We start from the raw sequence: 57,671 nt of genomic DNA, 5'->3' as shown, positions 1-57,671 counted from the left end.
GGCATTAAAGAATAGCTTATACCGCCCAGAATGGCCAATCGATATTATTTGACCCTCTGCACCAGTAAATGGGTAAGGCATAGCGCAGATAGCGGATGCCTTACCCATTTAGAACCATTTCTTCCTAATAAAGTAAATGACAACGATTGAACTCATGGCTGCCGCGATTAAAACGATATACCAGAAAGCGTGCTCCATACCATTTAGAGGCAGCCAGTTGTTCTGGAAGTTCATGCCGTAGGCAGAAAAGATAACGGTTGGTATATCAAGGGCCATGGTCATCAGCGCCAAAGTCTTCATAATGGTGTTTTGGTTGTTGGAAATGATGGAGGCAGAAGTTTCTGTCATAACATTAAGGACATTTTCATAAATACCCGCCATCTCAATCGCTTGCTGGGTCTCAATCAGGGTGTCTTCCAGCAAATCTTCGTCTTCAACATACTTTTTGAGACTGGATGTGCTGCCGGAGAGCTTTTTGACAATACGTTCATTGAGCTTAAGAGAAGCTCGCAGATAGACAATAGACTTTTCCAGCTCCATCATGTCAATCAGCTGCTCATTGCGTGTCGCTTTTTCCAGCTGTGCTTCAATTTTATCGCTTTGGCGATCGATCGAACGCAGGGCTGTCAGATAGAGTCCTGCGTTTCGGTAAAGAAGCTGAAAGACAAAGCGCGTCTTCATAAAAGTGTAAAAATTGCGGATCCGATGATTCAAGAAATTGTCAAAGAGTGTCAAAGGCTCTAAACAAGTCGTGATAACCGCTGTTTGAGTGACAATAATTCCCAAAGGAATCGTAATATAGTAACTGCGGCTGTTGCGCTCTTCGGATGTAGGAACGTCAACGATGATCAGTGTATAATTATCTTCTATGGAAATCCGGGATGTTTCTTCGACATCGAGCGGTGCCCGCAAGTCGGTGATATCAATGTTGAAATTTTCGGCAACCTGCAATGACTCTTCCTGGGAGGGGTTGACCAAATTAATCCAAGCACCCGGCTCGAATGTTTCAATTTCTTTGAATTCTGTTGCTGTTGAAAGAAACATTTGCTTCATGACAAGCCCTCCTCTTCATTTGATTAATGCATACTGTTTTATTATACTACATTTGAAACATTTTGGGGCAACTGATTCTTAAATATTTGATATAATAAGAAGATAATACTAGAGAGAAGGCTCAATTATTATGCAGGATAAATTAATTATTCACGGAGCGCGTGCTCATAATTTGAAAAATATTGACGTGGAGATTCCGCGCGATAAGCTGATTGTCATGACAGGTCTGTCGGGATCAGGAAAGTCAAGCCTTGCATTTGATACCATTTATGCGGAAGGTCAGCGCCGTTATGTTGAGAGTCTGTCAGCTTATGCCAGACAGTTTTTGGGAAATATGGATAAACCCGATGTGGATTCTATTGACGGTCTCAGCCCTGCCATTTCCATAGACCAGAAAACAACCAGCAAAAACCCGCGCTCAACTGTGGGGACAGTCACAGAAATCAACGACTACCTGCGGCTGTTATATGCACGGGTCGGTGTGCCTTACTGCAAAAACGGGCACGGTGCGATTACAGCTTCATCTGTGGAGCAGATTGTGGATCAGGTTTTGACTCTGCCTGAGCGGACGCGCATGCAGATTTTAGCTCCTATTGTCCGCCGAAAAAAGGGACAGCACAAGTCTATTTTTGAGCGTATTCAAAAAGATGGCTATGTCCGCGTGCGGGTTGACGGTGATATTGTTGATGTGGCAGAAGTACCTGAACTCTCCAAAAGCAAGATGCACAATATTGAAGTGGTTGTTGACCGCTTAGTACAAAAAGAGGGCATTCGCGGCCGGCTGTTTGATTCGATCGAAGCAGCTCTGCGCTTGGGTGACGGCTATGTTATTATTGATACGATGGATGGCAATGAATTAATCTTTTCGGAACATTATTCCTGTCCTGTCTGCGGCTTTACGGTACCTGAGCTGGAACCGCGCCTCTTTTCTTTCAATGCTCCCTTTGGTTCCTGCCCGACCTGTGATGGTCTGGGTATCAAATTGGAAGTGGACTTGGATTTGGTTATTCCGGATGAGTCCAAAACGCTGAGAGAAGGAGCGCTTGCCCCTTGGAATCCTATCTCGTCCAATTATTATCCAGAGATGCTTGAGCAGGCCATGACAGCTTTTGGCATTGATATGGATGTTCCTTTCAAAGAGCTGTCGGATGAAGCTAAAAATCTGATTTTATATGGCTCTGACGGCCGAGAATTCCATTTTCACTATGAAAATGAATTCGGCGGTGTCAGAGATATTGATATTCCTTTTGAAGGCATTGTCAGCAATATCAGCCGCCGCTATCACGAAACCAACAGCGACTTTACCCGCAATGTCATGCGCGGCTATATGAATGAGCTGCCCTGCGCAACCTGTCACGGCTACCGCCTCAATGATCAGGCGCTCTGCGTGCGTGTGGGCGGTGAAGACGGACTGAATATCGGTCAGGTGTCTGATTTATCCATTGCCGATCATCTGAATTTACTGACGCACTTAGAGCTGTCAGATAACGAGAAAACCATTGCCACGCCGATTGTCAAGGAGATTAAAGATCGCCTGACTTTTCTCAACAATGTCGGGCTCAATTACCTGACGCTTTCGCGGTCGGCCGGAACACTTTCCGGCGGTGAAAGCCAGCGAATCCGTTTGGCAACCCAAATTGGTTCTAATTTGAGCGGTGTTCTTTATATCTTGGATGAGCCTTCGATTGGTCTCCACCAAAGAGACAATGACCGCCTGATTTCAAGCCTTAAGAAAATGCGCGATCTGGGCAATACCTTAATTGTGGTGGAACATGATGAAGATACCATGATGTCAGCTGACTGGCTGGTTGACGTAGGACCGGGGGCCGGCGCTGCAGGCGGAGAAATTGTAGCTTCCGGTACCCCTAAACAGGTTGCAAAAAATAAAAAGTCTATTACCGGACAATACCTGTCCGGCAAAAAGAAGATTCCTGTGCCGCTTGAGCGCCGCAGAGGAAACGGACGTTTTATTGAAGTGAAGGGAGCTGCAGAAAATAATCTGCAAAATATCAATGTTAAGTTTCCTTTAGGAAAATTCATTGCTGTAACAGGTGTTTCAGGATCCGGAAAGTCAACCCTTGTCAACAGTATTTTAAAGAAGGCTATTGCGCAAAAGCTTAACCGCAATTCTGAAAAGCCTGGGAAATACAAGTCCATTTCTGGCATTGAGCATATTGATCGTTTGATTGATATTGACCAAAGTCCTATCGGACGCACACCGCGGTCAAATCCGGCAACTTATACCGGTGTGTTTGATGATATCAGGGATTTGTTTGCTCAAACCAATGAGGCTAAAATACGGGGCTATAAAAAGGGGCGCTTCTCTTTCAACGTCAAAGGCGGACGCTGTGAAGCCTGCTCGGGTGATGGCATCATCAAGATTGAAATGCACTTTTTGCCGGATGTCTATGTGCCTTGTGAGGTCTGCCATGGAACGCGTTATAACAGTGAGACTTTGGAAGTTCATTATAAAGAAAAAAATATTGCACAGGTGCTGGATATGACGGTCAACGATGCCGCAGAATTCTTTGCTCCCATTCCTAAGATTGCCCGTAAGATTCAGACGATCAAGGATGTCGGCCTCGGCTATGTGACTCTCGGGCAGCCGGCAACAACCCTGTCAGGCGGTGAAGCGCAGCGGATGAAACTGGCCAGCGAACTCCACAAACGCTCCACCGGCAAGAGCTTTTACATTTTGGATGAGCCGACTACCGGTCTTCATACCGATGACATTGCCAGACTTCTGAAGGTTTTAGAGCGTTTTGTTGATGATGGCAATACGGTTCTTGTCATTGAGCATAATTTGGATGTTATTAAGACTGCAGATCATATTATTGACCTTGGTCCTGAAGGCGGAGTCGGCGGCGGTCAGGTTATTGCGACCGGCACACCGGAAGAAGTGGCCGGCATTCCTGCCAGCTTTACAGGTCAATATTTGAAAGGAAAATTAAATGAATAAGAGGCTGCTGAGATTTGAGGAAAAACTCTCTCAATCGCCGGCAGATGCTGTCTTGGTGACCGGGCAGAATAATATTTACTATTTGACCGGTTTTTGGGGAACTGAAGCGACTGTTTTTATCAGTCCTAAACGCAGAATTTTACTAACCGATTCCCGTTATACGCTGATGGCCAAACAATCCGTTTCAGGCTTTGATATTGTTGAGACGCGCTCAGCTCTGAGCAGCATTGCTGACATCATCAAGGCAGACGGCCTAAGAACAATCGGCTTTGACAGTCAGGTGACTTACAGTTTTTATCAGCAGCTGGAAGAAATTTTTGCCGGTTATCATCTGCATCCTATGACTGATTTTGTTGAAGAACTGCGTATGATTAAAGATGCTGATGAAATTAAAGCTGTTCGGTGCGCCTGTGCCATTTCTGATAAAGCATTCTTAGATGTGCTTGATTTTATCAAACCGGGTCAAACAACTGAGCTGGATGTAGCTAATTTCTTAGATTTTCGCATGAGAAAATATGGTGCAAGCAGTGTATCTTTTGAAACGATTGCGGCATCCGGCCATCGCTCTGCCATGCCCCACGGAGTAGCTTCCGATAAAGTTATTCAAAAGGGAGAGACGCTGACCCTTGATTTTGGCTGCTACTACCATCACTATGTGTCTGACATGACTCGGACCATTCATATCGGACAGGTCAGCGATCAGGAGCGGGAAATCTATGATATCGTGTTGACAAGCAATCAGGCTCTTATTGCTGCTGCTAAGGCCGGAGTGACTTACCGTGCTTATGATCGCATTGCGCGTGAAGTGATTGATTCTGCCGGATACGGAGCGTATTTTACGCATGGTATCGGTCATGGAATCGGTCTGGATATTCACGAGATTCCTTATTTCGGGAAATCTGATGAGGCTATTCAGGCGGGCATGATTCTGACCGATGAGCCCGGCATCTATCTTGAAAACAAATACGGCGCGAGAATTGAAGATGATCTTCTGATTACAGAAAATGGCTGCGAAGTTCTGACTCAGGCTCCGAAAGAATTAATTGTTTTATAGGAGAAAAGAGATATGACTGATAAAAAACGCCTATCCTGGCAAGATTATTTTATGGCAAATGCAGAGCTGATTTCTAAGCGTTCAACCTGCAACCGCGCTTATGTCGGAGCTGTGCTGGTAAAAAACAAGCGCATCATTGCCACAGGCTACAATGGCGGTGTGTCTGACACTGATAACTGTGATGAAGTCGGCCACCAAATGGAAGACGGCCACTGTATCCGAACGGTTCACGCTGAGATGAATGCGCTCATTCAGTGTGCTAAAGAGGGCATTTCGACCAACAATACTGAAATTTATGTCACGCATTTTCCTTGTATCAACTGCACTAAAGCGCTCCTGCAGGCAGGAATAAGCAAGATTACCTATAAGACTGCCTATCGTCCTCACCCTTTTGCGATTGAGCTTTTAGAGGCCAAAAATGTTCCTTATTTTCAGCACGATGTACCGGAAATTCATCTGGGTCAGCAGGAAGAGAGCAGCTCAGAAAACATTTGAGAATGCCGGGACATTATGGTAAAATGAGATGATAATATTTTATAAAGAGGTATAGAAAACATGATTGAAGCAAGTAAGCTCAAGGCTGGCATGACTTTTGAGACCAATGATGGTAAATTGATTAAAGTGCTTGAAGCCAGCCACCATAAACCAGGTAAAGGCAACACCGTTATGCGCATGAAACTGCGTGATGTCCGTACGGGTTCAACCTTTGATACAACTTACCGTCCGGAAGAAAAATTTGAACAGGCCATCATCGAAACACGTCCTGCTCAATACCTTTATCAAATGGATGATACGGCTTATTTCATGGATACAGAAAACTATGAGCAGTATGAAATTCCGGTTGCTAATGTAGCAGAAGAATTGAAATTCATTTTAGAAAATTCAGAAGTTAAAATTCAATTCTACGGTACAGAAGTTATCGGAGTTACTATCCCGACAACTGTTGAACTGACAGTTACTGATACCCAGCCGTCTATCAAGGGAGCAACTGTAACAGGTTCAGGGAAACCTGCAACGCTTGAGACAGGTCTTGTTGTTAATGTGCCGGACTTTATTGAAGTCGGTCAAAAACTGATTATTAATACAGCAGAAGGTACTTACGTTTCTCGTGCTTAAACAAAGCCGGATTTGTAGACTTTATTAGAAAGGATCGCATGATGGCAAATGAAATGATAGGAGAAATTGTCATTTCTCCGCGTGTGCTTGAAGTGATTACAGGCATCGCTACAACCAAGGTGGAAGGTGTCCACTCGCTTCATAATAAAAAAGTCGCTGACAGTCTCAGCAAGGTTGCTCATGGACGGGGTGTTTATCTTCAGACAGAAGAGGACGGAACCGTTAACGCTGATATTTATGTCTATCTGCAGTACGGCGTCAATGTACCGGCAGTTTCTATCGAGATTCAGCAGGCAGTCAAGGCAGCTGTTTATGATATGGCAGAAGTCAGTCTTTCAGCAGTTAATGTCCATGTTGTTGGTATTGTTCCTGAAAAAACACCAAAACCTGATATGAAAACCCTGTTTGATGAGGATTTCCTTGATGGCTAGTGTGTTTAGTGATTCGAGACGTGATCTGCGTGAACGTGCCTTTCAGGCACTCTTTTCTTTGGAATTCGGCGGCGACAGCCTTAAAGCGGCTGAATTTGCCTATACCTATGATAAGGCTGAGGAAGAAGAAACGGATGTTCCTGTGTTCTTACTGGCCTTGGTTCAGGGAGTATCTGACTGCAAAGAAGAGCTGGATAAAAGTATTTCCCAGCATCTTAAATCAGGCTGGACGCTTTCCCGCCTGACCCTGGTTGATAAAAACCTGCTGCGGCTAGGTTTATATGAAATTAAATATTATGAGGAAACACCTGAGCGTGTTGCTCTCAATGAAATTATTGAAATTTCAAAGAAATATTCCGACGAAAAATCCAGCAAGTTTATCAACGGTGTTTTAAGCCAGTTTATTGCTGAGAAAAAATAAAGTCCGGGCTGAAATTTTTGCTACTCATTAAAGCGCAAAAAGCAGCCGGGCTTTTTATATGCAAAGAATGGTTTGAAAAATGAAAGCGCATACGATATAATGAAAGTATCTGTTTGAATCAAAGGAGAAGAAAATGAAAGAATGGACGCGGGAGGAGCGCTACCGTGTACTGCAGGATGCTGATGACATTCGCGGACTTTATGAAACCATCGCAAAATCGGATTACAGGCAAACCTATCATGTACAGCCGATTACGGGTCTGTCAAGCGATCCCAACGGTTTTGTTTATCATAAGGGCATCTGGCATCTTTTTTACCAGTGGTGTCCCTGGGGTGCTGTACATGGCTTAAAATACTGGTATCATGCGGTATCAAAGGATTTGGTTCATTGGGAAAACCGCGGTGTCGGCATTTATCCGGATTCTTTTTACGATAATAAAGGGGTGCATTCAGGCTCAGGTTTTTCAACAGGGGAGGATCTCTATCTTTTTTATACAGGCAACCATCGTGATGACAATTGGGTGCGGACACCTTATACCTGTGTTGCTAAGCTAGAAGATTCCGGTGAGCTGATTAAAGCTTCCGAGCCGCTGTTTGGACCTCATGAGCATTATACAGAGCATCAGCGTGACCCAAAGGTCGTTTATGATGAAGAAACGCAAAAATATTACATTCTTCTGGGTGCCCAATCCAAGGACCTTAAGGGCAAGGTTTTAATTTACAGGTCAGATTCTCTTCTGGAAGGATGGACTTTTGCCGGTGAACTGCAGGTTCCGGGATTTGAAAACTTGGGCGGCATGTGGGAATGTCCGTCAATTGAACACATTTCCGGCAAGGACGTTTTGGTTTTTTCGCCTCAGTATACTACCTTGCCGAACCGTAACCAAAATACCAACCATAATATCTATTTGATTGGGAAAATGGATTATAAAAATTTAACATTTACCGCAGAAGGAGACTACCGCCATCTGGATTACGGTTTTGATTTCTATGCAGCGCAGTTTGCAGCTGGTGTAAAAGAGCCTGACAAAGCTGTTTTAACGGCTTGGATGGGACTGCCGGATAACCACTATCCGACCGAAGCAGAAGACTGGGAAGGCAGTCTGACTCTGCCGCGTGAGCTGTGTTTGGTTAATAACCGTTTGATTCAGCGTCCTGTAGCAGCTGTCACTTCACTGCGTAAACAGCCATTGATTTTAAATAAGGAGCTGCCGAGGGTTTGTGAATTGGACATTCAAAATCCTCAAGGACAGGATTTTGAGATGAAACTTTTTACCAGGGAGGACGGCAGCGGCGGTTTTCGCATTTCTTATGACAGCAAAACAAAGCTTTGTACAATTGACCGCAGTCAGATGGATCAGCATTTCAATGCAGAGCTTGGAGAATGCTTGACGATGCCCATGGAAGATGATCTGACGAAGCTTGCTGTCTATATTGATAAAAGCTCTGTTGAACTGTTTATCAATGACGGACAGGCAACCTTTACCTCTCACCTTTATCCGACAAAGCAAGAAAGATATTATGCTGCGGATTCTCATCTTGAGCTTAAAGGCTGGCTGCTAAAACAGGCAGTGTCAGATGATTTTATTGTTTAGAAAAGGGAGTGGGAAAGAACTCAACAAATGACAAAAGAGTTCGTCTTCCCACCCCCGCACAGTTGGCTAGGTTTTCCGCTTTGGCCTTGTGGCAAAAGGAAAGCCAGCCAACCACTGCGTCAAGAGCTTATTCCAAAACAGGAATATTGGGCGAGTTTTTAAATACTTCTGCCAGATATTAAGGTGATGGGGAGTTTATGCTCTTTATCACTTAGCGTTTGTCCGGCGATTTTTTTTAACAGCAGCTCAACAGTCAGCTGGGCAATATCACGAATAGGCTGTTTAATGGTCGTCAACTGGGGCAGGTAATTTTCAATAAAGGCAGTACCGTCATAGCCGATTAATTTTAAATCCTCAGGAATCTTAATCTGTGATTCATTGGCCACTTTCATAACCAGCATAGCTGTCAGATCATCAGAGGTAAAAATACCATCGGGCTGGTAACGATCAAGAATATTTTTAATTTCCATTTCCTTGCGGACAGGAGAATAATCGCTGGAAACGTTGATGAAATAAGATTTGGGTAAGACAGAACTGAAGCCTGTGCGGCGCAGTGCCGTCGGTGAGCAGCTGTCATCATTACCGGTAATCATGACAATTCGCTTGCAGCCGGCTTCCTTCAAGCTTTGGGCAGCCAGAACGCCGCCTTGAAAATTATCGGATGAAACAACGGGAATCTTAGGGGATAGGTTGCGGTCAAAGGAAATAATAGGGGCGGTAACACGGTCATAATCAGGAATTCCTAAATTATGGCTGCCAGAGATAATGCCGTCTACCTGATTGGCTTCCAGCATTTCCAGGTATTCACGTTCCTTGTCAGAATCGTGTTCGCTGTTGCAGATAATGGTTTTGTAGCCCTTGTCAAACAGCTCACGTTCCAAATGTTCAATCAATTCGGCATAAAAGATATGGCTGATATTGGGGAAAATCAGACCGACCAGCTTAGAGGATTTTCCCTGCAGGCTTCTGGCGAGATTGTTGGGTTTATAGCCAAGTTCACGCATGGCCTCGTTGACTTTTTGAATGGTTTTTTTTGAAAGATAGCCCTTTTTATTAATCACGCGGGAAACAGTAGTAGGACTGACACCCGCTAATTCTGCAACATCTGTTAATTTTGTAACCATAAGCTAATAGTCTAATTCAAAGTACTTACCGGCTGGATGCCCTTGTTTGATAGCAATGCCTGTCTGGTCTTCACGCGGAAAAACACGGCCTGTAAATACTTTTTCTCCCTTATTGATGAAAATTTCAAAAATTGATTTGTCGATGAAAATAGCTGCAGTTGTAATTTCGTTGTCAATCGCACAAGAACGGGTGGTACCGTATTTAAGAGCATACTGTTCTCCTGCTTGAGAACGGTCAATCAGAATTTCTCCCTTTTGGGTATCGACAACTACTGATAAACCTTTGCTGTCTTGATCAGCAAATAAGATAATTTCACTGCGGCTGTCCTTATCAAAAGTCAGCTCCAGCTCATAGGTATTGTTGGTTGAGCTCATATTGGCAAAGGTTTTTTCTTCCTGACGAAGGGAAGTAACAGCATCGACAGGATACTGGTAGAGTTTGCCGTCTTTGACTGTCAGTTCTTTGACCAGGCTCATAGCTCCTTGATAATCATATTTATCGGTCGGATATTCTACATCGGGAAGCCCAATCCAGCTGATAGACAAGGCTCTGCCGTTAGGATCGTTAAAAGCCTGAGTTGCATAGACTTCGAAGCCATAATCTAAATTATGAATCTCAGAAGGATTGACCAGAGCTGCTTTTTCTGTGTCAAACGTTTGACCTATTTTATACATATTGGGATAAATATTGTCGTAATGAATGACCTTTTTATCAAGCCCCTGGGGACAGTAAAGAAGAACCGGCTGGTCATCTACAAAAACCAGATTGGGGCATTCAATCATGTAAGAAGTGGCATCATTGTCAAAGTCCAAATCTCCTACGAAATGCCATTCTTTATAGCTGTTGTTTTGAGCCTTATAAAGTTTGATAAACCCTTTTTTATCAAGGCTTTGAGCACCGATGATGGCGTAGTAGTCACCTTTGTAGAAGAAAATCTGCGGATCGCGGAAATGTTCGGTAACATCGTCCGGCTTAGCAATCAGTGTTTGAGGGACTTTTTCTAAATTACCGCTGCTGTCCAGCAAACCGCCGTTTTGATAGGTGTGGCGTACCCAGTTTTCATCGCGGACATTGCCTGTATAAAAGATGAACAGTTTGTCACCGAACTGCATGGCAGAACCCGAATACATGCCGTGGCTGTCCAGAGAAGTGTCAGGATATAAAATCGTTCCTGTTTCTTTGAAGTGGATTAGGTCGGTTGACTCTGTCTGTACCCAGGACTTAAGACCGTGAGCAGCACCAAAAGGGAAATACTGGTAAAACAGCTGCCATTTTCCCTTGAAATAGGAGAAGCCGTTGGGGTCATTGAGAAGGCCGTAGGCCGGTTCAACATGAAATACTGTATGCCAAGGAGAACGTGCAGCATTTTCTTTGATTTTTTGAACCTCTTCTTTTGTCCATTTATCATAGGGTTTGTACTTTTGTTCGGTTGTTAATGACATAGTGCCTCCATCGTATAATTCTATATTATATACTAGACGTTTTCTTCTTAAAAATCAATATTTTAACGCAAAAAGTGACTTTTTTATGTAAAACGATTGACATATTGTGAAAAAATGATAAAATATAAAGCGTGGAAAGTAAAAAAACGCTTTCAAAAACATAACAAATTATCAAAGGAGTTTTTTGCAAATGGATAATACACAAATTGCAAAAGAAGTCATTGAAGCTCTGGGAGGGCGTGACAATGTACGCAGCGTTGCTCACTGTGCTACCAGACTTCGTGTAATGGTTGTTGATGAGGATAAAATTGACAAAAAAAAGGCTGAGAGCATTGAAAAAGTTCAAGGTGCTTTCTTTAACTCAGGTCAATACCAAATCATCTTCGGAACAGGCACTGTTAACAAGATTTACGATGAAGTGGTAGCACTTGGCTTGCCTACTTCTTCAACAGGAGAACAAAAAGCTGAGGCCGCTAAGGAAGGAAACGCCTTCCAGCGTGCTATTCGGACCTTTGGTGATGTCTTCGTACCGCTTTTGCCGGCTATTGTTGCCACAGGTCTTTTCATGGGTGTCCGCGGTGCCATCAATAACGACACCATCTTAGGATTGTTCGGCACCACCTCAAAAGCATTTTCAGCATCGAATTTCTACACTTATACGGTAGTCTTGACTGATACGGCCTTTGCCTTCTTCCCTGCTCTGATTTCATGGTCTGCCTTTCGTGTGTTTGGCGGGAACCCGGTTATTGGTTTGGTACTCGGTTTAATGATGGTCAACTCAGCTTTGCCAAATGCCTGGGATGTTGCCTCTAATGCTGCAAAACCAATCATGTACTTCGGCTTTATTCCGGTAGTTGGCTATCAAAACTCAGTATTGCCGGCTTTCTTCGTTGGTCTGCTGGGTGCTAAATTTGAAAAATGGCTGCACAAAAAGGTTCCGGATGTCCTTGACTTATTGGTAGTGCCGTTTGTGACATTTACAGTCATGTCTGCTCTTGCCCTTTTTGTCATCGGCCCTATCTTCCACTCAGTTGAAGATTACGTTCTTGCTGCTACGAAGTTCCTTTTGAATTTACCGCTTGGTTTGTCAGGTTTGGTACTTGGAGGACTTCACCAATTGGTCGTTGTGACTGGTGTTCACCACATCTTCAACTTACTTGAATCACAATTAATTGCAGCAGACGGCAAAGATCCGTTCAACGCGATTATCACTGCAGCTATGACTGCACAGGCAGGTGCAACACTTGCCGTCGGTGTAAAAACCAAATCAGCTAAATTAAAAGCTCTTGCTTTCCCGGCAGCTTTATCTGCAGGTCTGGGTATTACTGAACCGGCAATCTTTGGTGTTAACTTACGTTTCGGAAAACCATTTATCTTGGGACTTGTCGCAGGTGCCTTCGGCGGCTGGCTGGCTTCATTATTTAACCTTGCAGGAACAGGTTTTGGTATAACAATCATTCCGGGAACACTCCTTTACCTCAATGGACAGGTTCTTAAGTATATTATCATGGTATTGGTAACGACAGCAGTTGGTTTTGCCTTGACTTACTTCTTTGGTTATGAAGATGAAGAAACACAAGAAGAATCAGCCAATGACACTCCAAAGGAAGCAGAAGAAACTCCAGCAGCTCCTGTTGAAGTGACTGATGATGTTCTTGGCGCTCCTCTTGCAGGTGAAGTTGTAGATCTTAAATCCGTAAATGATCCGGTCTTCTCCAGTGAAGCAATGGGTAAAGGCGTTGCGGTTAAACCTAGCGGAAACACTGTTTATGCACCGGCTGACGGTACAATTCAAATCGCATTTGACACTGGCCATGCCTATGGTATTAAGACTGATAAAGGAGCAGAAATTCTGATTCATATCGGTATTGATACAGTTTCTATGAACGGCGACGGCTTTGAACAAAAAGTAAAAGCTGATCAAAAAGTTAAAAAAGGCGATGTTCTGGGAACATTTGACAGTGCTAAGATTGCACAGGCCGGTCTTGATGATACCACAATGGTTATCATTACTAACACGGCAGATTATGCTTCAGTTTCACCTGTTGCTTCAGGAACGGTAGAAGCAGGCAGCGACTTGCTAGAAGTTAAAAAATAAGAGATTTTGCTGAGGTTGGTAGATGTATACTGGCCTCAGCTTTTTAGTTTTATTATGCAGCATTAAAAGCAGGATTCTTTCTTAACAGACGCTTTATTTATGGTATAATGAAAAGTAGTTTCCCATAGAGCTTTGCTCTTGCAAGTGAGGGCAGCTACCGGCTATTGACTATTGAAATAAAAAGAGATTCGAGGTTTACTATGTCTAAATTATATGGCAGCGTGGAAGCTGGCGGAACAAAATTTGTCTGTGCAGTTGGCGATGAAAATTTTCAGATTGTTGAAAAGGTTCAGTTTCCAACAACCACTCCTTATGAAACGATTGAAAAGACGGTTGACTTTTTCAAAAGATTCGAAGCGGATTTGGCCAGTGCAGCAATTGGTTCTTTTGGACCTATTGACATTGATCCAAATTCAGAAACTTACGGTTATATTACGTCAACCCCTAAGCCTAATTGGGCTAATGTTGATTTAGTCGGCTTGATGTCCAAAGATTTTAAGATTCCCTTTTACTTTACAACGGATGTTAATTCTTCTGCCTATGGGGAAACCATTGCCCGCCCTAAAGTGAAAAGCTTGGTCTACTACACAATCGGTACCGGTATCGGAGCGGGAGCTATCCAAAACGGTGAATTCATCGGCGGTGTCGGACACACAGAAGCAGGACATACTTACATGGCTCTTCATCCGAATGATGCAGCCAACGATTTTTACGGTGTCTGTCCTTTTCATAAGGGCTGTCTGGAAGGTCTGGCTGCAGGTCCCAGCCTTGAAGCCAGAACCGGTATTCGCGGCGAGCTGATTGAGCAAAATTCAGATGTTTGGGATATTCAAGCTTACTATATTGCTCAGGCTGCTATTCAGGCGACCATGCTTTACCGGCCGCAGGTTATCGTTTTTGGCGGTGGTGTCATGGCTCAGGAACATATGCTGCGCCGGGTCCGTGAAAAATTCACATCCTTGCTTAATGACTACCTTCCTGTGCCTGATGTCAAAGCCTACATCGTCACACCGGCAGTCGCTGAAAATGGTTCTGCGACATTGGGCAACTTTGCTCTGGCGAAAAGAATTACAGAGCGCTAAAATATTTACAAAAGGCAAAGCAGCTATACAGACAGTTTTGCTAATTCAATAACTTTTATGACGCAGTGAGAACTTAGGTATTTAAATCAGCAAGTTCATTCTGCGTCTTTTTCTTTTGGTTAAATGGTGATATAATGAGAAAAAATGACAGGAGAAAATACAATGGCAGAACCTTTATTTTTACAATCGCAGATGCATGAGAAAATCTGGGGCGGCAGCCGTTTGAAAACGGAATTTGGTTATGATATTCCTAGTAGGACAACCGGTGAATATTGGGCGATTTCGGCCCATCCCAACGGGGTTTCTCTTGTCAAAAACGGCCTGTATAAGGGAGTTGCACTGGATAAACTTTATGCAGAGCACAGAGAGCTGTTTGGCCACAGTAAGAGCCCTGTGTTTCCGCTTTTGACTAAGATTTTGGATGCTGATGATTGGCTGAGTGTTCAGGTTCATCCGGATGACAAATATGCTTTGGAGCATGAAGGAGAGCTGGGAAAAACTGAGTGCTGGTATGTTATCTCTGCTGATGAAGGTGCTGAAATCATTTATGGCCACAATGCTCAGTCCAAAGCAGAACTGCGGGATTTGATAGCGTCAAAAAACTGGGATCAGCTTTTAAGGCGCATTCCGGTTAAAGCTGGGGACTTCTTTTATGTTCCGAGCGGTACCATGCATGCGATTGGCAAGGGAATTATGATCTTGGAAACCCAGCAGTCCAGTGATACTACTTATCGTGTTTATGATTTTGACCGAAAGGACGACAAAGGACAAAAACGGGAGCTTCATATTGAGGCATCTATTGATGTTTTAACAATCGGTGCCCCAGCTAACTCAACTCCCGTCAGTCTGGCTCTGGAAAACATAGAATCCACTCTCTTGGTTTCGAGTTCCTTTTTTGCTGTGTATAAATGGGTGATAAAAAGTTCTGTTAAGATGAGACAGACAGCTCCCTACCTTTTGCTCAGTGTATTGGACGGAGAAGGCAGTATCACAGTTGACGGTGAAAACTATCCTCTTAAAAAGGGAGATCATTTCATACTGCCAAGCGATGTCAAAGCCTGGGAATTAGCAGGAAATCTGACCATTATTGCCAGCCATCCCAATGAACACTAAAGATAAGACTGTTGGATCGAAAGTGAGTATTTGGCTGTGCAGTCAGGTTCAGAAATTTAAAAATACGAAAGAAGTGCATTTTCATGTTTTGAAAATGCACTTCCTTCTGTAATTGCAAAATTTTAATGACACTGAGATTTTTTGCTATATTAAACAGCTGGTTTTGGGGACAGCAGCGTCCTGCCTTTCAGCTTCTTGTGAGGTTTTGAGAAGGCACAGGAATTCTTGAACATGAGCTGTATTTATGATAAAATAGAGCGATAACACTATCGAAAGGAATCAAGATGGCAAATATTCTACGCACTATCATTGAGAATGATAAAGGCGAAGTAAGAAAATTAGCAAAAATAGCAAAAAAAGTTGAAAGTTATGCTGATGAAATGGAGGCTCTTGCAGATGAAGAGCTCCAAGCTAAAACAGAAGAATTTAAACAGCGCTATCAAAACGGTGAATCCTTAGATGACCTGCTTCCTGAGGCTTTTGCTGTTGTTCGCGAGGCTTCAAAACGTGTTTTAGGCCTCTATCCTTACCGCGTTCAAATTATGGGCGGGGTGGTTCTTCACCATGGGGATGTTCCTGAAATGAAGACAGGGGAAGGAAAAACCCTGACCGCAACCATGCCGGTTTACCTCAACGCCATTGCCGGTGAAGGTGTCCATGTTGTCACGGTCAATGAATATTTGGCAACGCGTGACGCTACTGAAATGGGAGAGCTTTATTCATGGCTGGGTCTGTCTGTCGGCATTAATCTGGCAGCTAAATCATCGTCTGAAAAACGTGAAGCTTACAGCTGTGACATTACATACTCAACCAATGCTGAGATCGGTTTTGATTATCTGCGTGATAATATGGTTGTCCGCAAGGAAAATATGGTACAGCGGCCGCTCAATTTTGCTCTGGTGGATGAGGTTGACTCCGTTTTGATTGACGAAGCGAGAACACCGCTTATTGTTTCAGGGCCTGTCAGTACAGAGACTAACCAGCTCTATTACCGTGCAGACAGTTTTGTAAAGACACTGACAGAAGATGACTATGCGATTGATGCACCGACGAAAACAATTGGCCTTAAGGATTCCGGCATTGATAAAGCAGAAGCTTATTTCCATTTAGACAATCTCTATGATATTGAAAATGTTGCTCTGACTCACTACATTGACAATGCCCTGCGTGCTAACTACATCATGCTGCTTGATATTGACTATGTGGTCAGTGAGGACCAGGAAATTCTGATTGTTGACCAATTTACAGGGCGTACAATGGAAGGGCGCCGCTTTTCTGACGGACTTCATCAGGCGATTGAGGCTAAAGAAGGTGTGTCTATTCAGGATGAATCAAAGACCAGTGCTTCCATCACTTACCAAAACATGTTTCGGATGTACAAAAAGCTGGCAGGTATGACAGGTACTGCCAAGACAGAAGAAGAAGAATTTCGCGAAATCTACAACATGCGTGTCATTCCGATTCCGACGAACCGTCCGGTAGCTCGTATCGATCATCACGACTTGCTCTATCCGACACTTGAGTCTAAATTTAAGGCAGTTATTGATGATGTGAAAGCCCGCCATGAGAAGGGACAGCCGGTCTTGGTCGGTACTGTTGCGGTTGAAACCTCAGACCTCATCTCAAAAATGCTGGTTCAGGCAGGTATACCTCACGAAGTTCTTAATGCTAAAAATCACTTTAAAGAAGCTCAGATTATCATGAATGCCGGTCAGCGCGGCGCAGTTACCATTGCAACCAATATGGCCGGGCGCGGGACAGATATTAAGCTTGGTGAAGGTGTGCGCGAGCTCGGAGGTCTTTGTGTTATCGGTACAGAACGCCACGAAAGCCGCCGGATTGACAATCAGCTGCGCGGACGTTCAGGGCGTCAGGGAGATCCGGGTGAGTCACAATTTTACCTTTCACTTGAAGATGAATTGATGCGCCGTTTCGGTTCTGAACGTGTTAAAGCTATTCTCGATCGCTTTATCAAGGAAGACAACGATGTTGTCATTAAATCACGTATGCTGACTAATCAGGTTGAATCTGCTCAAAAGCGGGTTGAAGGAAACAACTATGACACGCGTAAACAAGTCCTTCAATACGATGATGTCATGCGCGAGCAGCGTGAGATTATCTATGCTGAACGCTATGATGTCATTACCGCTGAGCGGGATCTTGCTCCGGAAATTAAGGCCATGATTAAACGGACAATTGAGCGTACGGTAGAATCTCACAGCCGCTTGGATCGTAAGGAAAGCCTTGATGCTATTCTTAACTTTGCCAAAACAAATCTGCTGCCGGAAGATTCAATCAGCTTACACGATATAGAAGATCTGAAGTACGATGATATTAAGGATCTGCTCTATGATGCAGCTCTTAAAAATTACGACCGTCAGATTGCAAAATTACGTGATGAAGAGTCTGTTCGGGAATTCCAAAAGGTGCTCATCCTTATGGTTGTTGACAATAAATGGACAGACCATATTGATGCTTTGGATCAGCTTAGGAGCTCGGTTGGCCTGCGCGGCTATGCACAAAATAACCCTATCGTTGAATACCAGTCAGAAGGCTTTAGAATGTTTCAGGATATGATTGGTGCCATTGAATTTGACGTGACGCGTACAATGATGAAAGCGCAAATTCATGAGCAAGAGCGTGAAAAAGAAGCTAAAAGCAGGACAACAGCCCAACAAAATATTTCCGCTCAGTCCGGAACAGCTAAACCAGCGGCTCAGCAAGATCCTATTTTCAAGGGAGTTGGCCGCAACGATAAATGTCCGTGCGGTTCAGGCAAGAAGTTTAAAAATTGTCACGGCCGCAAACAATTGTAAACATTAGTGAGGATAAGAAGATGTCTTTTAAAGCTACCAGTGATAAAATTAATGTTGAAGAAGTCCGCAGCCTGTCGAAACTGACGGGTGCGTCTTTGGCTCAAAAAGAAGCTCGCGACCGTGAGCTGGAAGCAATCATTAAGGGGGAAGATGACCGCCTGCTTTTAGTTATCGGTCCTTGTTCATCAGATAACGAAGAAGCTGTTCTTGAATATGCTAAGCGTTTGGCCAAACTGCAGGAAGAAGTCAAAGACCGTGTCTTTATGGTCATGCGTGTCTATACGGCAAAACCTAGGACTAATGGCGACGGCTACAAAGGAATGGTCCATCAGCCTGATACAGGAGAAGCACCAAGCTTGATTAACGGGATTCATGCAGTCCGCAATCTGCACTACCGTGTCATCACCGAAACGGGAATGACAACAGCAGATGAGATGCTTTATCCGGAAAATCTGCCATTGATCGAAGATTTGGTATCTTACATAGCTGTCGGTGCCCGTTCAGTTGAGGATCAGCAGCACCGTTTTGTTGCTTCGGGGATTAGTGTTCCGACAGGAATGAAAAATCCAACTTCCGGCAATCTGACTATCATGTTTAATGGTATTTATGCGGCTCAAAACAAGCAGTCTTTCCTTTTCAATGGCGAAGAAGTTGAAACCAGCGGCAATCCTTTAGCTCATGCTATTTTGCGCGGCGGTGTCAATGAGTACGGCAAAAATATTCCAAACTACTACTACGACAACCTTTTAGACACCATTGACCAATATGAAAAAATGGGTCTTGAAAATCCCTTCATCGTTATTGATACCAACCATGACAATTCAGGAAAACAGTATTTGGAACAAGTCAGAATTGTTCGCCAGACCCTGATCAACCGTGATTGGAATGAAAAGATCAATAAATATGTTCGCGGCTTTATGATCGAGTCTTACTTGGAAGACGGCCGTCAAAACGAGCCGGAAGTTTTCGGAAAATCCATTACTGACCCATGTTTGGGCTGGGACAATACCGAACAGTTGGTTCACGAAATTTACGATACCTTAGGAAAATAAAATGGGCATTCATCAAAAAAGTACAACCATAGATATTTCTAAAATTAAAGCAGATACACAGCTGAAAGATCAGGATTTAGCCAGAAAGCAGGCGCGTGATGCTGAACTGGCTAAGATTATCAAGGGAGAAGATGACCGTATTCTTTTGGTTATCGGTCCATGTTCGTCAGACAATGAAGAAGCAGTGCTGGAGTATGCTCATCGCTTGGCTAAGCTGCAGGAAGCGGTTAAAGACCGTATCTTTATTGTCATGCGTGTTTACACAGCGAAACCCCGGACTAACGGTGACGGCTACAAGGGACTTATCCATCAGCCGAACAGTTCTAAGCTGCCCGATCTTATCAACGGGATTCATGCAGTCCGCAATCTGCACTACCGTGTCATTACTGAGACAGGGCTGACGACAGCAGATGAGATGCTCTACCCTTCCAACCTTATCTTGGTTGATGATTTGGTTTCCTACCATGCTATCGGTGCCCGTTCGGTTGAAGATCAGGAACACCGTTTTGTAGCTTCGGGAATTGACGCTCCTGTCGGTATGAAAAATCCAACCTCAGGCAATCTTCAGGTGATGCTGAATGCCATCCATGCAGCTCAGCATTCACAAAACTTTATTTACAATAGTGCTGAAGTGGAAACTGACGGTAATCCCTTGGCTCATGTCATCTTGCGCGGAGGCAGCAATGAACATGGTGAATATGAGCCGAATTATTACTACGATATTCTTTTAAAGCTTATCCAAAAATATGAGGACATGGGGCTGGCTAATCCTTTCATCGTTATTGATACCAATCACGATAATTCAGGAAAAAATTATTTGGAACAGGTCAGAATCGTTCGGCACAGTTTGGTCAACCGTGATTGGAATGATAAAATCAATAAATACGTTCGCGGCTTTATGATCGAATCTTATTTGGAAGACGGCCGCCAGGACGAACCGGAGGTCTTCGGGAAATCTATCACCGATCCGTGTCTGGGCTGGGACAATACTGAACAGCTGGTTCATGAAATTTATGATACGCTAAAAGGTAAATAAGGAGCAGAGCGTCAGGCAAAGCTTGTGCTAAGGCATATCCAAAGGATTGGAAAGCTGCTAAAGCTTATCCTGGCGCATGTTAAACTGGATAAAGACAAGAGATTGAGACCGTGTCTTGGTCTCTTTTAGAAAGATACTATGATAATAGGACACGGAATTGATTTGCAAGATATAGGTGCTGTCAAGCAGGCCTATAACAAAAACAGCCGCTTTGCTGACAAGGTGCTGACGGCTAAAGAATTAGAAGTATTTTTGAAGCTTGCCGGGAAACGCCGAATGGAATACTTAGCCGGGCGCTGGGCTGCTAAAGAAGCTTTTTCAAAAGCTTATGGCAGCGGCATTGGGACCTTGCGCTTTCAGGATTTGGAAATTCTGGCTAATGAAAAGGGAGCGCCGGTCTTTACCAAGGCGCCTTTTTCGGGAAATATTTTGATCAGCATCTCTCATTCCGGGAACTTCGTTGAGGCCAGTGTCATTTTGGAGGGAGAATCATGATTGCCAGCTATCATCGTCCGACGACTGCTCATATTAACTTAGACAATATTGCCTTTAATATTAAACAGGTACAAAGCCACATAAACAAAGATATTAAAACCTTTGCGGTTGTCAAGGCCAATGCTTACGGCCATGGTGCTGTGCAGGTGGCTAAAGCTGTTCAAAATCAGGTGGATGGCTTTTGTGTATCCAATTTAGATGAAGCTTTGGAGCTGCGTCAGGCCGGTTTGAAAGACTTTATTCTGATTTTAGGCGTTATTTTGCCTGATGAAGCGGCTTTAGCCAAACAAGAAGGCATTACTGTTACGGTGGCTGATCTGGAGTGGCTGCATGAAGCAAGAGCGAAAAAAATTGATTTAAAGAGCCTGTCGGTGCACATTAAGGTGGACTCCGGCATGGGCAGAATCGGTGTCAGAAGCCTTGCGGAAGCGAATCAGCTGATAGCGGGCTTGCAGGAAGAAGGGGCGTTAGCTGAAGGTATTTTTACGCATTTTGCAACAGCTGATGAAGCTTCCGATATTAAGTTTAAGCAGCAGCTGAAAAAATTTGAAGAAATTGTTGAGCGCTTAGACAGCAAACCGCCAATTGTCCATGCGTCTAATTCAGCCACCAGTATTTGGCACAGCGATACAGTTATGAACGCTGTTCGCTTAGGCATTGTGATGTACGGTTTAAATCCGAGCGGTCAAGCACTTGAGCTGCCCTATCCGCTCAAACCTGCGCTGGAATTGACATCGCTTTTGGTTCAAGTAAAAGAGGTCAATGCCGGAGACACTATCGGTTATGGCGCCACCTATACGGCTCATCAAAATGAAGTGATTGGTACAGTGCCTATCGGTTATGCTGATGGCTGGACAAGAGACCTTCAAGGTTTTAACGTTCTGATAGATGGCGAGTATTGTGAAATTGTCGGACGTGTGTCTATGGACCAAATTACGGTACGTCTGCCTAAAGCCTATCCTTTAGGTACAAAGGTCACGCTGATTGGTCAAGATGGCAGTCAGGCGATTTCAGCGACTGATGTTGCTGACAAAAAAGGAACCATTAATTACGAGGTGCTCTGTTTGATCAGTGATCGAGTTCCTAGAAAATACAACGATGCCGACAATTAGCTTAATTGCTTGATGGCAAGCGTTACACAATAAAAAAGCTTGGGAGTAGGCATGCACTGTGCAGTCATGCAGATGCTCCTGCTTTTTTTATGTCTTATCAAAGAGTTGCCTTGTGTCTGTCGAAAGTCGGCTGCTTTTGATATAATAGTAAAAAAGTTATTGAAAGGGTGCTTATGGACTTACAATCATCAATTGCAGTTTTAAAGGGTTTAGGTCCTAAGTCTGCAGAGAAATTTCATAAATTAGGCATTTATACCATCGAAGATTTATTGCTTTATTATCCTTTCCGCTATGAAGATTTTAAGGCAAGATCTGTTTTTGACTTGCTGGATGGCGAAAAAGTCGTTGTCACAGGAAGGGTAGTCACTCCGCCAAACGTTCAATACTATGGCTTTAAACGCAACCGCTTATCTTTTAAAATCAAGCAGGGAGAAGCCATTATTGCTGTTTCCTTTTTCAATCAGCCTTATTTGCAGGATAAGGTAGAGGTCGATCAGCAATTGGCTGTTTTTGGCAAATGGAATCAAGCCAAGTCCTCCCTGACAGGTATTAAAATTTTAGCTCAGGCAGCTGATGACATGCAGCCGGTTTACCATGTTGCTCAAGGCATATCGCAGGCTGCTTTGGTTAAGGCCATCAAGTCAGCTTTTGATTCGGGCTGTGCCGATGCTCTGCCTGAAAATCTTCCTCAGCTTTTGCTGGATAAGTACCGTTTGTTAGACAGAAAGACAGCGATGCGAGCCATGCATTTTCCCAAAGATTTGGCAGAATACCGCCAGGCTCTTCGGCGTATTAAATTTGAAGAACTCTTCTACTTTCAAATGAATCTGCAAATTTTAAAAGCAAATAACAAGGCAGAGTCAAATGGTTTAGTCATTGCCTATGACAGAGAAAAAATAGCAATGAAAATTGCATCGCTGCCTTTTCCTTTGACAGATGCTCAAAAGCGCAGCTTAGAAGAAATACTAAAAGATATGGCATCCGGTGCTCATATGAACCGTCTTTTGCAAGGAGACGTGGGCTCAGGTAAAACGGTTGTCGCTGGTCTTGCCATGTATGCAGCCTATACGGCCGGTATGCAGTCTGCCCTCATGGTGCCTACTGAAATCTTAGCAGAGCAGCACTATGACAGTCTGAGAACTTTGTTTCCTGATTTATCCATCGCTCTTTTGACCTCGGGCATGAAAGCTGCTGTCAAGCGTTCAGCACTGACGGCTATCGCCAATGGTTCTGTCGATATGATCGTCGGCACGCACGCCTTAATTCAAGAAGGGGTAGATTATCACAAGCTGGGTCTGGTCATTACCGATGAGCAGCACCGATTTGGAGTCAGGCAAAGGCGTCTTTTTCGCGAAAAAGGAGAAAATCCTGATGTTCTCATGATGACTGCGACGCCTATCCCAAGGACCTTAGCCATCACGGCTTTTGGAGAAATGGACGTTTCTGTTATTGATGAAATGCCAAAAGGCCGCAAACCGATTAAAACGCGCTGGGTCAAGCACGAGCAGCTTGATAAAGTTTTGTCTTGGGTCAAAGATCAGATTAAAAACGGTGCACAGATTTATGTCGTTTCTCCCTTGATCGAAGAATCTGAAAGTCTTGATTTAAAAAATGCCAGTGCCTTAGAAAAAGAATTAAAAGATTATTTTGCAGATACTGCCAGTGTTGCTTTAATGCACGGCCGCATGAAAAACGAAGAAAAAGAAGCGATTATGCAGGACTTTAAAAAAGGAGCTGTTGATATTTTAGTATCGACAACGGTCATCGAAGTCGGTGTCAATGTGCCTAATGCCACCATCATGATCATTATGGATGCCGATCGCTTTGGGCTCAGTCAGCTGCACCAGCTGCGCGGGCGTGTCGGCCGCGGGGATAAGCAGTCTTATGCTATTTTAGTAGCTAATCCCAAAACAGATGCTGGGAAAGACCGCATGCGGATTATGACTGAAACGACAGATGGTTTTCTTTTGGCCGAGGAAGATTTGAAAATGCGCGGTTCCGGTGAGATTTTTGGAACCCGTCAGTCGGGTATTCCAGAATTTCAGGTGGCTGATATTGTGGAAGATTATCCCATTTTAGAAGAAGCAAGAAGGGTTGCGGCACAAATTGTAGCTGTTAAAGATTGGCAAAAGGATCAAAGGTGGGCGCTGCTGGTTCAAAATTTAAGAAGAAAAGAAATTCTTGATTGAGAGCTTTTTAACTCTTCCCGGCAAAGCAATTAGCAAAAAATAAACCGAAGTCACAGCAGGCGGTTTTTAAGCTTACAGGATGAAACTTACAAAAGCAGACGTTGCTGTTTGGGCTGTTTATCCTTGTTTTGCCCATAACGGGTTCAATTTTACTGCAGAAAAAGAGCTGGGCTCTTTTTTTATCTTTGTAAGCAACCGCTTACATAAAATGCTATAATAAAGATAAATGAAAAAAGGAGGCAGGCTATGTTACAAAAGATCGGACAGACAAATGTGACTGGTTCACGCATTGCTCTGGGCTGCATGCGTATGGCAGCTTTAGAAACAAAGGATGCCGAGCATGTTCTTCAGGCAGCTCTGGAACAGGGGATAAACTTTTTTGATCATGCTGATATTTACGGCGGCGGTGAATCTGAAAAACGTTTTGCAGCAGCACTCAAAAATCTCGGTATTAACCGGGATCAGCTGATTTTGCAGTCAAAATGCGGTATTCAAAAAGGTTATTTTGACTTCTCCAAAGAACATATTATAACTGCTGTAGATGGGATTTTACAGCGCTTGGATACGGACTATCTGGATTTTCTGCTGCTGCATCGGCCGGATGTTCTCATGGAACCGGACGATGTAGCAGAAGCCTTCACACAGCTGAAAAAAGCCGGTAAGGTCAAGCATTTTGGTGTCAGCAATCAAAACCGTTACCAAATGGAGCTGCTGGCAGCTTATTTGGACGAGCCCTTGGCTGTTAACCAGCTGCAGCTGTCCCCTGCTCATACACCGCTGTTTGATGCAGGTCTCAATGTCAATATGAAAAACAGCGCAGCGATTGACCGTGACAGCGGAACGGTTGATTACTGCCGGCTGCATCAGATTACGATTCAAGCTTGGTCGCCTTTTCAAATCGATCTGGCCAGCGGCTTATTTTCAGAAAGTCCTGACTATCAGGATCTTAATCTGACGATTGCCAACTATGCTCAGCAATACGGCGTTTCAGCAGAAGCCATCGTCATTGCCTGGATACTGCGCCATCCGGCTAAGATGCAGGCTGTTATCGGCTCCATGAATCCCAAGCGTATTGAAAAAATTGCCGCCGCCCACAGGGTAAGTCTGACTCGTCCGGAATGGTATGATATTTACTTAAGTGCCGGCAACAGTCTGCCTTAAGGAAGAGCTATAACCAAGGGAACTTGGTGCAGCAAATAATTGCAAACGTTCAAGAGGCTGTTTATTCCAGCCTCTTTTTGAATACGGTTAAGCTGTAAGTATCGCCAAGCTGTCGGCAGATAGAAGCTCGGTGCATTAAAAATCCCTTTAAGCTTGACTGTCAGGCTTAAAGGGCAGGGAATTTGCAATGCTGATAAGATGTTTTACTTTTTTAAATAGCTTTTGACCAAGGTTGCTAATATAATGGTTCCGCAGACGGCAAATACAGTTGTTAGAATTTGCTTATCTGAGATTTCCAGTGAGTAGCTGAAATCTTTTTGTTTAGGCTTGTCTGATGCAGTAATCTGTAGTTTCATGTGATCCTCCAAAGCTTGTTTATCCTTCAATATATTCCTTGAGTTCTTGTCCTTTAAGTCCGGCATTGAGGGCAATCAGGAGCTTAAGCCGGGCTTTTTGGCTGTTTAATTCTTTGACAAACATTACTCCGGCCTCCTGCAGTTTAACGCCGCCGCCTTCATAGGCATAGACAGGTTCTGCGATGCCGTTAAAGCAGCGAGAGACCAAGGCCACAGGAATACCTTGGCCGATTAATTTCACGATGCTCTGTGCGGCCTCAGGCGGCAGATTGCCGGCTCCCAGAGCCTCAACAACTAAGCCGTCGACAGTGTTTGGCTGTAAATTGCTGAAAAGCCAGTCTCCCATGCCGGCATAGGCTTTGATGATTGGAACAGTTCCTTCTAACGTTTCCAAGCGAAAGCGCACCCGAGGTTCAGCGGTTTTGAAAAAGAGAATGTCATGCTTCATGATGATTCCCAGCGGTCCGTGTGTCGGTGTCTGAAAGGTTGAAACATTGGTTGTATGGGTCTTGGTGACATACTTAGCGGCATGGATTTCATCGTTCATGACCACGAGGACCCCCTTGTCAGCTGCCTTATCATGACTGGCAACCCGCAGGGCAGACAGATAATTATAGATACCATCGCTTCCCAGCTCGTTGGAAGACCGCATGGCACCGGTTAAAACAATGGGGATAGCAGGCAGCAGCATGGTATCAAGAAAATAAGCTGTCTCTTCTAAGGTGTCTGTTCCGTGTGTAATGACAACACCGTCGTAGGATCCGGCTGTTTCCCGGATTTTTTGTGCTAACAGCAGCATGTGCTCAACCTTGATGTGAGGACTGGGCAGGTTGAAAAAATCAAGAACTTCAATCTGAACATCATCCAGCGTAAAGCCGACGTTTTTCATGGGATTGTTCTTGTCCGGAACCACCTTACCGTTTTCATCGGTATGCATGGAAATGGTTCCGCCTGTATGCAAAACAAGTATTTTTTTCATGGTTTTTAAAATTCTTTCAAATTGTGTTATACTATATTTTAACATAATTTAAAGGATATAAAAGGTGATACCGTGGCAATCAGAGCAGTTTTTTTCGATATTGACGGCACTTTGCTCAATGACCGCAAACATGTTCAAAAGTCTACCCAGCAGGCAATTAAAAATATGAAAAAACAAGGCATCCTCGTTGGCGTAGCGACAGGTAGAGGCCCTGCTTTTGTTACCCCTTTTATGGAAAATTTAGGTTTGGATTTTGCCATAACATATAACGGTCAGTACATTTTTACGCGCGACCGTGTTTTATACCAGAATCAGCTGCCCAAATCCACCGTTTACCGTGTCATTAAATATGCCAGTGAACAGCGCCGTGAAATTTCCCTGGGGACGAGTTCCGGGCTTGTGGGTTCAAATATCATCAACATGGGAACCAGCCGTTTCGGCCAGTGGCTCAGCCGGATTATTCCTAAAGGGTGGACTAGAACAGTAACCAGAAGTTTTAAGCATATTGTCCGTCGGGTGAAGCCTCAGAGTCTGGCTAATTTGATGACGATCATGCGCCAGCCGATTTTTCAGATTGTTTTGGTGGCAACCAAGGAACAAAGCGACATTATTGCTGAAAAATTTCCGCATTTGACCATTACCCGCAGCAGTCCTTACTCTGCTGACTTGATTTCTAAGGGAATGTCTAAAATCAAGGGGATTGCCCGTGTTGCCAGAGAATTTGACATTGAAATGTCTGAGGTCATGGCTTTTGGCGATTCTGACAATGACATTGAAATGCTGTCTGGTGTTGGCTTAGGTGTAGCTATGGGTAATGCCAGTGAGCAGATCAAAAAAATTGCCAGCTATACAACTGCCAGCAACAATGATGACGGGATTTCAAAAGCTCTGTCACATTTTGGTCTGATTCACCATAAAACGGCCAAAGTATTTTCAAGCAGTGACGATAATTTCAATAAGGTCAAGGATTTCCATCAGCTGATGGACGGAGAGACCTGCGAAACACCAAGAGTCTACGATATTATTGAGGGCGGACATCGCTCAGATTTCAAGGCAGAAGAGCTGGTTGAATTTTTATACGCTGCCAGCAACGGCGACCAAGAAGCCTTTGCTCAGGCTGTTGGGAGGCTCCACCAAGCTGTTGATAAGGCGGCCGATAAGGTCTTAGCCAAGCCGCACCCTGAAACACCGCTGGTCGGGCAGGTGGATGCTTTGACAGACCTGCTTTACTTTACTTATGGCTCCTTTGTTTTGATGGGAGTGGATCCTAAGCCTTTTTTTGACACTGTGCACGAAGCCAATATTGGAAAAATTTTCCCGGACGGCAAAGCGCATTTTGATCCTGAAACTCATAAGATTCTAAAGCCGGATGACTGGGAAGAGCGCTTTGCTCCCGAACCGGCCATTAAAAGAGAGCTGGATCGCCAAATTCAAAAATCTCTGCGCAAGTCTTAAAAACTAAGCCTGCTGATGAAGACGGCAAGGGTAGGGATTAAAGTAACTGCGGACAAAAAATAAAAAACGAACAGCTGACTGTGATGGTGCATCATATATCAGCTTGTTCGTTTTTTTATTATTTATAATGTTTTTTCAGGGTCACGGACGACCAGCAAATCTACCTTAGCATGGCGGAGAATATATTCTGATGAAGAACCGATGAGAAGCCGTTCGAAAGCGTTGAGACCGGTTGCTCCAAGCATAATAAGGTCAACTTTTTCGCGCTCAGGAATTTCGGTGGCTAACAGAGGTTTGGGATTGCCGAATTCAATAATCTGTCTGACATTTTCCAACCCTCTTTCACGGGCTTGCTTTTCATAGTCATCTAAGACGCTGTGAGCTTCTTGTTCCAGCTTTTCATAGATATAAGCATCAAAGGTTGCAACACTTTGGAGTGCACGGGTGTCAACGACATGGGTCAAAAGCAGATTGGCATTATTTCTAAGAGCAACACTGACTCCTTTTTCAAAAGCCAGTTCGGACTCATAGGAGCCATCAATAGCAACCATGATATTTTTGTAAGTAGACATAAGCTAAACCTCCGTCTCATCTTTTACTTATATTGTAACCCTTTTCTGAAAAAAAGTAAAATATATCTGAGCATGCCGAAAGACCTTATAATTAGCTATACCCCAAGGAAAGATGAGTTTTTTAATCTTCGGTGAACGAGAGTCACAATCAATACTTTTATGGTGTCGCCGGGAATAAAAACAAGATTGGCTAATAAAGCCTGATGCAGCGGTATATGGGACTGAACTGTCAGGCCGACAGCTCCCATGAAATTGATAAATAATGCCCCTGCCAGCCAGATCAAGAAGAATTCTAAGAAAGCATTGGCCTTGTCAAATTTTTCGGTGACAAGTCCCACAAAAAAGGCTGCAAAAGGATAGGAAAACAAATAGCCTGCTGTGGGTCCCATGAAAGCAGCAATATTGCCGAATCCGCCGGATAAAACCGGCAAACCCAAGGCAGCCAGTACAAGAAAGATAAAGACAGATAAAAATCCGCGCTTAGAACCTAAAAGAGCTCCCGCCAGCATAATGCCCATATTCTGCAGGATGATGGGAACAGGAATAAAGCCCAGAGGGATGCCCGGAATAAAGCCCAGAGCAATGATGATTGCGATCATTACGGCGATCAAAGCGATTGTTTTTGTTTTCATAACAGTAAAAACTCCTTTAGTTAACCTAAAATATCTTTAAGGATAACTGTATTATGGCATATTTTTTAAACAAAAGCAAGAAGAGCTTTAAAAACACCGGCTGCCTGGTCAACAGATGACCTAAAAATGTCTCTTGGCCCCAGGAGTCTGATTGCGATTTTAAGCAAAATGCGCTACAATAATGACACTAATGTAACCAATGAGGTGAAACGATGAGAGAATTTAATAAGTCCATTAAACTTGAGCATGTCGCTTATGATATCCGCGGACCGGTCTTGGAAGAAGCCAACCGCATGATTGCGAACGGTGAGAAGATTCTTCGGCTGAATACCGGCAATCCGGCTGCCTTTGGTCTGACTGCGCCTGATGAGGTTATCCGCGATTTAATTATGAATGCGCGCGAAAGCGAGGGCTATTCGGACTCCAAAGGAATCTTTTCAGCTCGTAAAGCTATTATGCAGTACTGTCAGCTTAAAAATATTCCTGATGTAGACGTGGATGATATTTATATCGGCAACGGCGTGTCTGAAATGATTACCATGTCTATGCAGGGGCTTTTAGATGATGGCGACGAAGTTTTGATACCGATGCCTGACTACCCGCTCTGGACAGCTTCTGTCAGTCTTGCAGGCGGGCATGCTGTTCACTATGTATGTGATGAAAGCTCTGATTGGTATCCGGATATTAATGACATCAAGTCAAAAATCACTTCGAATACAAAAGCCATTGTCATCATAAATCCCAATAATCCCACAGGAGCTCTTTATTCTAAAGATGTGCTGCTGGATATTGTTGAAATCGCCAGACAAAATGATTTGATTATCTTTGCGGATGAGATTTATGACCGTCTGGTTATGGACGGCGGTGAGCATGTGGCTATTGCCAGCCTGGCGCCGGATTTGTTCTGTGTTTCAATGAACGGTCTGTCAAAATCGCATCGTATTGCCGGTTTTCGTGTCGGCTGGATGGTGCTGTCCGGACCGAAAAAGCATGTCAAAGACTATATTGAAGGGCTCAATATGCTGTCAAATATGCGTCTTTGTTCCAATGTTTTGGCCCAGCAGGTCATTCAAACGTCTTTAGGCGGTGTGCAATCTATTGATAAGCTCTTGCTGCCGGGAGGGCGCATCTACGAGCAGCGCAATTTCATCTACAAGGCTATGAATGACATTCCCGGAATTACGGCAGTCAAACCGCAGGCAGGACTTTATATCTTCCCTAAGATTGACCGCAGCATGTACCGCATCGATGACGATGAACAGTTCGTGCTTAATTTCCTTAAACAGGAAAAAGTGCTTCTGGTTCATGGCCGCGGCTTTAACTGGATGGAACCGGATCATTTCCGCATCGTTTATCTGCCGCGCGTTGAAGAGCTTTCTGAAATTCAAGAAAAAATGACACGTTTTCTCAGTCAGTATCGAAAATAAAAGGGCTTTCAAAAAAGTTGTCAAACAGTAAGGAATTTTCTGACAATTATTTGCATTCTAAAAAATCCTTTGTTATAATAGTTTTGACTATCAAAGAAAGAGTGACTTATGGCTAATTTATTATTAAAAACACGACGCATTACGTCCATTTTGCAGCGGTCGGCCGAAAGTCTTCAAAGTGATTTACCCTACGATACGATTGCAGATCAGTTGGCTGAAATTATTGACTGTAATACTTGTATTATCGATGGGAACGGCAATATTCTCGGCTATGCGATGAAGTATAAAACCAATACCGATCGCGTTGAAGAATTTTTCCAAGCAAAAAAACTCCCTGAAGACTATGTCAAATCAGCCAGCCGTATCTATGATACTGAAGCTAATCTGTCGGTTGAAAATGAGCTGACGATTTTCCCGGTTGAATCCAAGGATATCTATCCGGATGGCTTAACGACCATTGCTCCTATTTACGGTGGCGGCATGCGGCTGGGCTCTCTGATTATCTGGCGCAATGACAAAGAGTTCAATGACGATGATTTAATTTTAATTGAAATTGCCTCTACGGTTGTAGGGATTCAGCTTTTGAACCTGCAGACAGAAAATCTTGAAGAGACTATTCGCAAGCAAACGGCAGTTAATATGGCAATCAATACTCTGTCTTATTCAGAAATGAAGGCTGTTGCGGCTATTCTCAATGAACTTGACGGCAATGAAGGCCGCCTGACGGCCTCGGTCATTGCCGATCGGATCGGTATTACACGCAGCGTTATCGTCAATGCCCTTCGGAAACTTGAAAGCGCCGGTATTATTGAAAGCCGATCGCTGGGTATGAAAGGGACTTACTTAAAAGTGATTAATGAAGGTATTTTTGATAAGCTGAAGGATTATAGTTAATGACAAAAGCACTGATTTCAATTGACTACACCTATGATTTTGTGGCTGATGACGGTAAGCTGACAGCAGGTGCACCGGCTCAGGCAATCTCAGAAAGGATTGCTCAGGTGACGCAGGCTGCTTACGACAAAGGCGACTATATTTTCTTTGCCATTGACGGGCACGACGAAGGTGATACTTTCCATCCGGAGACGAAACTGTTTCCGCCTCATAATATCAAAGGAACAAGCGGACGTCATTTGTACGGTTCCTTGGCTGATTTTTATGACCGGCATCAAAAGGACAATCGGGTCTTCTGGCTGGACAAACGCCACTATTCTGCCTTTTCGGGGACGGATTTGGATATCCGCCTGCGCGAACGTGGAATTACGACCCTTGTTTTGACTGGGGTTCTGACAGATATCTGTGTTTTACATACAGCGGTTGATGCCTATAATCTCGGTTATCAAATCGAAGTTGTCAAGTCGGCTGTGGCCTCTTTAAACGAGGAAAATCATCAATTTGCTCTCAGCCACTTGCAAAATGTGCTGGGTGCAACTATAATAGAATAATCAGAAAATTAAATACGAAGAGAAGCAGAGTAGGCCTTGCGGCTTGTCCAGAGAGCATCCGTTGCTGAGAGAGATGCCAAGCTAAAAGAATCCGAAGAACATGCTTTAATCTCCTATCTTAAAAATTTAGGCGTTTTATTCACGTTACGAATCAAGAGGTTATCAATATTTGATAACAAATAACAGTGGCACCGCGGTCTTCGTCTGTTTGATGAAGGCGGTGCTTTTTTAATTACAATAAAGAGGGAATCATGAAAGAATTATTTATCGGAAATTACGGTACAGAACAAGTAGGACAGCGATTGACGGCTAAAGGCTGGGTTGCTAATATCAGAAACCACGGGAAACTCGCTTTTATTGAACTGCGTGACCGTGAAGGCATTTTGCAGGTGTTTGCAGACAGTACGATTGCTGATTTTGAAAAGCTCCACGACTTGCATAAGGAAAGCATTTTGGCGGTGACCGGTGAGGTTGTTGCCCGCGATGAGCGCTTTGTTAATCCTCACATTAAATCAGGGCAGGTGGAACTGCGGGCAGAAAAGATTGACATTATTGCGGACAGCAAGGCTCTGCCTTTTGAACTGGACAGCCATGCCCATGCCGGGGAGGAAATTCGTCAGAAATACCGCTACCTTGATTTGCGTCGGGAAAAGATGACCAGCAATCTCAAACTTCGCCATCAAGTGACAAAAGCCATTCGCGATTACCTTGATCAGGCTGACTTTATTGATGTTGAAACGCCTTATCTGACCAAGTCAACGCCGGAAGGTGCCCGTGACTTTCTGGTGCCGTCACGCGTCTTCAAAAATCAATTTTACGCTCTGCCGCAGAGTCCGCAGATGTTAAAGCAGCTTCTCATGGGAGCGGGCCTTGAGCGTTATTATCAGATCGTCCGCTGTTTTCGTGATGAGGATCTTCGTGGGGATCGCCAGCCTGAATTTACTCAGGTTGACTTGGAGATGAGCTTTGTCAGTGAAGAAGACGTCAGACAGCTGGTAGAAGGCATGCTCAAGGCGGTTGTCAAAGCCAGCAGAGGCATTGACATGCTTGATGATTTTCCGACGATTTCCTATGCAGAAGCCATGAGCCGCTTTGGTTCTGATAAGCCTGACACACGTTTTGCCATGGAGCTTAAAGATTTAACAGAGCTGTCAAAAGGCAATCCGTCACTCTTTTTACAAAAAGGTCTCAAAAAAGAAAACGGTGCTGTTCTGGGTATTTGCGCCAAAGATGCAGCGTCTGCCTTTACCAATCGGCAAATGGCTGCCCTCAAACAGTCAGTTATGGACTTTGGTGTTGCCGGTTTTGCGACAGCGACTGTAGAAAACGGACAAATTACAGGTTCTCTCAAATCGACTTTCAAAGAGCATAATGCGCAATTGCTGGACTTGTTTGGAGCTGAGGACGGAGATTTGATTTTCTTTGTAACAGGATCTTTGAAACGCGTGCAGGAAGCTCTCGGTGCCTTGCGCTTGAAACTGGCTAAAGACCTGGGTCTGATTGATGAGCGCCAGCTGAATTTTCTCTGGGTGACAGACTGGCCGCTGCTGGAGTGGAATGAAGACTTGGGCCGCTACCAGGCTATGCATCATCCTTTCACCCAAGGAGCTTTTGAAGAGGGCAGCAACTGGCAGGAAAATCCTGAAAAGATCATGAGCCGTGCCTATGACATTGTTTTAAACGGCTATGAAATCGGCGGGGGGAGTCTTAGGATTCATGAACGTTCTGTACAGGAAGCTATGTTTGAGCTGCTGGGCATGAAAAAGGCTGACTATGAACGCGATTTTGGTTTCTTCCTTGAAGCTTTAGACTATGGCTTCCCGCCTCATGGAGGGTTAGCTTTGGGGCTTGATCGCTTGGTTATGATTTTAGCAGGAGAAGAAAATATTCGTGAAGTCATCGCCTTTCCTAAAAACGGTCAGGGAGCTGACCCTATGCTTGAAAGTCCAAGCTTTGTCGGAGAGCATCAATTGGCGGATTTGCGCCTTGATTTGCGTGACTAAGCTGCTGCTTTTATGGTAAAATAAAAAAGTTAGTGATATTTTATTAAGGAGAAAATAATGAAGATTTCAGAAGCTGAAGTTCGCCATGTGGCTAATTTGTCTAAGTTGAAATTCTCGGATAGCGAAACGACAGAATTTGCGACAACATTGACCAAAATTGTGGACATGGTCGAATTATTAAATGAAGTTGATACAGAAGGCGTACCCTTTACTTCCAATGTAGCTGATAACATCAATTACATGCGTGAAGATGTTTCTGTACCGGGCTGGAGCCGTGAGGAACTGTTCAAAAATGTTCCGGAACACGAAGACGGCCTTATTAAAGTACCTGCCATTATTGATGACGGAGGAGATGTCTAATGACTTTTAACAATAAGACGATTGATGAATTACATGATCTTCTCGTCAATAAAGAAATTACAGTGCTTGAGTTAACAAAAGCCACTTTGAAAGATATTGAAGAGCGAGAAGATCAGGTGGGCTCTTTTATCACTGTAACTGAAGAAGAAGCCTTGGCACAGGCGGCAGCACTTGACCAAAAAGGTGTTGATGCTGACAATGTCATGTCAGGTATTCCTTTGGCTGTCAAGGACAATATTTCAACAAAGAACATCCTGACAACAGCTGCGTCAAAAATGCTTTATAACTACAAGCCTATTTTTGATGCAACTTCTGTTGAAAAGCTCTATGCTAAGGACATGGTCATTATCGGGAAAACCAATATGGATGAATTTGCTATGGGCGGTTCAACAGAAAATTCCTATTTTAAACTGACTAAAAATGCTTGGAATCAAGACAAGGTAGCCGGTGGATCGTCCGGCGGTTCCGCTACTGCAGTAGCTTCCGGTCAGGTGCGTCTGTCTCTTGGTTCTGATACCGGCGGCTCTATCCGCCAGCCTGCAGCTTTCAATGGGGTTGTGGGGCTCAAACCGACTTACGGCCGTGTGTCACGTTTTGGCTTGATTGCTTTTGGCTCTTCTTTAGATCAAATCGGTCCTTTCTCGCAAACCGTTAAAGAAAACGCCCAATTGCTCAATGTCATCTCAGGTCACGATAAGAAAGATTCAACCTCTTCTCAGGAAGCAGTACCTGATTTCACCCAGTTCATCGGCAAGGACATCAAAGGAATGAAGATTGCCCTGCCAAAAGAATATATTGGTGAAGGTATTGATGACAAGATTAAGGAAACCATTTTGAAAGCAGCTAAGCATCTTGAACGTTTGGGAGCTGTTGTTGAAGAGGTCAGTCTGCCTCACTCTAAATACGGTGTGGCAGTTTACTACATCATCGCTTCATCAGAAGCTTCATCCAACTTACAGCGTTTTGACGGTATTCGCTATGGTTATCGCACCAGTGACTATGAAAATCTGGATGATGTTTATGTCAATACCCGCAGCGAAGGCTTCGGTGAGGAAGTCAAACGCCGTATCATGCTTGGAACCTTTAGCCTGTCATCCGGCTACTACGATGCCTACTTTAAAAAGGCCGGTCAGGTTCGAACGCTGATCATGGAAGATTTCAAGAAAATTTTTGCAGATTACGATTTGATTTTAGGTCCGACAGCACCGACTGTGGCCTATGACTTAGATTCCCAGCATCAGGATCCGGTTGCCATGTATTTGGCCGATCTTTTGACTATTCCGGTGAATTTGGCCGGTCTTCCTGGAATCTCGATTCCTGCCGGTCTGGCAGATGGGCTTCCTGTAGGTATGCAGCTGATCGGCAAACCGTTTGATGAGGCTAAAATCTATCAAGCAGCGGCGGCTTTTGAGGCGACAACAGATTATCACAAACAGCAGCCCGTTATTTTTGGAGGTGACAACTAATGAATTTTGAAACAATCATCGGCTTAGAAGTCCACGTTGAGTTAAAAACAAATTCAAAAATTTTCTCACCTGCACCGGCTCATTTCGGAGAAGATCCAAATGCTAATACCAATATTGTCGACTGGTCTTTCCCGGGTGTCTTGCCCGTTATGAATAAGGGTGTTATCGATTATGGGATCAAAGCAGCCTTAGCGCTCAATATGGATATCCACCAAAGGATGCATTTTGACCGGAAAAATTATTTCTATCCGGACAATCCAAAGGCCTATCAGATTTCTCAGTTTGATGAACCGATCGGTTATAACGGCTGGATTGAAATTGAATTGGAAGACGGAAGCACCAAGAAAATCCGCATTGAACGTGCCCACTTGGAAGAAGATGCTGGGAAAAATACCCACGGTGCAGACGGTTATTCCTATGTTGACCTCAACCGTCAGGGTGTTCCCCTGATTGAAATCGTGTCAGAAGCGGATATGCGCTCACCGGAGGAAGCCTATGCCTATTTGACAGCGCTCAAGGAAATTATCCAGTATACCGGTATTTCCGATGTCAAGATGGAAGAAGGGTCCATGCGGGTTGATGCCAATATCTCTATCCGTCCTTACGGTCAGGAAGAATTTGGTGTTAAAACAGAATTGAAAAACCTCAACTCTTTCAATTTTGTGCGCCGCGGCTTAGCTTATGAGGAAAAACGTCAGGCAGAAGTGCTGCGCGCAGGCGGTGAGATTCAGCAGGAAACCCGCCGTTATGATGAAGCAACAGGTGAAACCCTGCTCATGCGTGTTAAGGAAGGGTCAGCCGACTACCGCTATTTCCCAGAGCCTGATCTGCCAATCTTTGAAATTGAAGATGAGTGGATTGAAAAAGTTCGGGCGGAATTGCCGGCCTTTCCAAAAGAACGCCGTACGAAGTATGTCAATGACCTAGGTTTGTCGGCTTATGACGCTGCCCAATTAACCAGCTCAAAAGCTATTTCAGATTTCTTTGAAGCAGCAGTAGCTAAAGGAGCAGATGCCAAATCTGTCTCTAATTGGCTGCAGGGAGATGTGGCGCAGTATCTCAATGCAGAAGGCCAAAGCATCGACCAAATCGGCTTAACACCTGAAAACTTGACAGAAATGCTTAAGCTGGTAGCTGATGGCACTATCTCTTCTAAAATTGCTAAAAAAGTCTTTGTGCACTTAGCTAAAAACGGCGGTTCAGCAGAAGAGTATGTCAAATCAGCCGGTCTTGTCCAAATTTCAGATCCGGCACAGCTCCTGCCAATCATTCAAGAAGTCTTTGCCAACAATGAAAAGGCCCTCAATGACTACAAGGGCGGCAATAAAAACGCGGCCAAGTCCCTCGTCGGCCAAATCATGAAAGCAACCAAAGGCCAAGCCAACCCGCAGGTAGCACAAAAGCTGCTTAATGAGGAATTGGCGAAGCTGGTTGATTAAGGTTATCGTTATTTTGTTTTTACAAAGAGCAAGCAAAAAGTGCTTGCTTTCAGACTGAAGAAAAAGTCTATTTTCTCAAAAAGTAATATTTTATTATGATACTTTCCTTAGGTAGCACGGACGATAGCGACTTCCTTCGGAATTCCATATCTAGATTTTGAGCCTAGGTCTCAAAATCTCCGAGAGGCAGAAACTCAATGTTTCTGCCTCTTTTGCTACATCGGAAAGTATCGGGGGAGGTTTTGATCGTTTCTATATTATTTTACAAAATAGAAAAGTAATACCATTCTATGATGAAATTTTAGAGAGAATTTAGTTTTGGGAGATTGTCTACAACCTGAGCAAGCAAAAAGTGCTTGCTTTTTCTTTGTTTTATTTTATAATCAAGTGAAGAAGTAAAAATGAGGACATTATAACATGATGGTTGTCTGTTACAGGCGCTTAAAAAGGGCTTTTGCGGCAACTGTTTATTTAGGAGGTGAACAGATATGGTATTAGAAAATAAACTAGGCTTGACATCATCTCCGGAGCTGGCGCGAGCTGAGGAAAAAATCAGTAAGGAACGTGCCAAATGTCTCTTTGAAAAAGATCTGCTCAGGTCTCAAAAAGCCGGGACTTACGATACATTGGCCTTTATTCACCGCTTTCTGTTTGAAGATGTTTATGACTTTGCGGGGGAGCTTCGCACAGTCAATTTAGCCAAAGGAAATTTTCGCTTTGCTTCTCTTGTTTATCTGGAGCAAGCATTAGCTAATATTGATAAAATGCCCCAGTCCACCTTTGATGAGATTATTGAAAAATATGTAGAGATGAATATTGCCCATCCTTTTCGTGAAGGCAACGGCCGCAGCATGCGTTTGTGGCTGGATCATTTATTAAAACATGAGCTCGGTTGGGTGGTAGACTGGTCTTTAGTTGATAAAGATGACTACTTATTAGCAATGGAGCGCAGCCCTATTCGAGATATTGAGATTAAACATATTTTACGGCAGGCGCTGACCGATCGAGTGGACAGTCGTGAAATTTACATGAAAGGTATTGATCACAGTTATTACTATGAAGGCTATACACTTTATAAAACGGATGAGTTATAAAGCTGATATTTCCGAAGAGATACTGCAAGCAGCAGCAAAAGAGGTTATCGGATACTAATTTTCTTTAGATGAATATGAAAAGATTAAGAAAGATGAGAAGTCATTTATGAAAAATTAGTAGGAGGAAATACTAGTGAATAGATTTTTGAGAGTTATGTTTGTCATTGTGATGATTGCAATGGCTGGTGCGACAGTCTTGCAGTTGTTTTTTCCGGACTATATGGGCAGTCAGTCGGGGTATGGCGTGTCATACGGCTGGCAAAGAGAGATTGCTTTTTGGGATATAGCTGTACTCATTATTTTAGCGGCAGTCAATATCAAGTATGACTGGTTTTATTTGCGTACGGTATTACTGGCTTTAATAGTAGGAGGAACATGCATTGGGACGAACCATTTGATACATTTTACAGATTCCCATTCTCTTATAAATGGCGCAGGAGCTTTAGAAAATTATCTGCTTGTTTTGGGATGGATGATAGGCTGGCGGCTTGAAATACGCTTACAGTCAAGAAAGGTTCTTGAAGAAAAAGAAAATCATTAGTTGTCATTGAGAAATAATATAAGTACCCCTCTGAAAAGTGAAGTCAAATGAAAAAATTTTGCAAAAAATGATTATAAAACAATTTTTAAAGCAGTTGATCCAGAGATTACATTAAAAATTAGTTTTGAAGACTAGTAAAGAGAGGAGTTTGGGACAAAAGTCTCAAACTCTTTCAATTTATGAAGTATCAAATATTAACGCAGTGGTTTATTGGAAGTCCTTATCCCTTGCTACGCAAGTGATAGCGGCCATCCTAATAAACTGTGCGGAGGTGGGACAACAAAATCGAAATCGCCATTTCATGACGATTTACCGATTTTTGTCCCACACTCTTCTTTTTTCTCCACCTCAAAGCCCTGCCATTTTGTAAAAAAATATGTTAAAATAAAGGGTACTATTTTATTTGGAGAAATCTGTGAGTATTGAAAATTATCGACCCGATTTTGTGGTAGAAGCTGTTTACGATTTGACCCCTGATAGCCTGCGAAAACACGGAATTAAGGCCGCTCTTGTGGATCTTGACAATACCTTGATCGCCTGGAATCATCCGGACGGAACACCCGAGCTGCGTGAGTGGCTGGACAGTATGACCGAGGCTGATATGCCGGTGGTTGTGGTTTCCAATAACAGTCATGCGCGTGTCAGACGTGCGGTAGAGCGGTTTCATGTGGACTTTGTCAGTCGGGCCATGAAGCCTTTTGCGCATGGGATTAACGCGGCTGTCAGCCGCTATGGCTTTTCAAAAGATGAAGTGGTCATGGTCGGAGATCAGCTGATGACGGATATTCGTGCAGCACACCGAGCGGGAATCAGGAGTATTTTAGTGAAACCTCTGGTTGAATCCGATGCCTGGAATACCAAGTTTAATCGTGCGCGTGAGCGCCGGGTTTGGAAAAAAATCGAAGAAAAATACGGTAAATTCGTATACAAAAAGGAAATCTAAGTGGAAGCATTATTTTGTATCGGCTGCGGAGCCCAAATTCAAACGCAGGAAAAAGATCAAGCAGGTTACACACCTCAATCGGCTTTAGAAAAGGGATTGGAAACAAACGAAGTCTATTGCCAGCGCTGTTTTCGGCTGCGTCACTACAATGAAATTACCGATGTGCATATCTCTGATGATGCTTTTTTGAAGCTTTTGCACGAAGTGGGCGACAGCCATGCGCTTGTTGTTAATGTGGTTGATATTTTTGACTTCAACGGATCAGTTATTCCCGGTCTGCCGCGCTTTGTCTCCGGCAATGATGTTCTTTTGGTCGGCAATAAAGCTGACATTCTGCCTAAATCTGTAAAGGCTGCTAAGGTAAAACAGTGGCTGAAAGAGCGAGCTCATGAGGAAGGCCTTCGTCCGGTTGATGTTCTCTTGACCAGTGCGCAAAATCATTATGCCATCAAGGAATTGATAGAGCGTATTGAAGAGCTGCGTAAGGGCCGTGATGTTTATGTGGTTGGCGTTACCAATGTCGGCAAGTCAACGCTGATTAACGCTATTATCAGGGAGATTACCGGTGATAAGGATGTGATTACCACTTCGCGTTTTCCGGGAACGACGCTGGATAAAATTGAAATTCCGCTGGATGACGGCAGCTATATCTTTGATACACCGGGGATTATCCACCGCCATCAGATGGCTCATTACCTGTCAGGCAAGGCGCTCAAATACATCAGTCCTAAAAAGGAAATCAAGCCTAAGACTTATCAGCTTAATCCTGAACAGACCCTCTTTTTAGGCGGTCTGGGCCGCTTTGATTTTATTTCCGGTGAGAAGCAGGGCTTTACCGCTTATTTTGACAATAATCTGCAGCTTCATCGGACCAAATCAAGAGGGGCAGATGCTTTTTATGATAAGCATGTTGGCGGTCTTTTGACACCGCCGGACAAGAAAGAACTGGAAGATTTCCCGCAGTTGGTGAAACATGAGTTTACCCTTAAAGAAAAGACGGATGTTGTCTTTTCCGGCTTAGGCTGGATTCGGGTCAAAGGACCAGCAAGGATTGCTGCTTGGGCACCGCAGGGCGTCGCTGTAGTGACACGAAAAGCATTAATATAAAAACATAAAGGAAGATTATGGCATTAACAAGTAAACAAAGAGCTTTTTTAAAGAGTGAAGCCCATTCGCTTAAGCCGATTATCCAAATCGGCAAGAACGGTCTCAACGATCAAATCAAAACAAGTATCCGAAAGGCTCTGGATGCACGCGAGCTGATCAAGGTGACGCTTTTGCAGAATACGGATGAGAATATCCATGACGTTGCAGAGATTTTGGAAGAGGAAATCGGTCTTGAGACAGTTTTGAAAATCGGCCGTATTTTGATCCTGTACAAGGAATCCAGCCGCAAGGAAAACCGGAAGATTTCAGCTAAAGTTAAAACAATCTAAAGAGTTGATTTTGATAGTGGAGGCAAGATGGCTTTAGAACTGTTGACACCTTTTACCAAGGTGGAATTGGAAGAAGAAAAAAAAGAAAGCAATCGTAAACAGGTTGGTATTTTGGGAGGCAATTTTAATCCTGTCCACAATGCCCATTTGGTTGTTGCTGATCAGGTAAGGCAGCAGCTGGGACTTGATCAGGTGCTTTTGATGCCTGAGTTTATACCGCCTCATGTTGATAAGAAAGAAACCATTGATGAAAAGCATCGTCTAAAGATGCTGCAGCTGGCGATTGAAGGTATTGAGGGGCTTGATATTGAAATGATTGAGCTGGAACGCAAAGGAGTCTCCTATACTTACGATACTATGAAACTGCTGACCGAAAAAAATCCGGACGTTGATTATTATTTCATCATCGGTGCTGATATGGTTGACTATCTGCCTAAATGGTATAAGATTGATGAGTTAGTGCAGCTGGTGCAGTTTGTCGGTGTTCAGCGGCCTAAGTATAAGGCCGGGACTTCTTATCCGGTGATTTGGGTGGATGTGCCATTGATGGATATTTCATCCAGCATGCTGAGAGAATTTATCCGCAAAAATCGAAAGCCCAATTTTCTATTGCCCAAGCCGGTTCTGGACTACATTGAGAAAGAAGGACTGTATCAATGACCTATGAAACTTATACCGGTCTGACGCGCGAGAGCCTGTTGGAAAAGCTCCAAACGCAGGTGTCCCAAAAACGCCTGAAGCATATGCTAGGTGTTGAAAAAGCCAGCGTCTACTTGGCTGAAATCAATGACTATGATGCTGAAAAAGCAGGGCTTGCAGGCCTCCTGCATGATTATGCCAAGGAGCTGTCCGATGAGGAATTCCTTACTTTAATTGACAAGTATGACCTCAATCCTGACCTTAAAAATTGGGGCAATGAAGTCTGGCACGGCACGGTCGGCATTTACAAGATTCAAGAAGATCTGGGATTGACAGATAAGGAGATTTTGCGGGCTATCGAAATCCATACGGTCGGAAGCAGCCACATGACAACTTTGGATAAGATTGTCTATGTGGCTGATTATATTGAGGCTAACCGCGATTTTCCGGGTGTGGATAAGGCACGTGAGATTGCTGAGGAGTCGCTGGATAAGGCGGTGGCCTATGAAACGGCACACACAGTTGAACATTTAGCGCATCTGGCTGTGCCGATTTATCCGCAGACAATTGAGACTTACAATGCTTATGTGAGGTATTTAAGAGAGGACTAAATGAAGGAAAAAGAATTATTAGAAATCATCGTCAAGGCCGCTGATGAAAAACGGGCCGAAGATATTGTCGTATTAGATTTGCAAGGGCTGACGACCTTGACAGATTATTTTATTATTATGCATGCGGCCAACAGCCGTCAGCTGGAAGCTATTGCTGACAACATCCGTGAGAAGGTAATCGCTGCAGGCGGCGATGCCAGCCATATTGAAGGCGACTCAAAAGGTGGCTGGGTGCTGCTTGATCTCAATGATGTGGTTGTTCATATCTTTTCAGAAGAAGAGCGTCTTCACTACAACCTTGAAAAACTCTGGCACGAAGCGCCGCTGGTGGACGTGTCAGAATACTTAGCGTAAAAGATAACCTTGCCGCCTGGCAAGGTTTTTGACCACTGAATGGCAAGTATTAGCAATCGAAGATTAGCTGACGCACCCACTGCCTAAGGCAACAATCAAAAACAAAATATATTATGGAAAAAAATTACGAAAAATTTGCATCGGTTTACGATGCCATCATGGACGACAGTCTTTATGAACAATGGACCGACTTTTCGCTCCGCCATTTGCCAAAAGAGAAAGAAAACAAGAAACTCCTGGAGCTGGCCTGCGGGACCGGCATTCAGTCCGTTCGCTTCAAGCAGGCTGGTTTTGATGTGACCGGACTGGATTTGAGTGCGGATATGTTGGACTTGGCAGGCAAACGTGCCGAGGCAGCGCACATGGACGTTCCTTTTGTGCAGGGCAATATGCTGGATTTATCCCCAATCGGCAACTTTGATTTTGTAACCTGTTATTCGGATTCGATTTGCTACATGGCTGATGAAGCAGAAGTTGGTGATGTTTTTGCGCAAGTTTACGCGCATCTCAATGAAGGCGGGATTTTCATTTTTGATGTGCATTCGACTTATCAGACGGATGAGGTTTTTCCGGGCTATTCTTACCATGAAAATGCCGAAGACTTTGCCATGGTATGGGATACTTATGAAGATGAGGCGCCGCATTCGGTTGTCCACGAGCTGACCTTTTTCATTCAGAACGAAGACGGGCGTTTCACGCGCTACGATGAGGTCCATGAAGAACGCACCTATGAAATCTTAACCTATGACATCTTGCTGGAGCAGGCAGGTTTCAAACAGGTTAAGGTCTATGCAGACTTTGAGGATAAAGAGCCGACGAAGACCAGTAGACGGTGGTTTTTTGTGTGTGAGAAGTAGGAAGGTTATTAGATGACCAATGTTTTATTATTGATGGCAGTTCTATGCTTGTCAATGTATTTTCTTTATCCATATTTCTATTCTAAGCGTTTTGAAAAGTGGCTTTTGAGTATGAGAAATGTACATAATTATGATGAAGATGAGATACGTACTCTTTTGAGCGATATTGCTATGAAGGGGTTTCAGTTTTTCAATGAAACGCTACCCTACGGTCGTGCTAAATGGTTTCTTGAAAGTAATGATGAATTTAGAAAAATAGCTACTTCAGAGGAAATAGAATATTTTGGCTATACTCCAGTTAGGAGTAAAATTGAAAAAGAATTTTTAGAGTATGGGATTTTGCTGACCCAGGATGGAATCTTCTTAAGAAACCAGATTGAAAAAGAGAAAGATGGCAAGAAATACTATCAAACTAAATCAGAGTTTTTCCCGTTCGATGGGCTGTGGAAAGCTAGACCAAAAGAAAAGGGAATTCTTCTTTACTATCCTAAAAAGAATAGAAATCTATCTTTTGATTTAGGCGATAAGCAGAGCGGTTTATTAAACGGACTAAATAGTCTTATTAAGACGGGATATACAGCAGATTTACATCTTGATTTTATTCATCAGCAAGTTTCTGAATTATCGACCACTAATTTTACCTATAATAGACCTCAAGATAAAGGAAACGTTACTGGTTCATTGGTTGGGATAAATATGCTACTTAAGGGACATCTGAAAAATATTCAGTTTAATCCTATTGCAAATGGTAGAATGGGACATGGCTACGCTGCTGAATATGCTAACGACCTTGTTGATAAGGTTAAAAATCCTTTTAAAGATGTGCGTCAAGTTGGTCAGAATAATCTTAAAAATGGTGCCGATCGTATAGTTGGCAATCAATTTATACAAACGAAATATTATTCCAATGCTCGAAATACAATCAATTCAGCGTTTGATAAGAAAGCAGATGGTGGAATGTATCGGTATGAAGGAATGCAGTTAGAAGTCCCGAAAGATCAATATAATGAAGCTGTTAAATTGATGCAGAATAAAATCAAGAAAGGAAAGGTTTCGGGTCACACAAATCCGAAAGATGCATATAAAATCGTTAGAAAGGGTCATGTCACTTATAATGAAGCTAAGCTGATTGCAAAAGGTGGAAATATCACTTCTCTAAAGTATGATGTTCTTGATGGGGCTATTCAAACTCTCCCAGTAGCTGGAATTAGTTTTGTTATCGTTTTTGCACAAGCAAAGTGGGCGGGTAACTCTACTAAGGAATCGGCTGGTTTAGCTTTACAGAGTAGTGTCAAAACCCTAGTTGTAGGTACTGTAGTTTATGCAGGTTCGCAACAAATAGGGAAAATCTTGACAAATAAGATAGCAGATGCGACGAGTAAAAAGATTGCTGCACAAATTGTTGCTCGTAGAGCAGCGGGCATCATTTCTTTTGGAGTTGTTATGGGACCGGATGTTTTTGATGCTTTAACGGGAAGGATTTCAAGTCAGCAACTCTTAAAAAATACCTTAGTTGCGGGTAGTGGTATTCTAGGTGGTGCAACAGCAGGGTCTTTTGTACCTGGCATTGGGACGCTAGTTGGTGCTATGGTAGGTGCTACTGCTGCAACGATTGGAGCAAAAGCACTACTAGATAATTTTATTGAAGATGATAGAGTAGAAATGTTTGCAATCTTGAAAGAAGAGTTTATAGATGTCGTTATGTCTATGACTCTTACAGATAAAGAATTTTCACAAATTCAAGAACTTATTTTTGATAAAAATTTAGAAAGTAAATTGAAAGATATGTTTCAAGAAAAACAGAGCACTACTAATCGAAAATATACCAGAGATGTCATAGTAGAGGATGTTGTCACGAAGATTATATCTAACCGTTCAAAAATAGATGAAAACTTAATATTAGAGGCGGTTGAGCTTGTTGAAAATGAATTTGTCGTTTGACCTCAGAAATTGTTAATCACTTGTGATCTTCATCTATAAGAATTTTTAATGGTTCTTTGTGTGTGAAAAGTAGGAATAGTATGATAAGGGTAGTGTGAGAGGCATTATTTTTAAAGATTAACTATAGAAAGGAGTTCTATGACGGTTACAGGCATCATCGCCGAATTCAATCCTTTCCACAATGGGCACAAGTATCTGCTGGAGCAGGCGCAAGGGCTAAAGATTGTGGCTATGAGCGGCAACTTTGTGCAGCGCGGCGAACCCGCTATTATTGATAAATGGACACGGGCGCAGATGGCGCTTGCGCATGGTGCTGACCTTGTGGTGGAGCTGCCTTTCCTCGTCTCCGTGCAGTCGGCTGACTATTTTGCGGCAGGTGCTGTGGCTATTCTGCACCGGCTGGGCATTGATACTCTGGCCTTTGGCACGGAGGAAGTGCTGGATTATCAGCGCTTATCTGATGTTTATGGGGAAAAAGCAGAGCAGATGGAGGCTTTTGTCCAAACGCTGCCAGATGACCTGTCCTATCCGCAGAAAACACAGAAAATGTGGGAAACCTTTGCGGGGATTAAATTCTCAGGAGAAACACCTAACCACATTCTTGGGCTTGCTTACGCCAAAGCTTGCGCAGGGAAGAATATCCGACTGCAGCCTATCCGGCGCATCGGGGCAGGCTATCATTCCGATGAGAAAATCGAGATTGCCTCAGCAACGGCTATTCGCAGGCATATCACCGATAAATCATTTGTGGAAAAATCTGCACCCAGCAGTGGCCTGATCTTAAGTTCCCCACAGGTATCTTGGGGGAATTATTTTAATCTGTTGAAATATCAGATTGTGATCAGTCCGGATTTAACTCAAATCTTTCAAGTCAATGAGGAACTGGCCAGCCGTATCAGCTCAGCTATTCGGAGCGCAGCGACGGCAGAAGAACTCGTGGAAAAAGTCGCTACCAAGCGCTACACTAAGGCGCGCGTGCGCCGCATCCTGACCTATATCCTTGTCAATGCCAGAGAAGCTGGCTTGCCCAAAGCTGTCCATGTCCTTGGCTTCACTGACAAAGGGCGCAAGCATCTCAAAACGGTAAAGAAATCTGTGGATATCATCTCTCGCATCGGCGCTGAACCGTGGGATCCTATGACCCAGCAAGCCGATCAGGTCTATCAGTTAGGCCATCACAAAATCACAGAACAAACATGGGGACGGGTGCCGATAACAATCAAAAATGAAGTCCAGTAAAAATGCTGTGCTTCATTTTTTGTGTTCAATTAGAAAAAGTCACAAAAAATAAAATTTTTTGCAGTGGCATACAAAAAGGTGAAATGATTGTCATTAGGAATAGTGAAAGTAGGAGAAAGAGTATCAGGAGAAGTAATTTTTTTGTGATATAATGAAAAGCAGAACAATAAATACTTGTAAAGAGAGTAGCGATGGCAAATATTGAAAAAGTAAATCAAGTTAATCAGACTGATAAATTTCCCTATAAAGTTTCTGCAAATTATCTTTCAAATTTTATGCGAAAAAAAGATTATCTTGAAATTGCAATTAAAAATATGGCCTTTATTCCAAGATATTACTATGAATATTTAGATTATCTTGATTTGAATTATAATAAAGAAAACATCAAAGGTATATTTGTTCCAATGGTGTGTTTTTGTGATATTCCTTTACATCAGATTTCAATTCATGCTGAAGGAGATAGTGGTTATGGTAAATTTGGTATTGCTTTGACAAAAGAGTGGGGGGAGCAAAATGGATTACAACCAATTCATTATGTAAATCCCAAATCAATGTTTACTCAGCAATTTCAACTCTCGCTTAATTCAGTTCTAAAGGAAATTGAAAAGATTGATATTGATTCTAAATTGGATGAATTATCAGATTCGTTACTAGAACAATTACGATTTATGAAGCCTAATTTTGGTATAATGGACAAATTTAGTGGTGAAAAGATAGAGAAAATTAAGAAAAATTTTCACGATGAACATGAATGGCGATTTGTGCCTAATATAGATACAGATGATGCTCCTGATATTATTATTGATCCAACAGATCAAGAGTATTTTTTAGCAGAGAAGAACACAAAAGTATTTACAGAGTCACTAAGAGCTATAAAGAAATCTTATCTTAAATTTTCGGTTGAAGATATTAAATATCTTTTTGTAGAAACAGATAAAGATAGAGATAATTTAATTACTTATATTATGAAACTTAGAGGGAATAAACTTTTGAAAAAAGACAAATATAAAATGGTAAGTAAAATTATTGTTTATTCTGACTTGGCGGAGGATTTATAAATGGGAAAACTTAAAAAAAATTTCACTAGAAATAATAAAGAATTTATTACGAAAAGTATCCCAAAGGGATTAGAGAAAATGTTGGACTCTCAAGCTCCTGAAGGATATAAATATATACCAATCGAAGGTGAAAAATCAATCTTTACTCTAGTACCAAAATCGGATAATAAACTAAATTTTTCTTTAAGTAACATAAAACTTCCAAAGGAGATAGACGGATTAGAAGTTACCCCAGATAATATTTTTGACGTTTTATATGTTACACAAACTCCTTTTAACATATCAGAAACTGAACTCAAGATTGATGGAAAAAGTTATGGTTCGCCTTCAGATGTATTTGTTAAAAATATAATTTCTAAGAATAAAAGTGAGTCCCTATTAACTCCCTTTGTGTTTCCAGAAATTAAGACCCCCATCAAAGTAAAAATAAAAGATAAGATTTTAAATTTTCAAGTAAAAAGAGTGGCATATCCATCATTGACTGATATTAAACTGGTTAACACTAATTATAATTTTATAGACTTAGAACTTCTTGTGTCAAATCAAGGAGGTAAACGTAGTGAAGTTACTGGAAACATTTCTTTATGTTTAAAGAAATTAGAAACAATAGATGAAGTTTTAATGAATAAAGATATTATAAAAGGGATTTCTAATAATGAAATTTCTTTGGTTGATTTTGAAAATAGAAAAACAAGCAATACTAAGAAAAAAAATACTAAAACATCTATTGATGCTTTACTGAACTTTTATAAAAAGTTGCAAGAACTAGAAAAAGTATTAGGTATAAAATTTTATAATGAAACTACTTTTAATAATAAAACTGCAATATTTACGAAACAACTTTATGCTTCACTAATTAATGAATCTTTCTATAAAATGAGTATCAATATGAATGCTTCTCATAATTTTATTGGAACAAACGTCCCTAAAATTATGTACGATTCAATGAAGAATGAAACAGGATTGGCTTTTTATACTGTTTCTGAACAAATTCAACAATTTTTTGGACAGACCATCCACTACTATCTGATTTCAATTTACTTAAATATTTGTATACTGTCTGTAGATGATTCTGAAAATGAATCTAAAATAGAGTTCAAATTTTTAGAAGATGGGAAAGCATTTCAAAAAATAACTTTAAAAGAACCAGAGGAGCCCATGTCTCCAAGTGAACTTAATGAATTTTTATCAACTAATAATATTATTGATATCGATGATTTTAAATGGTAGTAATATTTGTACTAATATATTTTATTACAATATCCCTTAGGCGACTTTCATTGATTACAGATGTATATTGCAATCTCCTATCATCTCTTTAATCTTTAAATATTATTTCGTTAATTCATCTATTTATAAAATTCTGCAGACTTAGCAATTAAGTTTGAGAATCCCGTCAAAATCACAAGTGAAAACGGTTTTATGTTATAATGATATTAGTCTATCTAAGGAGGAAAAGGAGCAGATGAAAACAATAAATATTGCAAACGGTCCGCAAAATGTACCGGTACTTATTCAAGGCTGTATGCGCATGCCCAGTCTGAGCAATGAAGAGGCAGCTAAGGTGATTCAGGATGCTTTTGATGCCGGCATCACTTTTTTTGACCATGCGACTTGTTATGGTGAAGACGGTGCTGCCGAGCGGCGCTTTGGTGAAGCTTTTAAATTGACAGGTATCAAGCGTGAGGACATTTTTTTACAGTCTAAATGCGGTCTGCGATTTGAACGCAATGAGTTTGACTGGACCAAGGAAAATATTTTAGCCAGTGTTGATGAAAGTCTGGAACGTCTTCAGACAGATTATTTAGATTCGCTTTTGCTTCATCGGCCGGATGTCCTCTTTGATCCTGAAGAAGTGGCGGCAGCTTTTGATGAATTGGAAAAAAGCGGCAAAGTTCGCCATTTCGGTGTCAGCAATCTGATGCCTCTGCAAATTGACTTGCTCAAAAAATATGTCAAACAGCCTCTGGTTTTCAACCAGCTGCAGCTTTCTTTGGAGCAATCTCAGCTGATTGATCAGCCGCTCTACATGAATAATAAAGAAACAGAGATGTCTGTCAACCGTGACGGCGATGCTCTTGATTACTGCCGGCTGCATGATATTACGATTCAAGCCTGGTCACCGCTTCAATACGGTTTCTTTGAAGGAACTTTTGTTGATAATCCAAAATTCCCAGAATTAAATGAGGTTTTGGAAAAATTTGCCCGCCGTGAAGGAGTGACAAAAGCAGCCGTAGCTTTGGCCTGGATTTTGCGCCATCCTGCTAAAATGCAAGTCATCATCGGCAGCATGAATCCTGAACATATCAAAGAAGCTGCACAGGCCAGCAAGGTTACGCTGTCTCATCACGATTGGTATGAACTCTACCTGGCATCAGGAAAATACCTGCCATAGTGTGCAGATTTGCTAAGTGTTAAAAATAGGTGTGCAAAATTGTTATGCTGAGAGGACATCTTGTCCTCTTTTTTGCTACAGAAAATCTAACCGCTCACCTGAGATAAAAATTCCCATTTTACTATCTTCTGTCAAAATGCTATAATAATAGAGTTATTGGGGAATAGCTTCTGCTATTTCCAAAAGAAATTTAAATAAAAAAGGACGGGATTCAAAGCGAAAGAGCTGAATCGGTCCTTTTATATCAAGATAAAGGAGACTTTCATGGGACGTAAATGGGCAAATATTGTTGCAAAGAAAACGGCTAAAGACGGCGCAAATTCAAAGGTGTATGCTAAGTTTGGCGTTGAGATCTATGTGGCTGCCAAGCAAGGTGATCCGGATCCGGAGTCAAATTCAGCTTTGAAATTCGTGCTTGAACGCGCTAAGCAAGCGCAGGTGCCTAAACACGTTATTGATAAGGCTATTGACAAGGCCAAGGGAAATACAGATGAAACCTTTGTAGAAGGACGTTATGAAGGATTTGGTCCGAACGGTTCAATGATTATTGTGGATACACTAACATCAAATGTTAACCGTACAGCTGCCAACCTTCGGGCTGCCTTCGGAAAAAACGGAGGAAACATGGGAGCTGCAGGTTCTGTTTCTTACATGTTTGATAAGAAAGGTGTTATTGTTTTTGCAGGCAATGATGCTGATGCCGTCTTTGAACAGCTCTTGGAAGCAGATGTTGATGTGGAAGACGTTGAAGCAGAGGACGGCAGCATTACCGTCTATACGGCTCCGACTGATCTGCATAAGGCGCTTGAAGCTTTGCGTGCTTCAGGGATTGAAGAATTTCAGATTACAGAGCTTGAAATGATTCCGCAGTCTGAGGTTGCTTTGGAAGGGGAAGATCTCGAAATCTTTGAAAAGTTGGTAGATGTCCTTGAAGATGATGACGATGTCCAAAAAGTTTATCACAATGTAGAAGGATTATAAGATAAAAGGTCTGCATAGCAGGCCTTTTCTTTAAGCGCAATTCTTGAAAAGTTATTTTAAAAGGGCTATCATAGGGATATTAAAAAAAGAAGTGAGGAAAAATATGTCAACTTTTGCAGAAGATATAAAAGATTTTGAACCCGTAACAGCCAAAGAAGCACAAAAAAGAATTGACAGCGGTGAACGGTTTATTCTTTTTATCGGTCGCTCCACTTGTCCTTTCTGCCGGCGGTTTGCACCCAAGCTGAGCAATGCAGCTAAAGCTGACCAGCAGGCAGTCGCCTTTTTAAACAGTGAAGATCAAACTGATTTAAAGGGTATTCAGGAACTGCGCAGTGCCTATTCTGTCAACACTGTTCCGGGGCTTTTGGTAGCTCAAAATGGTCACATCAAGGTGGTTTGTGACTCGTCGCTCTCAGAAGAAGCTATCCGTGATTTTATGGCTTAACGCTTACAATCCCTGCTCTCAGGGATTTTTTGCTGACTTTCCTCTTGCTCTTAAGGCTTAATTTTGTTATAGTATTTGATGACTTTAAATGATGAGGAGAATTAACTATGTCTTATACGACACTTATTATGTTTGCTGTTCTTATTGGAGCAATTTTTTTGATGCAGCGGTCTCAGAAAAAGCAGGCTCAGGAACGCCAAAATCAGCTCGATGCAATCACTAAAGGCGACGAAGTGGTAACTATTGGCGGCATGTACGCTGTTGTAGATGAAGTGGATAAAGACAGCAAAAAAATTGTTCTTGACGTTGACGGAGTATTCCTTCCGTTTGAATTGACAGCGATCAAGCGCGTGGTGGCTAAGGGAGACAGTGCATCTTCGCTGCCGGAAGAATCAGCTGAAGCAATTGAAACTTCAGATACAGTTGATGCTTCAGACAAAGCATCAGATGGCGAATCTGCTATTGAAGAATAATATTGGCCCCTCAATCATACTAGATTGGGGCTTTTTTAGGTGAAAGAACAGTCACAATTCTTAAATTATGGTAAAATAGAAACAATAGTATTTTTTAAGGAAAAGTAATGTTTGCATTTAAGAGAAAAAAACAAGACGTAAAATTAGCCAAAATCCCCAATCATATTGCTATTATTATGGATGGCAACGGGCGATGGGCTAAGAAACGCTTAAAACCGCGTGTTTTTGGGCATAAGGCGGGAATGGACGCTTTGCAGAAAGTGACGATAGCTGCTTCAGATTTAGGAGTTAAGGTTCTGACGGTTTACGCCTTTTCAACGGAAAACTGGAGCCGCCCTCAAGATGAAGTCAAATTCATCATGAATCTGCCGGTAGAATTTTTTGACAAATATGTCCCCGAACTCCACAAAAACAATGTTCGTATCGTGGTCATCGGGGATAAGGAAGGTCTGCCCAAGCCTACTTTAGATGCTTTGGAGCGTGCCCGAGAAATGACCAGGCACAATTCAGGGCTGATTTTAAATTTTGCCTTGAATTACGGCGGCCGTGCTGAGATCACCAATGCTGTAAAATTAATTGCTCAGGATGTCTTGGATGCCCGCCTGAATCCCGGAGATATTACAGAAGATCTTATTGCTGCCTACCTGATGACTGACAGCCTTCCTTACTTGTACCGGGATCCTGATTTAATCATCAGAACCAGCGGAGAAATGCGGCTCAGCAACTTCTTGCCTTGGCAGTCCGCTTACAGTGAATTCTATTTCACCGAGGTTTTGTGGCCTGACTTTGACAGGGATGCCCTGCTTTTGGCTATTGAAGAATTCAATCATCGTCACCGTCGGTTTGGCGGCGTTTAGAAGGAGTTTATCATATGCAGAAACGAGTTATTTTCGGAGGGGCGGCCTTAGCTGTTTTTCTGCCTTTCTTGTTCTTAGGAGGAATCTTTTTTCAGCTCTTTGTCGGCATTTTAGCGATGATCGGTGTATCAGAAATGCTGAGAATGAAGGGCCTGGAAATCTTTTCATTCGAAGGCATCCTGACAATGCTTGCAGCCTTTGTGCTGACAGTGCCTTTAGGCAGCTACTTAACTTTTTTGCCCATTGACGGCAATTTTAGTTCTTTTAGCTTGGTCGTATTCCTGATTTTAGCAGGAACAGTTCTCAATACCGGACATTACTCTTTTGAAGACGCGGCTTTCCCGATTGCTTCCAGTCTTTACGTAGGAATAGGCTTTCAAAATCTTATCAATGCCCGCATCACAGGTCTTGACAAAGTCTTTTTGGCTTTGTTTATTGTCTGGGCAACAGATATCGGTGCTTATATGATTGGGCGGCAGTTTGGCAAGCGCAAGCTGATGCCGGCTGTTTCACCCAATAAGACGGTTGAAGGCAGCTTGGGCGGTATTTTGTCAGCAGTAGTCATTGCTTTTGTGTTCATGCTTTTTGATAAAAATGTCTATGCCCCTCACAATTTCTTTGTGATGCTCCTTTTGGTTGTGCTCTTTAGTGTTTTTGCTCAGTTTGGTGATTTAGTAGAAAGTTCTATTAAACGTCATTTTGGTGTCAAAGACTCAGGCAAGCTGATACCGGGGCACGGCGGTATTTTGGATCGCTTTGACAGTATGATTTTTGTTTTCCCTATCATGCACTTCTTTGGATTATTCTAAGAAGGAGGCAATGAAACGATGTCAGGATTAATTGCGTTTATCATTATTTTTGGAATTATAGTACTTGTCCATGAATTTGGGCATTTCTATTTTGCCAGAAAATCAGGAATTTTAGTCCGAGAGTTTGCAATCGGCATGGGACCGAAGATTTTTGCCCATCAAGGCAAAGACGGCACGGCCTATACGCTGCGCATGCTGCCTTTAGGCGGCTATGTCCGTATGGCAGGCTGGGGAGATGATACAACCGAGATCAAAACAGGCGCACCCGCTGCTTTGACCCTTAATGATAAGGGAGCTGTGATTCGTATCAATCTGTCTGATAAACAGCTGGACAAAACAGCGCTGCCCATGAATGTCACCGCTTATGATTTAGAGAACAGACTGGAAATTACCGGCCTTGTTTTAGATGAAACCAAGACGTATCCGGTTGACCATGACGCAACCATTGTTGAAGAAGACGGAACAGAAATAAGAATTGCACCTTTAGATGTTCAATACCAAAATGCTACTGTATGGGGGCGTTTGATTACTAATTTTGCGGGTCCGATGAATAATTTTATTCTGGGAATTCTTGTTTTTATTATCCTTGTCTTTGTGCAAGGCGGGGTCCAAGATGCTTCCAGCAACCGTGTAAGAGTAGTCCCGGACGGTGCTGTTGCAAGGCTGGGTGTCAAAGATAACGACCGGATTCTGCAGATTGGCAAAAATAAAGTTGATAACTGGGAAGATCTGACCAAGGCAGTGGCCGAATCAACGACTGATTTAGGCAAGCATGAGACGATTCCTTTTAAAGTTAAGACTGAGACAGGTGTTGATACATTACAGGTTCGCCCAAGGAAAGTCAACGGCAGCTATGTTATTGGTGTTATGCCGAGCTTGAAGAACGGTTTTGCGGATAAGATAGTCGGTGCGTTTAAGATGTCCTGGGACGGTGCCTTTGCCATATTAAATGCACTGAAAAATCTCATCTTGCAGCCAAGTCTTAACAAATTGGGCGGGCCGGTTGCTATCTATCAGATGAGCAATACAGCTGCCAGAGAAGGCTTAGCACCTGTTCTCAACCTGATGGCAATGCTGTCTATTAACTTAGGTATTTTTAATTTGATTCCAATTCCAGCTCTTGACGGCGGAAAAATTTTAATCAATCTGATAGAAACGATCCGTAAAAAACCGCTTAGGCAGGAAACAGAAACCTACATTACACTCGCCGGTGTTTTGGTCATGGTCGCATTGATGATTGCAGTGACTTGGAATGATATTATGCGAGCTTTTTTCTAAACTAATTTAGATGGAGAATAATTTTTAATGAAACAAAGTAATATGTTAATCCCAACCTTGCGCGAAATGCCAAGTGATGCGCAGGTTATCAGCCATGCGCTTATGGTGCGTGCCGGTTATGTTCGCCAAGTGTCGGCAGGGATTTATTCTTATCTGCCCTTAGCTAGCCGGGTGATTGAAAAGATTAAACAGATTATGCATGAGGAGTTTGACAAAATCGGGGCAGTTGAGATGCTGGCTCCGGCTCTTTTGACAGCTGATTTGTGGCGTGAATCGGGGCGTTATGAAACCTATGGTGAAGATCTCTACAAGTTAAAAAACCGCGATCAGTCAGACTTTATTTTGGGACCGACGCACGAGGAGACCCTTACCAGCTTGATCAGAGATTCTGTCAAATCATACAAGCAGCTGCCTTTGAATCTTTATCAGATTCAGGCTAAATACCGTGATGAAAAGCGTCCCCGCAACGGTCTGCTTCGTACTCGTGAATTCATCATGAAAGATGGCTACAGCTTTCACGCTAACTATGACAGTCTTGATGTTACTTATGAAGATTATCGCACAGCATACGAAGCGATTTTTACCAGACTTGGTTTAGATTTTAAGGCTATTATCGGTGATGGCGGCGCTATGGGCGGCAAGGACAGTCAGGAATTTATGGCAATTACGCCGGATCGGACTGACTTAGAGCATTGGCTGGTTCTTGATAAGTCTATTGCTTCAATAGAAGAAATTCCCGAGGATGTTTTGTCAGAAATTAAAGCAGAACTCTCATCATGGCTTATATCAGGTGAGGACACCATTGCTTATTCAAGTGAATCCGATTATGCTGCCAACCTTGAGATGGCTACGAGCGAGTACAGACCAAGCGGAAAGGTTGTTTCCCACGAAGAGGTTCAGCGTGTTGAAACTCCAGATTGTAAGACGATTGACGAAGTCGCAGATTTCTTAGGAATAGATGAATCACAGACCATCAAGACCCTGCTTTTCATTGCAGATGATGCCCCTGTTGCTGCCCTGCTTGTGGGCAATGACCGCATCAACGATGTTAAACTGAAAAACTATCTGGGAGCGGACTTTTTGGAGCCTGCTACGGAAGATGAAGCAAAAGCAATTTTCGGTGCTTCATTTGGATCTTTGGGTCCTGTCAATCTGCCGGAAAATGTTACAATTATAGCGGATCTTAACGTTCAGAATTTAGGCAATGCCGTTGTCGGTGCCAATGAAGACGGTTATCATTTGACCGGAGTTAATCCCGAACGCGACTTTAAAGCAGTTTATGCAGATATTCGCGAAGTTTGTGAAGGCGAAACATCTCCGGACGGCAAGGGTGTTCTCAAATTTGCCCGCGGTATTGAGATTGGGCATATTTTCAAACTGGGAACGCGTTATTCCGAAAGCATGGGGGCTAATATTCTGGATGAAAACGGCCGTTCCATTCCTGTAGTAATGGGAAGTTACGGTATCGGTGTCAGCAGGATTTTGTCAGCAGTTATTGAACAGCGTGCCCGTATTTTTGTCAATAAAACACCTAAAGGCGGCTACCGCTTTGCCTGGGGAATTAATTTCCCAAGATCTCTTGCTCCATTTGATGTTCATCTGATTACGGTCAATGTCAAAGACGAAGCTGCTCAGCAGTTAACGCAGAAAGTTGAAGAAGACCTGATGCAGGCTGATTATTCTGTTTTGACTGACGATCGCAACGAACGAGTTGGCTCCAAATTTTCCGACAGTGATCTTATTGGTCTGCCGATCCGTGTAACTGTCGGCAAGAAAGCAGCAGATGGAATTGTTGAAGTCAAAATCAAATCAACTGGTGATACGATTGAAGTTAATGCTGAAAATCTGCTGGAAACATTAGCAATCTTAACAGATTAGCAGTAGACAAACCAAAGGAAGAAAGGTCTTTCTTTGGTTTTTTACTTTTTTGAAAAAAATTGTAAAAAAGTGTTGACAAACTTATAAAGGCTTTGATATACTATCAGAGTTGCTGTCTGAGACAGCAGGTCAGAGCCCTTTGAAAACTGAACAAGACGAACCAAGTGCGGGTTACGGAAGACGTAACCTGTCAAGAACAATAAGTCAGCGATGACAAAAGCGAGTTAAGCGCTCAAACTTAAGAAGCAATGAGAGTTTGATCCTGGCTCAGGACGAACGCTGGCGGCGTGCCTAATACATGCAAGTGGAACGCACGATTGATACCGGAGCTTGCTCCACCATTAATCGTGAGTCGC

52 protein-coding genes, 1 rRNA gene and 2 pseudogenes are annotated in these 57,671 nt (G+C 42.9%); 48 read left to right on the top strand and 7 right to left on the bottom strand.

The features are described 5' to 3' along the window. Window positions 1–108: 108 nt before the first annotated feature. Window positions 109–1,053, bottom strand: coding sequence for a magnesium transporter CorA family protein (locus AC4HAF_RS04390; RefSeq protein WP_491092040.1), 945 nt, complete (start codon window positions 1,051–1,053; stop codon window positions 109–111). A gap of 130 nt (window positions 1,054–1,183) precedes the next feature. On the opposite strand from AC4HAF_RS04390, the gene uvrA reads away from it, so the two are divergent. From uvrA to AC4HAF_RS04355, 7 genes are all read left to right on the top strand, one after another. Continuing rightward, window positions 1,184–4,012 (top strand): excinuclease ABC subunit UvrA, encoded by a 2,829-nt coding sequence (uvrA, locus tag AC4HAF_RS04385; RefSeq protein ID WP_491096826.1) that lies wholly within the window; start codon window positions 1,184–1,186, stop codon window positions 4,010–4,012. Then, on the top strand, window positions 4,005–5,066 hold the full coding sequence (locus AC4HAF_RS04380; RefSeq protein WP_491096825.1) for a M24 family metallopeptidase: 1,062 nt from the start codon (window positions 4,005–4,007) through the stop codon (window positions 5,064–5,066). Before uvrA ends, AC4HAF_RS04380 begins: the two co-directional genes overlap by 8 nt. Window positions 5,067–5,078: 12 nt before the next feature. After that, complete coding sequence (locus AC4HAF_RS04375; RefSeq protein WP_027975355.1) at window positions 5,079–5,561, top strand: deoxycytidylate deaminase; 483 nt, start codon at window positions 5,079–5,081, stop codon at window positions 5,559–5,561. Between the two features lie 60 nt (window positions 5,562–5,621). Continuing rightward, entirely contained in the window at window positions 5,622–6,182 is a 561-nt protein-coding gene (gene efp / locus AC4HAF_RS04370) for an elongation factor P (RefSeq protein WP_027975356.1), read from the top strand. A gap of 41 nt (window positions 6,183–6,223) precedes the next feature. Then, the gene (locus AC4HAF_RS04365) at window positions 6,224–6,613 is read left to right on the top strand and encodes an Asp23/Gls24 family envelope stress response protein (protein ID WP_003090909.1); all 390 of its coding nucleotides are present in this window, start codon (window positions 6,224–6,226) and stop codon (window positions 6,611–6,613) included. Beyond that, window positions 6,606–7,034 carry a transcription antitermination factor NusB gene (nusB, locus tag AC4HAF_RS04360; protein ID WP_491096824.1) on the top strand — a complete coding sequence of 143 codons (429 nt, stop codon included), beginning with the start codon at window positions 6,606–6,608 and terminating at the stop codon, window positions 7,032–7,034. The genes AC4HAF_RS04365 and nusB overlap by 8 nt, the downstream gene beginning before the upstream one ends. Window positions 7,035–7,167: 133 nt before the next feature. Then, window positions 7,168–8,628: a glycoside hydrolase family 32 protein gene (locus AC4HAF_RS04355; RefSeq protein WP_491096823.1), complete on the top strand. Its 1,461-nt coding sequence runs from the start codon at window positions 7,168–7,170 to the stop codon at window positions 8,626–8,628. A gap of 158 nt (window positions 8,629–8,786) precedes the next feature. On the opposite strand, the gene AC4HAF_RS04350 is transcribed toward AC4HAF_RS04355, so the two are convergent. Together AC4HAF_RS04350 and AC4HAF_RS04345 are read right to left on the bottom strand one after the other, a co-directional pair. Further along, window positions 8,787–9,752, bottom strand: a complete 966-nt coding sequence (locus AC4HAF_RS04350; protein ID WP_491096822.1) for a LacI family DNA-binding transcriptional regulator — start codon at window positions 9,750–9,752, stop codon at window positions 8,787–8,789. 3 nt (window positions 9,753–9,755) lie between these two features. Beyond that, entirely contained in the window at window positions 9,756–11,195 is a 1,440-nt protein-coding gene (locus tag AC4HAF_RS04345; protein WP_491096821.1) for a sucrose-6-phosphate hydrolase, read from the bottom strand. A 190-nt stretch (window positions 11,196–11,385) separates the two neighbouring features. On the opposite strand from AC4HAF_RS04345, the pseudogene AC4HAF_RS04340 reads away from it, so the two are divergent. From AC4HAF_RS04340 to AC4HAF_RS04290, 11 genes and pseudogenes are all read left to right on the top strand, one after another. After that, window positions 11,386–12,768, top strand: a pseudogene (locus AC4HAF_RS04340) (sucrose-specific PTS transporter subunit IIBC); the annotation flags it as partial. Between the two features lie 90 nt (window positions 12,769–12,858). Then, window positions 12,859–13,293: pseudogene (locus tag AC4HAF_RS04335) on the top strand (PTS sugar transporter subunit IIA); the annotation flags it as partial. A gap of 200 nt (window positions 13,294–13,493) precedes the next feature. Then, entirely contained in the window at window positions 13,494–14,375 is an 882-nt protein-coding gene (scrK, locus tag AC4HAF_RS04330) for a fructokinase ScrK (protein ID WP_491096820.1), read from the top strand. Window positions 14,376–14,537: 162 nt separating this feature from the next. After that, the gene (gene manA / locus AC4HAF_RS04325) at window positions 14,538–15,488 is read left to right on the top strand and encodes a mannose-6-phosphate isomerase, class I (RefSeq protein WP_491096819.1); all 951 of its coding nucleotides are present in this window, start codon (window positions 14,538–14,540) and stop codon (window positions 15,486–15,488) included. Window positions 15,489–15,772: 284 nt separating this feature from the next. Beyond that, window positions 15,773–18,304, top strand: a complete 2,532-nt coding sequence (secA, locus tag AC4HAF_RS04320; protein ID WP_491096818.1) for a preprotein translocase subunit SecA — start codon at window positions 15,773–15,775, stop codon at window positions 18,302–18,304. A 20-nt stretch (window positions 18,305–18,324) separates the two neighbouring features. Continuing rightward, window positions 18,325–19,356 (top strand): 3-deoxy-7-phosphoheptulonate synthase, encoded by a 1,032-nt coding sequence (locus tag AC4HAF_RS04315; RefSeq protein ID WP_491092052.1) that lies wholly within the window; start codon window positions 18,325–18,327, stop codon window positions 19,354–19,356. Window position 19,357: 1 nt separating this feature from the next. Beyond that, a complete protein-coding gene (locus AC4HAF_RS04310) occupies window positions 19,358–20,392 on the top strand; it encodes a 3-deoxy-7-phosphoheptulonate synthase (RefSeq protein WP_491092053.1) in 1,035 nt (344 codons plus the stop codon). Window positions 20,393–20,530: 138 nt separating this feature from the next. Beyond that, on the top strand, window positions 20,531–20,887 hold the full coding sequence (acpS, locus tag AC4HAF_RS04305) for a holo-ACP synthase (protein WP_491096817.1): 357 nt from the start codon (window positions 20,531–20,533) through the stop codon (window positions 20,885–20,887). Further along, window positions 20,884–21,999 (top strand): alanine racemase, encoded by a 1,116-nt coding sequence (gene alr, locus AC4HAF_RS04300; protein WP_491096816.1) that lies wholly within the window; start codon window positions 20,884–20,886, stop codon window positions 21,997–21,999. The genes acpS and alr overlap by 4 nt, the downstream gene beginning before the upstream one ends. Window positions 22,000–22,172: 173 nt before the next feature. Further along, window positions 22,173–24,188, top strand: a complete 2,016-nt coding sequence (gene recG / locus AC4HAF_RS04295; RefSeq protein ID WP_491096815.1) for an ATP-dependent DNA helicase RecG — start codon at window positions 22,173–22,175, stop codon at window positions 24,186–24,188. A 246-nt stretch (window positions 24,189–24,434) separates the two neighbouring features. Then, window positions 24,435–25,349 carry an aldo/keto reductase gene (locus tag AC4HAF_RS04290; protein ID WP_491096814.1) on the top strand — a complete coding sequence of 305 codons (915 nt, stop codon included), beginning with the start codon at window positions 24,435–24,437 and terminating at the stop codon, window positions 25,347–25,349. A 203-nt stretch (window positions 25,350–25,552) separates the two neighbouring features. On the opposite strand, the gene AC4HAF_RS04285 is transcribed toward AC4HAF_RS04290, so the two are convergent. Both AC4HAF_RS04285 and AC4HAF_RS04280 read right to left on the bottom strand, forming a co-directional pair. Continuing rightward, window positions 25,553–25,705: a hypothetical protein gene (locus AC4HAF_RS04285; protein WP_491096813.1), complete on the bottom strand. Its 153-nt coding sequence runs from the start codon at window positions 25,703–25,705 to the stop codon at window positions 25,553–25,555. A gap of 19 nt (window positions 25,706–25,724) precedes the next feature. Then, window positions 25,725–26,684 (bottom strand): asparaginase, encoded by a 960-nt coding sequence (locus tag AC4HAF_RS04280; protein WP_491096812.1) that lies wholly within the window; start codon window positions 26,682–26,684, stop codon window positions 25,725–25,727. 72 nt (window positions 26,685–26,756) lie between these two features. Between AC4HAF_RS04280 and AC4HAF_RS04275 the strand changes: the two genes are divergently transcribed. After that, window positions 26,757–28,139, top strand: a complete 1,383-nt coding sequence (locus AC4HAF_RS04275) for a Cof-type HAD-IIB family hydrolase (RefSeq protein ID WP_491096811.1) — start codon at window positions 26,757–26,759, stop codon at window positions 28,137–28,139. Between the two features lie 122 nt (window positions 28,140–28,261). Here the strand turns inward: AC4HAF_RS04275 and AC4HAF_RS04270 are convergent, their stop codons facing one another. Both AC4HAF_RS04270 and AC4HAF_RS04265 read right to left on the bottom strand, forming a co-directional pair. After that, complete coding sequence (locus tag AC4HAF_RS04270; protein WP_027975377.1) at window positions 28,262–28,711, bottom strand: universal stress protein; 450 nt, start codon at window positions 28,709–28,711, stop codon at window positions 28,262–28,264. Window positions 28,712–28,806: 95 nt separating this feature from the next. Further along, a complete protein-coding gene (locus AC4HAF_RS04265; RefSeq protein WP_491096810.1) occupies window positions 28,807–29,343 on the bottom strand; it encodes a biotin transporter BioY in 537 nt (178 codons plus the stop codon). 212 nt (window positions 29,344–29,555) lie between these two features. Here AC4HAF_RS04265 and AC4HAF_RS04260 point away from each other — a divergent pair, with 212 nt between their 5' ends. From AC4HAF_RS04260 to AC4HAF_RS04120, 29 genes are all read left to right on the top strand, one after another. Further along, window positions 29,556–30,770 carry a pyridoxal phosphate-dependent aminotransferase gene (locus tag AC4HAF_RS04260; protein ID WP_491096809.1) on the top strand — a complete coding sequence of 405 codons (1,215 nt, stop codon included), beginning with the start codon at window positions 29,556–29,558 and terminating at the stop codon, window positions 30,768–30,770. Window positions 30,771–30,878: 108 nt separating this feature from the next. Beyond that, window positions 30,879–31,664: a GTP-sensing pleiotropic transcriptional regulator CodY gene (codY, locus tag AC4HAF_RS04255; RefSeq protein WP_491092064.1), complete on the top strand. Its 786-nt coding sequence runs from the start codon at window positions 30,879–30,881 to the stop codon at window positions 31,662–31,664. Further along, window positions 31,664–32,215 (top strand): cysteine hydrolase family protein, encoded by a 552-nt coding sequence (locus AC4HAF_RS04250; RefSeq protein ID WP_491096808.1) that lies wholly within the window; start codon window positions 31,664–31,666, stop codon window positions 32,213–32,215. The genes codY and AC4HAF_RS04250 overlap by 1 nt, the downstream gene beginning before the upstream one ends. Window positions 32,216–32,466: 251 nt before the next feature. After that, on the top strand, window positions 32,467–34,218 hold the full coding sequence (aspS, locus tag AC4HAF_RS04245) for an aspartate--tRNA ligase (protein ID WP_491096807.1): 1,752 nt from the start codon (window positions 32,467–32,469) through the stop codon (window positions 34,216–34,218). Window positions 34,219–34,275: 57 nt separating this feature from the next. Then, window positions 34,276–34,578 (top strand): Asp-tRNA(Asn)/Glu-tRNA(Gln) amidotransferase subunit GatC, encoded by a 303-nt coding sequence (gene gatC / locus AC4HAF_RS04240; protein WP_491096806.1) that lies wholly within the window; start codon window positions 34,276–34,278, stop codon window positions 34,576–34,578. Next, a complete protein-coding gene (gene gatA / locus AC4HAF_RS04235; RefSeq protein WP_491096805.1) occupies window positions 34,578–36,044 on the top strand; it encodes an Asp-tRNA(Asn)/Glu-tRNA(Gln) amidotransferase subunit GatA in 1,467 nt (488 codons plus the stop codon). The genes gatC and gatA overlap by 1 nt, the downstream gene beginning before the upstream one ends. After that, a complete protein-coding gene (gatB, locus tag AC4HAF_RS04230; protein WP_491096804.1) occupies window positions 36,044–37,483 on the top strand; it encodes an Asp-tRNA(Asn)/Glu-tRNA(Gln) amidotransferase subunit GatB in 1,440 nt (479 codons plus the stop codon). The genes gatA and gatB overlap by 1 nt, the downstream gene beginning before the upstream one ends. A gap of 488 nt (window positions 37,484–37,971) precedes the next feature. Continuing rightward, window positions 37,972–38,577, top strand: coding sequence for a protein adenylyltransferase Fic (gene fic, locus AC4HAF_RS04225; protein WP_491096803.1), 606 nt, complete (start codon window positions 37,972–37,974; stop codon window positions 38,575–38,577). Between the two features lie 133 nt (window positions 38,578–38,710). After that, window positions 38,711–39,118 carry a hypothetical protein gene (locus tag AC4HAF_RS04220; protein WP_491096802.1) on the top strand — a complete coding sequence of 136 codons (408 nt, stop codon included), beginning with the start codon at window positions 38,711–38,713 and terminating at the stop codon, window positions 39,116–39,118. A 415-nt stretch (window positions 39,119–39,533) separates the two neighbouring features. Beyond that, entirely contained in the window at window positions 39,534–40,061 is a 528-nt protein-coding gene (locus tag AC4HAF_RS04215; protein WP_027975387.1) for a YqeG family HAD IIIA-type phosphatase, read from the top strand. Continuing rightward, the gene (gene yqeH, locus AC4HAF_RS04210) at window positions 40,062–41,168 is read left to right on the top strand and encodes a ribosome biogenesis GTPase YqeH (protein ID WP_491096801.1); all 1,107 of its coding nucleotides are present in this window, start codon (window positions 40,062–40,064) and stop codon (window positions 41,166–41,168) included. A 17-nt stretch (window positions 41,169–41,185) separates the two neighbouring features. Then, the gene (yhbY, locus tag AC4HAF_RS04205; protein ID WP_027975389.1) at window positions 41,186–41,497 is read left to right on the top strand and encodes a ribosome assembly RNA-binding protein YhbY; all 312 of its coding nucleotides are present in this window, start codon (window positions 41,186–41,188) and stop codon (window positions 41,495–41,497) included. A gap of 27 nt (window positions 41,498–41,524) precedes the next feature. Next, window positions 41,525–42,157, top strand: a complete 633-nt coding sequence (locus AC4HAF_RS04200; protein WP_491096800.1) for a nicotinate-nucleotide adenylyltransferase — start codon at window positions 41,525–41,527, stop codon at window positions 42,155–42,157. Next, the gene (yqeK, locus tag AC4HAF_RS04195) at window positions 42,154–42,747 is read left to right on the top strand and encodes a bis(5'-nucleosyl)-tetraphosphatase (symmetrical) YqeK (RefSeq protein ID WP_491096799.1); all 594 of its coding nucleotides are present in this window, start codon (window positions 42,154–42,156) and stop codon (window positions 42,745–42,747) included. Before AC4HAF_RS04200 ends, yqeK begins: the two co-directional genes overlap by 4 nt. Beyond that, the gene (gene rsfS / locus AC4HAF_RS04190; protein WP_491096798.1) at window positions 42,748–43,101 is read left to right on the top strand and encodes a ribosome silencing factor; all 354 of its coding nucleotides are present in this window, start codon (window positions 42,748–42,750) and stop codon (window positions 43,099–43,101) included. It abuts the gene before it with no gap. A gap of 113 nt (window positions 43,102–43,214) precedes the next feature. After that, window positions 43,215–43,958 (top strand): class I SAM-dependent DNA methyltransferase, encoded by a 744-nt coding sequence (locus tag AC4HAF_RS04185; protein ID WP_491096797.1) that lies wholly within the window; start codon window positions 43,215–43,217, stop codon window positions 43,956–43,958. A gap of 12 nt (window positions 43,959–43,970) precedes the next feature. Then, the gene (locus tag AC4HAF_RS04180; RefSeq protein WP_491096796.1) at window positions 43,971–45,899 is read left to right on the top strand and encodes a hypothetical protein; all 1,929 of its coding nucleotides are present in this window, start codon (window positions 43,971–43,973) and stop codon (window positions 45,897–45,899) included. 138 nt (window positions 45,900–46,037) lie between these two features. Beyond that, window positions 46,038–47,138, top strand: coding sequence for a nucleotidyltransferase (locus AC4HAF_RS04175; protein ID WP_491096795.1), 1,101 nt, complete (start codon window positions 46,038–46,040; stop codon window positions 47,136–47,138). Window positions 47,139–47,329: 191 nt separating this feature from the next. Beyond that, window positions 47,330–48,196, top strand: coding sequence for an abortive infection system antitoxin AbiGi family protein (locus AC4HAF_RS04170; RefSeq protein ID WP_491096794.1), 867 nt, complete (start codon window positions 47,330–47,332; stop codon window positions 48,194–48,196). Continuing rightward, entirely contained in the window at window positions 48,197–49,426 is a 1,230-nt protein-coding gene (locus tag AC4HAF_RS04165) for an abortive infection system toxin AbiGii family protein (protein ID WP_491096793.1), read from the top strand. It abuts the gene before it with no gap. A 235-nt stretch (window positions 49,427–49,661) separates the two neighbouring features. After that, window positions 49,662–50,591, top strand: a complete 930-nt coding sequence (locus tag AC4HAF_RS04160; RefSeq protein ID WP_491096792.1) for an aldo/keto reductase — start codon at window positions 49,662–49,664, stop codon at window positions 50,589–50,591. Between the two features lie 264 nt (window positions 50,592–50,855). Then, the gene (locus AC4HAF_RS04155; protein ID WP_491092080.1) at window positions 50,856–51,572 is read left to right on the top strand and encodes a YebC/PmpR family DNA-binding transcriptional regulator; all 717 of its coding nucleotides are present in this window, start codon (window positions 50,856–50,858) and stop codon (window positions 51,570–51,572) included. A 103-nt stretch (window positions 51,573–51,675) separates the two neighbouring features. Further along, window positions 51,676–52,020 carry a DUF6568 family protein gene (locus AC4HAF_RS04150; protein ID WP_491096791.1) on the top strand — a complete coding sequence of 115 codons (345 nt, stop codon included), beginning with the start codon at window positions 51,676–51,678 and terminating at the stop codon, window positions 52,018–52,020. Between the two features lie 107 nt (window positions 52,021–52,127). Next, window positions 52,128–52,493 (top strand): preprotein translocase subunit YajC, encoded by a 366-nt coding sequence (gene yajC, locus AC4HAF_RS04145; protein ID WP_491096790.1) that lies wholly within the window; start codon window positions 52,128–52,130, stop codon window positions 52,491–52,493. Window positions 52,494–52,600: 107 nt separating this feature from the next. Further along, complete coding sequence (gene uppS / locus AC4HAF_RS04140) at window positions 52,601–53,350, top strand: undecaprenyl pyrophosphate synthase (RefSeq protein WP_491096789.1); 750 nt, start codon at window positions 52,601–52,603, stop codon at window positions 53,348–53,350. Window positions 53,351–53,364: 14 nt separating this feature from the next. After that, window positions 53,365–54,159: a phosphatidate cytidylyltransferase gene (locus AC4HAF_RS04135; protein ID WP_491096788.1), complete on the top strand. Its 795-nt coding sequence runs from the start codon at window positions 53,365–53,367 to the stop codon at window positions 54,157–54,159. An 18-nt stretch (window positions 54,160–54,177) separates the two neighbouring features. Beyond that, complete coding sequence (locus AC4HAF_RS04130; protein ID WP_491096787.1) at window positions 54,178–55,437, top strand: M50 family metallopeptidase; 1,260 nt, start codon at window positions 54,178–54,180, stop codon at window positions 55,435–55,437. Window positions 55,438–55,464: 27 nt separating this feature from the next. Continuing rightward, window positions 55,465–57,315 (top strand): proline--tRNA ligase, encoded by a 1,851-nt coding sequence (locus tag AC4HAF_RS04125; RefSeq protein ID WP_491096786.1) that lies wholly within the window; start codon window positions 55,465–55,467, stop codon window positions 57,313–57,315. A 244-nt stretch (window positions 57,316–57,559) separates the two neighbouring features. Further along, window positions 57,560–57,671: ribosomal RNA gene (locus AC4HAF_RS04120) — 16S ribosomal RNA — on the top strand; the annotation flags it as partial.

The sequence above is a fragment of the Streptococcus sp. ELY_90 genome (assembly GCF_058314475.1).
The sequence above is the reverse complement of the archived record's forward strand: the minus strand, read 5'-3'. Positions and strand labels throughout refer to the sequence as shown.

Coding starts and splice junctions, on each gene's coding strand:
- AC4HAF_RS04390 (WP_491092040.1), bottom strand. CDS start 1,053: ATGAAGCAAATGTTTCTTTCAACAGCAACAGAATTCAAAGAAATTGAA.
- uvrA (WP_491096826.1), top strand. CDS start 1,184: ATGCAGGATAAATTAATTATTCACGGAGCGCGTGCTCATAATTTGAAA.
- AC4HAF_RS04380 (WP_491096825.1), top strand. CDS start 4,005: ATGAATAAGAGGCTGCTGAGATTTGAGGAAAAACTCTCTCAATCGCCG.
- AC4HAF_RS04375 (WP_027975355.1), top strand. CDS start 5,079: ATGACTGATAAAAAACGCCTATCCTGGCAAGATTATTTTATGGCAAAT.
- efp (WP_027975356.1), top strand. CDS start 5,622: ATGATTGAAGCAAGTAAGCTCAAGGCTGGCATGACTTTTGAGACCAAT.
- AC4HAF_RS04365 (WP_003090909.1), top strand. CDS start 6,224: ATGGCAAATGAAATGATAGGAGAAATTGTCATTTCTCCGCGTGTGCTT.
- nusB (WP_491096824.1), top strand. CDS start 6,606: ATGGCTAGTGTGTTTAGTGATTCGAGACGTGATCTGCGTGAACGTGCC.
- AC4HAF_RS04355 (WP_491096823.1), top strand. CDS start 7,168: ATGAAAGAATGGACGCGGGAGGAGCGCTACCGTGTACTGCAGGATGCT.
- AC4HAF_RS04350 (WP_491096822.1), bottom strand. CDS start 9,752: ATGGTTACAAAATTAACAGATGTTGCAGAATTAGCGGGTGTCAGTCCT.
- AC4HAF_RS04345 (WP_491096821.1), bottom strand. CDS start 11,195: ATGTCATTAACAACCGAACAAAAGTACAAACCCTATGATAAATGGACA.
- scrK (WP_491096820.1), top strand. CDS start 13,494: ATGTCTAAATTATATGGCAGCGTGGAAGCTGGCGGAACAAAATTTGTC.
- manA (WP_491096819.1), top strand. CDS start 14,538: ATGGCAGAACCTTTATTTTTACAATCGCAGATGCATGAGAAAATCTGG.
- secA (WP_491096818.1), top strand. CDS start 15,773: ATGGCAAATATTCTACGCACTATCATTGAGAATGATAAAGGCGAAGTA.
- AC4HAF_RS04315 (WP_491092052.1), top strand. CDS start 18,325: ATGTCTTTTAAAGCTACCAGTGATAAAATTAATGTTGAAGAAGTCCGC.
- AC4HAF_RS04310 (WP_491092053.1), top strand. CDS start 19,358: ATGGGCATTCATCAAAAAAGTACAACCATAGATATTTCTAAAATTAAA.
- acpS (WP_491096817.1), top strand. CDS start 20,531: ATGATAATAGGACACGGAATTGATTTGCAAGATATAGGTGCTGTCAAG.
- alr (WP_491096816.1), top strand. CDS start 20,884: ATGATTGCCAGCTATCATCGTCCGACGACTGCTCATATTAACTTAGAC.
- recG (WP_491096815.1), top strand. CDS start 22,173: ATGGACTTACAATCATCAATTGCAGTTTTAAAGGGTTTAGGTCCTAAG.
- AC4HAF_RS04290 (WP_491096814.1), top strand. CDS start 24,435: ATGTTACAAAAGATCGGACAGACAAATGTGACTGGTTCACGCATTGCT.
- AC4HAF_RS04285 (WP_491096813.1), bottom strand. CDS start 25,705: ATGAAACTACAGATTACTGCATCAGACAAGCCTAAACAAAAAGATTTC.
- AC4HAF_RS04280 (WP_491096812.1), bottom strand. CDS start 26,684: ATGAAAAAAATACTTGTTTTGCATACAGGCGGAACCATTTCCATGCAT.
- AC4HAF_RS04270 (WP_027975377.1), bottom strand. CDS start 28,711: ATGTCTACTTACAAAAATATCATGGTTGCTATTGATGGCTCCTATGAG.
- AC4HAF_RS04265 (WP_491096810.1), bottom strand. CDS start 29,343: ATGAAAACAAAAACAATCGCTTTGATCGCCGTAATGATCGCAATCATC.
- AC4HAF_RS04260 (WP_491096809.1), top strand. CDS start 29,556: ATGAGAGAATTTAATAAGTCCATTAAACTTGAGCATGTCGCTTATGAT.
- codY (WP_491092064.1), top strand. CDS start 30,879: ATGGCTAATTTATTATTAAAAACACGACGCATTACGTCCATTTTGCAG.
- AC4HAF_RS04250 (WP_491096808.1), top strand. CDS start 31,664: ATGACAAAAGCACTGATTTCAATTGACTACACCTATGATTTTGTGGCT.
- aspS (WP_491096807.1), top strand. CDS start 32,467: ATGAAAGAATTATTTATCGGAAATTACGGTACAGAACAAGTAGGACAG.
- gatC (WP_491096806.1), top strand. CDS start 34,276: ATGAAGATTTCAGAAGCTGAAGTTCGCCATGTGGCTAATTTGTCTAAG.
- gatA (WP_491096805.1), top strand. CDS start 34,578: ATGACTTTTAACAATAAGACGATTGATGAATTACATGATCTTCTCGTC.
- gatB (WP_491096804.1), top strand. CDS start 36,044: ATGAATTTTGAAACAATCATCGGCTTAGAAGTCCACGTTGAGTTAAAA.
- fic (WP_491096803.1), top strand. CDS start 37,972: ATGGTATTAGAAAATAAACTAGGCTTGACATCATCTCCGGAGCTGGCG.
- yhbY (WP_027975389.1), top strand. CDS start 41,186: ATGGCATTAACAAGTAAACAAAGAGCTTTTTTAAAGAGTGAAGCCCAT.
- AC4HAF_RS04200 (WP_491096800.1), top strand. CDS start 41,525: ATGGCTTTAGAACTGTTGACACCTTTTACCAAGGTGGAATTGGAAGAA.
- yqeK (WP_491096799.1), top strand. CDS start 42,154: ATGACCTATGAAACTTATACCGGTCTGACGCGCGAGAGCCTGTTGGAA.
- rsfS (WP_491096798.1), top strand. CDS start 42,748: ATGAAGGAAAAAGAATTATTAGAAATCATCGTCAAGGCCGCTGATGAA.
- AC4HAF_RS04185 (WP_491096797.1), top strand. CDS start 43,215: ATGGAAAAAAATTACGAAAAATTTGCATCGGTTTACGATGCCATCATG.
- AC4HAF_RS04180 (WP_491096796.1), top strand. CDS start 43,971: ATGACCAATGTTTTATTATTGATGGCAGTTCTATGCTTGTCAATGTAT.
- AC4HAF_RS04175 (WP_491096795.1), top strand. CDS start 46,038: ATGACGGTTACAGGCATCATCGCCGAATTCAATCCTTTCCACAATGGG.
- AC4HAF_RS04170 (WP_491096794.1), top strand. CDS start 47,330: ATGGCAAATATTGAAAAAGTAAATCAAGTTAATCAGACTGATAAATTT.
- AC4HAF_RS04165 (WP_491096793.1), top strand. CDS start 48,197: ATGGGAAAACTTAAAAAAAATTTCACTAGAAATAATAAAGAATTTATT.
- AC4HAF_RS04160 (WP_491096792.1), top strand. CDS start 49,662: ATGAAAACAATAAATATTGCAAACGGTCCGCAAAATGTACCGGTACTT.
- AC4HAF_RS04155 (WP_491092080.1), top strand. CDS start 50,856: ATGGGACGTAAATGGGCAAATATTGTTGCAAAGAAAACGGCTAAAGAC.
- AC4HAF_RS04150 (WP_491096791.1), top strand. CDS start 51,676: ATGTCAACTTTTGCAGAAGATATAAAAGATTTTGAACCCGTAACAGCC.
- yajC (WP_491096790.1), top strand. CDS start 52,128: ATGTCTTATACGACACTTATTATGTTTGCTGTTCTTATTGGAGCAATT.
- uppS (WP_491096789.1), top strand. CDS start 52,601: ATGTTTGCATTTAAGAGAAAAAAACAAGACGTAAAATTAGCCAAAATC.
- AC4HAF_RS04135 (WP_491096788.1), top strand. CDS start 53,365: ATGCAGAAACGAGTTATTTTCGGAGGGGCGGCCTTAGCTGTTTTTCTG.
- AC4HAF_RS04130 (WP_491096787.1), top strand. CDS start 54,178: ATGTCAGGATTAATTGCGTTTATCATTATTTTTGGAATTATAGTACTT.
- AC4HAF_RS04125 (WP_491096786.1), top strand. CDS start 55,465: ATGAAACAAAGTAATATGTTAATCCCAACCTTGCGCGAAATGCCAAGT.